General features: G+C 68.0%; 56 protein-coding genes, 4 tRNA genes and 1 pseudogene (1 of these 61 cut by a window edge). 20 read left to right on the plus strand and 41 right to left on the minus strand.

Translation table 11 applies throughout. The annotated features are described in order from the left end of the window. The 14 genes and pseudogenes from NBRGI_RS23325 to rplJ form a co-directional block, all read right to left on the minus strand. Window positions 1–796 (minus strand): annotated as a pseudogene (locus NBRGI_RS23325) (DNA-directed RNA polymerase subunit beta); the annotation flags it as partial. A gap of 358 nt (window positions 797–1,154) precedes the next feature. Further along, on the minus strand, window positions 1,155–1,877 hold the full coding sequence (locus NBRGI_RS23330) for a hypothetical protein (protein WP_029899376.1): 723 nt from the start codon (window positions 1,875–1,877) through the stop codon (window positions 1,155–1,157). Between the two features lie 10 nt (window positions 1,878–1,887). Then, on the minus strand, window positions 1,888–2,598 hold the full coding sequence (locus NBRGI_RS23335; protein WP_081878207.1) for a hypothetical protein: 711 nt from the start codon (window positions 2,596–2,598) through the stop codon (window positions 1,888–1,890). A gap of 62 nt (window positions 2,599–2,660) precedes the next feature. Then, window positions 2,661–3,902, minus strand: coding sequence for an MCE family protein (locus tag NBRGI_RS23340; RefSeq protein WP_029899378.1), 1,242 nt, complete (start codon window positions 3,900–3,902; stop codon window positions 2,661–2,663). Then, window positions 3,899–5,137, minus strand: a complete 1,239-nt coding sequence (locus tag NBRGI_RS23345) for an MCE family protein (protein ID WP_370627820.1) — start codon at window positions 5,135–5,137, stop codon at window positions 3,899–3,901. Before NBRGI_RS23345 ends, NBRGI_RS23340 begins: the two co-directional genes overlap by 4 nt. After that, window positions 5,134–6,387, minus strand: coding sequence for an MCE family protein (locus NBRGI_RS23350; protein WP_029899380.1), 1,254 nt, complete (start codon window positions 6,385–6,387; stop codon window positions 5,134–5,136). The genes NBRGI_RS23345 and NBRGI_RS23350 overlap by 4 nt, the downstream gene beginning before the upstream one ends. A 1-nt stretch (window position 6,388) precedes the next feature. Next, window positions 6,389–7,399 (minus strand): MCE family protein, encoded by a 1,011-nt coding sequence (locus tag NBRGI_RS23355; RefSeq protein WP_029899381.1) that lies wholly within the window; start codon window positions 7,397–7,399, stop codon window positions 6,389–6,391. Next, window positions 7,399–8,463: an MCE family protein gene (locus NBRGI_RS23360; RefSeq protein ID WP_029899382.1), complete on the minus strand. Its 1,065-nt coding sequence runs from the start codon at window positions 8,461–8,463 to the stop codon at window positions 7,399–7,401. Before NBRGI_RS23360 ends, NBRGI_RS23355 begins: the two co-directional genes overlap by 1 nt. A gap of 17 nt (window positions 8,464–8,480) precedes the next feature. Next, window positions 8,481–9,833: an MCE family protein gene (locus tag NBRGI_RS23365; RefSeq protein WP_029899383.1), complete on the minus strand. Its 1,353-nt coding sequence runs from the start codon at window positions 9,831–9,833 to the stop codon at window positions 8,481–8,483. Further along, complete coding sequence (locus NBRGI_RS23370; protein WP_228833091.1) at window positions 9,830–10,594, minus strand: MlaE family ABC transporter permease; 765 nt, start codon at window positions 10,592–10,594, stop codon at window positions 9,830–9,832. The genes NBRGI_RS23365 and NBRGI_RS23370 overlap by 4 nt, the downstream gene beginning before the upstream one ends. Window positions 10,595–10,699: 105 nt before the next feature. Continuing rightward, window positions 10,700–11,494, minus strand: coding sequence for an MlaE family ABC transporter permease (locus NBRGI_RS23375; protein ID WP_014988489.1), 795 nt, complete (start codon window positions 11,492–11,494; stop codon window positions 10,700–10,702). An 11-nt stretch (window positions 11,495–11,505) separates the two neighbouring features. Then, a complete protein-coding gene (locus NBRGI_RS23380; protein WP_014988490.1) occupies window positions 11,506–12,582 on the minus strand; it encodes an ABC transporter ATP-binding protein in 1,077 nt (358 codons plus the stop codon). Between the two features lie 242 nt (window positions 12,583–12,824). Beyond that, window positions 12,825–13,205 (minus strand): 50S ribosomal protein L7/L12, encoded by a 381-nt coding sequence (gene rplL, locus NBRGI_RS23385; RefSeq protein WP_014988491.1) that lies wholly within the window; start codon window positions 13,203–13,205, stop codon window positions 12,825–12,827. A gap of 65 nt (window positions 13,206–13,270) precedes the next feature. Next, complete coding sequence (gene rplJ, locus NBRGI_RS23390) at window positions 13,271–13,816, minus strand: 50S ribosomal protein L10 (protein WP_014988492.1); 546 nt, start codon at window positions 13,814–13,816, stop codon at window positions 13,271–13,273. 466 nt (window positions 13,817–14,282) lie between these two features. Between rplJ and NBRGI_RS23395 the strand changes: the two genes are divergently transcribed. Then, window positions 14,283–15,890, plus strand: coding sequence for an MFS transporter (locus NBRGI_RS23395; protein WP_051727976.1), 1,608 nt, complete (start codon window positions 14,283–14,285; stop codon window positions 15,888–15,890). Between the two features lie 66 nt (window positions 15,891–15,956). Here NBRGI_RS23395 and NBRGI_RS23400 read toward each other — a convergent pair whose 3' ends face one another. The 11 genes from NBRGI_RS23400 to NBRGI_RS23450 form a co-directional block, all read right to left on the minus strand. Next, window positions 15,957–16,178, minus strand: coding sequence for a hypothetical protein (locus NBRGI_RS23400; RefSeq protein WP_200882215.1), 222 nt, complete (start codon window positions 16,176–16,178; stop codon window positions 15,957–15,959). A gap of 87 nt (window positions 16,179–16,265) precedes the next feature. Further along, window positions 16,266–16,979 (minus strand): 50S ribosomal protein L1, encoded by a 714-nt coding sequence (gene rplA, locus NBRGI_RS23405; protein WP_014988495.1) that lies wholly within the window; start codon window positions 16,977–16,979, stop codon window positions 16,266–16,268. A gap of 77 nt (window positions 16,980–17,056) precedes the next feature. Next, complete coding sequence (rplK, locus tag NBRGI_RS23410) at window positions 17,057–17,491, minus strand: 50S ribosomal protein L11 (RefSeq protein WP_014988496.1); 435 nt, start codon at window positions 17,489–17,491, stop codon at window positions 17,057–17,059. Between the two features lie 97 nt (window positions 17,492–17,588). Then, on the minus strand, window positions 17,589–18,368 hold the full coding sequence (gene nusG / locus NBRGI_RS23415) for a transcription termination/antitermination protein NusG (protein WP_029899388.1): 780 nt from the start codon (window positions 18,366–18,368) through the stop codon (window positions 17,589–17,591). A 118-nt stretch (window positions 18,369–18,486) separates the two neighbouring features. Then, window positions 18,487–18,921, minus strand: a complete 435-nt coding sequence (gene secE / locus NBRGI_RS23420) for a preprotein translocase subunit SecE (RefSeq protein WP_228833088.1) — start codon at window positions 18,919–18,921, stop codon at window positions 18,487–18,489. 21 nt (window positions 18,922–18,942) lie between these two features. Next, a tRNA-Trp gene (locus NBRGI_RS23425) sits at window positions 18,943–19,015 on the minus strand. A 271-nt stretch (window positions 19,016–19,286) separates the two neighbouring features. Further along, complete coding sequence (locus NBRGI_RS23430; protein WP_029899390.1) at window positions 19,287–20,351, minus strand: fused (3R)-hydroxyacyl-ACP dehydratase subunits HadA/HadB; 1,065 nt, start codon at window positions 20,349–20,351, stop codon at window positions 19,287–19,289. A gap of 263 nt (window positions 20,352–20,614) precedes the next feature. Continuing rightward, complete coding sequence (gene rpmG, locus NBRGI_RS23435; RefSeq protein ID WP_014988500.1) at window positions 20,615–20,785, minus strand: 50S ribosomal protein L33; 171 nt, start codon at window positions 20,783–20,785, stop codon at window positions 20,615–20,617. Window positions 20,786–20,828: 43 nt separating this feature from the next. Continuing rightward, window positions 20,829–20,904 (minus strand) — tRNA-Met (locus tag NBRGI_RS23440). Window positions 20,905–20,975: 71 nt separating this feature from the next. Continuing rightward, window positions 20,976–21,048, minus strand: a tRNA-Thr gene (locus NBRGI_RS23445). Between the two features lie 141 nt (window positions 21,049–21,189). Beyond that, window positions 21,190–21,681 (minus strand): YajQ family cyclic di-GMP-binding protein, encoded by a 492-nt coding sequence (locus NBRGI_RS23450; RefSeq protein WP_029899391.1) that lies wholly within the window; start codon window positions 21,679–21,681, stop codon window positions 21,190–21,192. 170 nt (window positions 21,682–21,851) lie between these two features. Between NBRGI_RS23450 and NBRGI_RS23455 the strand changes: the two genes are divergently transcribed. Continuing rightward, window positions 21,852–21,934, plus strand: a tRNA-Tyr gene (locus NBRGI_RS23455). An 86-nt stretch (window positions 21,935–22,020) separates the two neighbouring features. On the opposite strand, the gene NBRGI_RS44130 is transcribed toward NBRGI_RS23455, so the two are convergent. Next, window positions 22,021–22,386 (minus strand): hemerythrin domain-containing protein, encoded by a 366-nt coding sequence (locus NBRGI_RS44130; protein ID WP_081878208.1) that lies wholly within the window; start codon window positions 22,384–22,386, stop codon window positions 22,021–22,023. Window positions 22,387–22,608: 222 nt separating this feature from the next. Between NBRGI_RS44130 and NBRGI_RS23465 the strand changes: the two genes are divergently transcribed. Next, the gene (locus NBRGI_RS23465) at window positions 22,609–23,082 is read left to right on the plus strand and encodes a MarR family winged helix-turn-helix transcriptional regulator (protein WP_235211081.1); all 474 of its coding nucleotides are present in this window, start codon (window positions 22,609–22,611) and stop codon (window positions 23,080–23,082) included. A gap of 14 nt (window positions 23,083–23,096) precedes the next feature. Here the strand turns inward: NBRGI_RS23465 and htpX are convergent, their stop codons facing one another. Next, window positions 23,097–23,966 (minus strand): zinc metalloprotease HtpX, encoded by an 870-nt coding sequence (gene htpX, locus NBRGI_RS23470; RefSeq protein WP_029899393.1) that lies wholly within the window; start codon window positions 23,964–23,966, stop codon window positions 23,097–23,099. A gap of 239 nt (window positions 23,967–24,205) precedes the next feature. Further along, the gene (locus tag NBRGI_RS23475; protein ID WP_029899394.1) at window positions 24,206–25,228 is read right to left on the minus strand and encodes a polyprenyl synthetase family protein; all 1,023 of its coding nucleotides are present in this window, start codon (window positions 25,226–25,228) and stop codon (window positions 24,206–24,208) included. Between the two features lie 166 nt (window positions 25,229–25,394). Between NBRGI_RS23475 and NBRGI_RS23480 the strand changes: the two genes are divergently transcribed. Beyond that, window positions 25,395–26,660, plus strand: coding sequence for a geranylgeranyl reductase family protein (locus NBRGI_RS23480; protein WP_029899395.1), 1,266 nt, complete (start codon window positions 25,395–25,397; stop codon window positions 26,658–26,660). 22 nt (window positions 26,661–26,682) lie between these two features. After that, window positions 26,683–27,108, plus strand: coding sequence for a helix-turn-helix transcriptional regulator (locus tag NBRGI_RS23485; RefSeq protein WP_051727979.1), 426 nt, complete (start codon window positions 26,683–26,685; stop codon window positions 27,106–27,108). Here NBRGI_RS23485 and NBRGI_RS23490 read toward each other — a convergent pair. Together NBRGI_RS23490 and NBRGI_RS23495 are read right to left on the minus strand one after the other, a co-directional pair. After that, window positions 27,105–27,554 (minus strand): hypothetical protein, encoded by a 450-nt coding sequence (locus NBRGI_RS23490; RefSeq protein ID WP_029899397.1) that lies wholly within the window; start codon window positions 27,552–27,554, stop codon window positions 27,105–27,107. The genes NBRGI_RS23485 and NBRGI_RS23490 overlap by 4 nt on opposite strands. Before the next feature lie 11 nt (window positions 27,555–27,565). Next, the gene (locus tag NBRGI_RS23495) at window positions 27,566–28,138 is read right to left on the minus strand and encodes a PadR family transcriptional regulator (protein WP_029899398.1); all 573 of its coding nucleotides are present in this window, start codon (window positions 28,136–28,138) and stop codon (window positions 27,566–27,568) included. Between the two features lie 98 nt (window positions 28,139–28,236). Here NBRGI_RS23495 and NBRGI_RS23500 point away from each other — a divergent pair, with 98 nt between their 5' ends. Beyond that, window positions 28,237–28,674: a VOC family protein gene (locus NBRGI_RS23500; RefSeq protein ID WP_029899399.1), complete on the plus strand. Its 438-nt coding sequence runs from the start codon at window positions 28,237–28,239 to the stop codon at window positions 28,672–28,674. 53 nt (window positions 28,675–28,727) lie between these two features. Here the strand turns inward: NBRGI_RS23500 and NBRGI_RS23505 are convergent, their stop codons facing one another. Then, window positions 28,728–29,234, minus strand: coding sequence for a DUF2505 domain-containing protein (locus NBRGI_RS23505; RefSeq protein ID WP_014988511.1), 507 nt, complete (start codon window positions 29,232–29,234; stop codon window positions 28,728–28,730). Between the two features lie 39 nt (window positions 29,235–29,273). On the opposite strand from NBRGI_RS23505, the gene NBRGI_RS23510 reads away from it, so the two are divergent. From NBRGI_RS23510 to NBRGI_RS23525, 4 genes are all read left to right on the plus strand, one after another. Further along, window positions 29,274–29,735 carry a DUF3592 domain-containing protein gene (locus NBRGI_RS23510; RefSeq protein WP_029899400.1) on the plus strand — a complete coding sequence of 154 codons (462 nt, stop codon included), beginning with the start codon at window positions 29,274–29,276 and terminating at the stop codon, window positions 29,733–29,735. A gap of 74 nt (window positions 29,736–29,809) precedes the next feature. After that, the gene (locus NBRGI_RS23515) at window positions 29,810–30,952 is read left to right on the plus strand and encodes a glycosyltransferase family 4 protein (protein ID WP_029899401.1); all 1,143 of its coding nucleotides are present in this window, start codon (window positions 29,810–29,812) and stop codon (window positions 30,950–30,952) included. Between the two features lie 167 nt (window positions 30,953–31,119). After that, complete coding sequence (locus NBRGI_RS23520) at window positions 31,120–31,830, plus strand: demethylmenaquinone methyltransferase (RefSeq protein WP_063726296.1); 711 nt, start codon at window positions 31,120–31,122, stop codon at window positions 31,828–31,830. A 113-nt stretch (window positions 31,831–31,943) separates the two neighbouring features. After that, window positions 31,944–36,113 (plus strand): bifunctional nitrate reductase/sulfite reductase flavoprotein subunit alpha, encoded by a 4,170-nt coding sequence (locus NBRGI_RS23525; RefSeq protein ID WP_036560528.1) that lies wholly within the window; start codon window positions 31,944–31,946, stop codon window positions 36,111–36,113. A 16-nt stretch (window positions 36,114–36,129) separates the two neighbouring features. Here NBRGI_RS23525 and NBRGI_RS23530 read toward each other — a convergent pair whose 3' ends face one another. Then, window positions 36,130–37,164 (minus strand): aldo/keto reductase, encoded by a 1,035-nt coding sequence (locus NBRGI_RS23530; protein WP_029899404.1) that lies wholly within the window; start codon window positions 37,162–37,164, stop codon window positions 36,130–36,132. A 113-nt stretch (window positions 37,165–37,277) separates the two neighbouring features. Between NBRGI_RS23530 and NBRGI_RS23535 the strand changes: the two genes are divergently transcribed. Next, window positions 37,278–37,898, plus strand: a complete 621-nt coding sequence (locus tag NBRGI_RS23535) for a TetR-like C-terminal domain-containing protein (protein ID WP_029899405.1) — start codon at window positions 37,278–37,280, stop codon at window positions 37,896–37,898. 136 nt (window positions 37,899–38,034) lie between these two features. Here the strand turns inward: NBRGI_RS23535 and NBRGI_RS23540 are convergent, their stop codons facing one another. Continuing rightward, window positions 38,035–38,613, minus strand: coding sequence for a TIGR03086 family metal-binding protein (locus NBRGI_RS23540; RefSeq protein ID WP_029899406.1), 579 nt, complete (start codon window positions 38,611–38,613; stop codon window positions 38,035–38,037). 615 nt (window positions 38,614–39,228) lie between these two features. On the opposite strand from NBRGI_RS23540, the gene NBRGI_RS23545 reads away from it, so the two are divergent. After that, complete coding sequence (locus NBRGI_RS23545) at window positions 39,229–39,465, plus strand: hypothetical protein (RefSeq protein WP_014988520.1); 237 nt, start codon at window positions 39,229–39,231, stop codon at window positions 39,463–39,465. 141 nt (window positions 39,466–39,606) lie between these two features. Beyond that, a complete protein-coding gene (locus tag NBRGI_RS23550; RefSeq protein WP_014988521.1) occupies window positions 39,607–39,846 on the plus strand; it encodes a hypothetical protein in 240 nt (79 codons plus the stop codon). Window positions 39,847–39,889: 43 nt separating this feature from the next. Here the strand turns inward: NBRGI_RS23550 and menD are convergent, their stop codons facing one another. The 3 genes from menD to NBRGI_RS23570 all read right to left on the minus strand — a co-directional run bounded on the left by menD (window position 39,890) and on the right by NBRGI_RS23570 (window position 43,098). Continuing rightward, window positions 39,890–41,533, minus strand: a complete 1,644-nt coding sequence (gene menD, locus NBRGI_RS23555) for a 2-succinyl-5-enolpyruvyl-6-hydroxy-3-cyclohexene-1-carboxylic-acid synthase (RefSeq protein WP_029899407.1) — start codon at window positions 41,531–41,533, stop codon at window positions 39,890–39,892. Window positions 41,534–41,850: 317 nt separating this feature from the next. Beyond that, on the minus strand, window positions 41,851–42,297 hold the full coding sequence (locus NBRGI_RS23565) for a DUF6918 family protein (RefSeq protein ID WP_029899409.1): 447 nt from the start codon (window positions 42,295–42,297) through the stop codon (window positions 41,851–41,853). Between the two features lie 144 nt (window positions 42,298–42,441). Beyond that, window positions 42,442–43,098 (minus strand): PaaI family thioesterase, encoded by a 657-nt coding sequence (locus NBRGI_RS23570; RefSeq protein ID WP_051727980.1) that lies wholly within the window; start codon window positions 43,096–43,098, stop codon window positions 42,442–42,444. 84 nt (window positions 43,099–43,182) lie between these two features. On the opposite strand from NBRGI_RS23570, the gene NBRGI_RS23575 reads away from it, so the two are divergent. The 5 genes from NBRGI_RS23575 to NBRGI_RS23595 all read left to right on the plus strand — a co-directional run bounded on the left by NBRGI_RS23575 (window position 43,183) and on the right by NBRGI_RS23595 (window position 47,873). Further along, window positions 43,183–44,076: a 1,4-dihydroxy-2-naphthoyl-CoA synthase gene (locus NBRGI_RS23575; RefSeq protein WP_014988526.1), complete on the plus strand. Its 894-nt coding sequence runs from the start codon at window positions 43,183–43,185 to the stop codon at window positions 44,074–44,076. Window position 44,077: 1 nt separating this feature from the next. Beyond that, on the plus strand, window positions 44,078–44,470 hold the full coding sequence (locus NBRGI_RS23580) for a VOC family protein (RefSeq protein WP_029899411.1): 393 nt from the start codon (window positions 44,078–44,080) through the stop codon (window positions 44,468–44,470). A 385-nt stretch (window positions 44,471–44,855) separates the two neighbouring features. Beyond that, on the plus strand, window positions 44,856–45,989 hold the full coding sequence (gene menE / locus NBRGI_RS23585; protein ID WP_029899412.1) for an o-succinylbenzoate--CoA ligase: 1,134 nt from the start codon (window positions 44,856–44,858) through the stop codon (window positions 45,987–45,989). Window positions 45,990–46,059: 70 nt separating this feature from the next. Then, entirely contained in the window at window positions 46,060–47,040 is a 981-nt protein-coding gene (locus NBRGI_RS23590; protein WP_029899413.1) for a daunorubicin resistance protein DrrA family ABC transporter ATP-binding protein, read from the plus strand. Continuing rightward, window positions 47,037–47,873 carry an ABC transporter permease gene (locus NBRGI_RS23595; RefSeq protein ID WP_029899414.1) on the plus strand — a complete coding sequence of 279 codons (837 nt, stop codon included), beginning with the start codon at window positions 47,037–47,039 and terminating at the stop codon, window positions 47,871–47,873. Before NBRGI_RS23590 ends, NBRGI_RS23595 begins: the two co-directional genes overlap by 4 nt. A gap of 80 nt (window positions 47,874–47,953) precedes the next feature. On the opposite strand, the gene NBRGI_RS23600 is transcribed toward NBRGI_RS23595, so the two are convergent. After that, window positions 47,954–51,232: a BTAD domain-containing putative transcriptional regulator gene (locus NBRGI_RS23600; RefSeq protein WP_235211082.1), complete on the minus strand. Its 3,279-nt coding sequence runs from the start codon at window positions 51,230–51,232 to the stop codon at window positions 47,954–47,956. 155 nt (window positions 51,233–51,387) lie between these two features. Here NBRGI_RS23600 and NBRGI_RS23605 point away from each other — a divergent pair, with 155 nt between their 5' ends. Continuing rightward, window positions 51,388–51,855, plus strand: a complete 468-nt coding sequence (locus NBRGI_RS23605; RefSeq protein WP_029899416.1) for an SRPBCC family protein — start codon at window positions 51,388–51,390, stop codon at window positions 51,853–51,855. 57 nt (window positions 51,856–51,912) lie between these two features. After that, complete coding sequence (locus NBRGI_RS23610) at window positions 51,913–52,782, plus strand: 1,4-dihydroxy-2-naphthoate polyprenyltransferase (protein WP_029899417.1); 870 nt, start codon at window positions 51,913–51,915, stop codon at window positions 52,780–52,782. A gap of 59 nt (window positions 52,783–52,841) precedes the next feature. Here NBRGI_RS23610 and NBRGI_RS23615 read toward each other — a convergent pair whose 3' ends face one another. The 4 genes from NBRGI_RS23615 to NBRGI_RS23630 form a co-directional block, all read right to left on the minus strand. Next, the gene (locus NBRGI_RS23615; RefSeq protein ID WP_014988534.1) at window positions 52,842–53,225 is read right to left on the minus strand and encodes a phage holin family protein; all 384 of its coding nucleotides are present in this window, start codon (window positions 53,223–53,225) and stop codon (window positions 52,842–52,844) included. A 142-nt stretch (window positions 53,226–53,367) separates the two neighbouring features. After that, window positions 53,368–53,943 (minus strand): Clp protease N-terminal domain-containing protein, encoded by a 576-nt coding sequence (locus NBRGI_RS23620; RefSeq protein ID WP_029899418.1) that lies wholly within the window; start codon window positions 53,941–53,943, stop codon window positions 53,368–53,370. Beyond that, window positions 53,943–54,164, minus strand: a complete 222-nt coding sequence (locus NBRGI_RS23625; protein WP_029899419.1) for a hypothetical protein — start codon at window positions 54,162–54,164, stop codon at window positions 53,943–53,945. The genes NBRGI_RS23620 and NBRGI_RS23625 overlap by 1 nt, the downstream gene beginning before the upstream one ends. A 153-nt stretch (window positions 54,165–54,317) precedes the next feature. After that, window positions 54,318–55,171, minus strand: the 3' portion of a protein-coding gene (locus NBRGI_RS23630; RefSeq protein WP_029899420.1) for a PLP-dependent cysteine synthase family protein. It continues 232 nt past the right edge of the window; 854 of the gene's 1,086 nt are visible here — the last part of the coding sequence; its start codon lies beyond the right edge, outside the window — the gene reads right to left on this strand; the stop codon is at window positions 54,318–54,320.

Raw genomic sequence — 55,171 nt, forward strand, 5'->3', positions numbered from 1 at the left:
GGTAGATGTCCAGCAGCGCCTCGTCCTGACCGGCGGTGTTGTCCTTCTCCAGGGTCGACATCATGATCTCGGAGAAACCGAAGCGCTCCACGATCTCTTCGGTCGTCCAGCCGAGCGCCTTCAGCAGCACCGTGACGGGCTGGCGGCGCTTGCGGTCGATGCGGACGCCGACGGTGTCGCGCTTGTCGACGTCGAACTCCAGCCACGCGCCACGCGACGGGATGACGCGCACGCTGTGCAGGTCCTTCTCGGTGGCCTTGTCGACCGAGTGGTCGAAGTAGACGCCCGGCGAGCGGACCAGCTGCGAGACGACGACGCGCTCGGTGCCGTTGATGATGAACGTGCCCTTGTCGGTCATCATCGGGAAATCACCCATGAAGACCGTCTGGCTCTTGATCTCACCGGTGTTGTTGTTGATGAACTCCGCGGTGACGAACAGCGGCGCCGCGTAGGTCATGTCCTTGTCTTTGCACTCGTCGATCGAGGCCTTGACCTCTTCGAACCGAGGATCAGAGAAAGACAGGGACATCGAGCCGGAGAAGTCCTCGATCGGCGAGAGCTCCTCGAGCACCTCCTCGAGTCCCCCGACTAGCCCGACGTCGCCGCGCGCGGCAACTTTTTCACGCCATGACGGCGAACCGATCAACCATGCAAATGAGTCCGTCTGTAGATCGAGAAGTCCGGGCACCTCCAAGGGTTCACGGATCTTCGCGAAAGACACCCGCAACGGGGCTCCGGGGATTCCGGCAACTGCCTTGGTCTGGGTGGAGACTGCCAAGATGCGTCCTTCCAGCACCTCACGCGCGTCGCGTGGTGGTCCGCGACCGTCGCTTGTCTGCTACGAATTCCGCTGGTTACGACCCAAACAAAACCCGAACAGGCAACAACGGAAGTAACACCGGAAGGTGGAACTTACGTGTGCAAATCGAGGTATGGACAGGAGGCAGCCAGCGCAACGTCCAACCGTACACCAATCGTCACGGGGGTGTCAACCTACCACCCGTGCGCACATTCACGTGGCTGGCGCGCCGTGTCCGAATCGCTGGCTGCGTCGAGGACGACGGGGCGCTAGGAACCCACTGTGACAGCTGCCGCTGTTGTGAATAGCGTGACTGGTCGGGCGAAACTCGTCAAGTAGGCGCGAGAGCGACGGATCACTGGTCGACGATGTCGCTGGCCAGCCAGCGATCGCCCACCTTCTGCATGTGCAGCACGATCGGACCTGCGACGCTCTGCTGCGCCACGCCGTTCTTGGTCGCGCTCACGACCAGGTTGACCAGCAGTTCGGCCCGGTCGTCGGCGAGCAAGGTCACGCCGATCGGATCAGCCTTGGCATCCGCGCTCGTCTGCGCCTGCTTCACCGCCGAGATGGTGGTGTCGGCGTACTTGTCGAGATCGGCGAGCATCTTGCCGGTGAGCACCTGCTTCGCCGCGTCCCGGTACCCGTCGATGTTCTTCACGTCGTAGGCGTAGACGGTCTTCAACGCGTGGTCGGCGGCCGCCCGCACCTCTTCGGTGGTCTTGTTGTCGACGAACGCCCGGTTCGAGTCGTCCACGCCCGGACGCAGCGCGGCAACCACCGCGAATCCGCCGAGCAACACCGCGGCGATCAGGCAACCCGCGACCAGGGTCCAGAACGAACGGCTCGATCGCGGTGCCCGCGGCGCGCGAATCCGGGCCGGGCGGGTAAGCGCGGGCTCAGGGCGTTCCGCGCGCGCCTGCCGTTTGCCGACCGGGCGGGCGGTACTCGTCACGCGCGGCTTGCGGATCGGCGTGTTGCGCGGTGTGCCGCTGCGTGACGCACTGGTCCGCGACTGCTGCTCCGCGCCGGGTTGCCGCTTGGGCGTGAGCCGGTTGACCGGTTTACGAGAAGTCATGGTGTCGCTCCTACGATCCCGGTTTCGGCGCGGCGGGTGGCTGCTCGGCCGGCGGTTGATCACCGGCGGGCGGCTGCGGCGACTGGCCCTGTCCACCGCTGAGCAGCACGGGCTGACTCAACGAGGAGATCTGCTCGGCCTTCCACACCTCGCCCGTCTTGGCGACGTCGACATTCCAGGTGTAGCGATATTCGGCCGGCGGCTTGTCCTTGCCGAGCTCGGTCACCTGCAGCACCACCAGCGCGGAGGCCTTGTCCTTTTCGCTGTTCAGCGTGGTCACGGCGGCGCCGAGCACCTTGGAGGTCATGCCGACGTTCGTCTGCTTCGCGAGTTGCTCGGCCTGATCCTTGTTCTTCTCCGCCGACTCGAGCAGCGCACCGGTCATCGAGGAGCGGGCCAGTGCGAGCGAGCCCGGCACGTCGTCGAGGTTCATCGAGGTCATATTGAGCGCGGCTTGACGGGCGGCGTCGAGGGCGTTGTCGCGGGCGTCCGCGCGTGGGGCGTCGCTGACCGCGGCCCGGATCCAGCCCGCGCCGAACCAGACGGCGGCGACCAGGGCGACGATCAGCAGCACGGCGGATCCGGCCAGCACGAGAGTGCGCCAGATCCCGGAGCCGGCCCGCACGCCCGAATCCGCAGCTGTGTCCTTCTTGTCCTTTTTCATGTCCACGGCGGCAGCCCCCTCGGCCTGCGCCGCGTCCGCCGTGTCCACATCACTCACTGCTGCGCCTCGAGTTTTCCTTCGCTTCGCTCACGCGTATTCACCTAACGTCGTCGGTCCGGTCACCGCTTCGGCGTGACGCCCATCAGGGTGGCCATCTGGATGGCGATCGGGCTCAAATCGAGCCGTTCCGGATCGGTCTTGGGGGTGTTGTCCCAGGGCTGCACGATGTTCGGATCGGCGAGCGCGGCTCGCTCACCGCCCCGCACCGCGGTCGGGTTACCCTGCGGTACAAGGCATTTCGCATCCTTGTTGAACGGGAACTCGTCGCGGGTGTCGTCGAAGTCCGGGTTCTGCGCCTTCATCTGCTCGAGGATCCGCTGCGTTCCCTCGTACCCGACAGTACAGGCGGGCGGATTGTTGGTTTCCAGCACGAGCCCGAAGTGGGTGGTGCCGTCGCCGGGCGCGGTGGCCGAGCCGCCGATCGAGAGCTGCGGGATCATCTGCAGCAGCGGGCGGATCGCGAAGAACTTGGGCGAGATCGCCAGCAGCAGCTGACGCAGGTTACCCAGGTCCTGGGTGAGCGCGCCGCCGCTCTCGTGCAGCAGCGCGCCGATCTGCTGGCCCGCGTCGTTGCCGGTACCGATCAACCTGCGGATATCCGGGTCGCTGGAGCGCAGCTGCGCGGTCAGCTTGTCCAGGCCGTCGCTGAACTCACGGATCGCGTCGGACTGCTCGGCCTGTGTGCCGAGCGCGACCTTGCCGTCCCGGATCAGCTGAATGGTCTGCGGCAGCGTCTCGTTGAACGTGGTGGTGAACTTGTTCAGCGAATCGACGAAAACCTGCAGGTCGTCACCCTTGCCGTTGAACGCCTTGCCGAGCTCGCGCACGGTCGTGTTCAGCGCCGCGAGATCGACCGAGCGCGTGAACGTGTCCACGCTGGCGACCAACTGCTGCACCGGCACCGGCGTGGTGGCCGAGGTGATCACCGAACCGTCGCGCAGATAGGGCCCGGAATCACGGTCCGGCTGCAAGTCGACGTATTGCTCACCGATCGCGGACCGGTTGGCCACCACAGCTTTCGCGGACGCCGGGATCTCCGGCGAATCCGAGTCGATGATCAGGTTCATCAGCACGCCGTCGCCGGTGAGTTCCAGGGTGCCGACCCGGCCGACCGGCACGCCGCGATAGGTCACCTCGGCGCCCTTGTAGATGCCGCCGGTCTGGTCTGCCTGCACTTTCACGCCGTACTGGCCGAAACCGAGCATATGGTCGAGCCGGATGTACTTGGCACCGACGAACACCACGCCGACCACCGCGACGACCACGAACGCGAGCAGCTGCCAGCGCACCAACTTCGTCATCGCGGACCACCCACTCCCAGTTGCTCCAGAATCGCCCCGACCGGATTCGGCGGCACGCCCGGCGCGGGCGGCTGGGCCATGTTCGGCGGGAGCGGCAGGATCGAGATCGTCGGCCAGCCCGCACGCGGGCCGTTGCCGTTGTAGTACGGGTTGGTCGGATTCACCGGCACCGGCGGACCGAAGGTGGGCGGAATGTACTCCGGATTCGGTTTGCCCACACCGAGATTGCTCAGCGTGACGCCGATCTGCTGATCCACCGACAGCCAGGTGTTCACCGAACCGCCGAAGGTGGATTCCAGCGTGGAGTCCGGGAACGGGTAGGTCGGGATCAGCGGGAACGCGGTGACCAGGTCCGGCGCGGACTTGCCGAGTTCCTGCAGCGTCGGACGCAGCGACGTGAGATCGCGGATCAGATCGTCTTTCGAGTGGTCGAGCACGTCGAAACCGGCCTGCCCCACCCGGTCCAGCTGGGTCAGCAGACCGACGAGCTGAGGTCGCTGCTGCTCCAGGATTTTCACGCCCTCGGGCAGTTCGTCGAGGATCTTGCCGATCTGCGCGGTCTGCTGACCGACCCGGCTGCTCAGCACATCGAGGCCGTCGAGCGCCCGCGTGATGTCGTCGACCTGATCATCGAGACCTTTGATCAGCGTGTTCGCCTGATCGAGCAGCGAGCGCACCCGCTCCTCGCGCCCGCCGAGGGTCTTGTTCAGTTCCGTGACGATCGGTTGCAGCTGGGCGACGCCACCGCCGTTGAGCAGCAACGACATCGCGCCGAGCACCTGCTCGATCTCGGTGGCGTGCCGGGTGCGGTCGACGGTGATCACCGCGCCGTCGCGCAGCTTCGCGGCAGCCGGATCGGCGGGCTTGGACAGCTCGATGAACTTCTCGCCCAGCAGGTTCGACTGCCGCACTTCGGCGTGCGCGTTGTCGGGCAGGTCCACCGAGGAGTTCACCACGGTGCGTACCGTCGCGGTCCACTGGTCCTTGCCGATCGTGATGTCCTCGACCCGGCCTACCGGTACGCCCTCCACCTTGACCGCGGACTGCGGCACCAGATCGAGCACGTCGTCGAACTGGATGTCGATGTGCATCGGGTGTTCGCCGACGTCCGCGCCGCCGGGCAGCGGAACGCTGTAGATGCCGTCGGACGCGCACGAGGTGACCAGGACGGCGGCCAGGCCGGTCGCCAGCGCGATACCGAAACCCCTTGCGACGGAACGAATTCGGCTACTCACCGCGCACCTCCCTGGGACGGCGGCAGCTGGTCCGACGGCGTGCCCGGCACGGTGCCGGGCACCGGAGCGCGCTGCTGGTTCTCGCCGCTGAGAATGCCGAACGGCAGGATCAGCGTCGGCGTTTTCACGCCCGCGGTGATCTGATCGGAGATCTCCTGGCAGTGGTCCAGGATCGGGCGCATCTGCCGGCCCAGCGCTTCGAATTGCGGGTCGCCCGGCCGCAACTTGGACACGTCGACCAGCTTGCACATCACGCCGAACGGATCCTGCAGGTCGGTGAAGTTGGCCCGCATGTCGAGGGTGCCGGATTCGGCGTTGTGGATGTTGATCAGGTTGCTGAGCGCCACCGGCAGCACCGGCAGGGCCGCCGCCAGATCGTCACGCTGTTTGGCCAGCGTCTCGGTGAGCTGGGTCAGGCCCTCGGCATTGCTGGCGATCAGCGCGCGGTTGTTGTCGATGAACCGGGCGACATCGCCGAGCGCGACGGACAGCAGGTTCAGCGCGGCGCCGAGATCATCGCGCTCGTTCGCGAGGAAGCCGGCCAGATCGGCGAGCTGGACGTTGAACTGGCGCACCTGCGCGTCGTTGCGGGCCAGCATGGTGACGAAGGTCTGCAGATTCTTGACCGTGTCGAAGATGTCACCGCGCGCGTCGGACAGGTACTTGGCCGCCTTGGACAGCTGAGTGAGGCTGTTGGCCAGCGCTTCACCGTTGCCGTCGAGGTTCGCCGCGCCCGTCCGGACCAGGTCGTTGACCGCGCCCTCTTTGTTGGCGCCGTTGGGGCCCAACGCATCCGAGAGTTCGGTGATGCTCTTGTACAGCTGGTCGACCTCGACCGGGGTGACCGTGCGATCGCGCGCGATGGTCGCCGTGCGCGGCATTTTCGGCCCGCCGGTGTACACCGGGGTGAGCTGGATGTAGCGGTCGGACACGATCGAGGGCGTGATCTGCGCGGCCCGCGCGTCGGCGGGCACGTCGAAGCGGCGATCGACGCTCATCACGATCTTGACCTGATCGCCCTGCGGTTCGACCGAATCCACCGAGCCGACCGGGACACCGAGGATCCGCACGTCAGAACCCTCGTAGATGCCCACCGAACGATCGAAGTACGCGGTGATCTTGGTGGTGGTCATCCGGTCGAACAGCCACCACAGCACCCCCACCACGATCAGCACGGCCACCAGGACGAGCGCGATCGCGACCTTGGTCCCCCGGCCCGAATTCCGCAGCGCGGTCAGCCGATCCGCCATGTCAGTTACCTCCCATGGTGCGAATCGGCGGACGGTTGCCGGGGATATCGGGCAGGGCGGGCGGAAGCAGGTTCACGATCACCGCGTCGAACCAGCGACCGGTGCCGAGCACATTGGCGTAGATCCCGTAGAACGGCGCCGCGAGCTCCAAGGTCTTGGAGATGTTCTGCTGGTTGGCATTCAGCAGATCGATCGAGCCGCGCAGGTTCTTCAGCGCCGGGCCGATCTGCTCCTCGTTGTCGTGCACCAGGGCGGTCAGCTCGGCGGACACGGTCTTGGCGCCGTCGAGCAGCTGCGCGATGGACTGCTGCCGAATGTTCAGCTCGGCCAGCAGCTGCCCGCCCGAGCTGAGCAGCCGCTCGAACTCCGCGTTGCGATCGGCGAGCACCTGGGTGGTCTGCCTGGTCGCCGCGAACAGCTTCTTGAGCTGCTCGTCTCGCTTGGCCAGCGTCTCCGAGAGCCGGGCGACGCCGTCGATCGAGCCGCGGATCTCCGGCGGCGTGGTCGCGAACGCGTCGGAGAGCACCCGCATGCTGGTGGCCAGCTGAGCGGTGTCGATCTGGTCGATGTTCTTCGCCGCGTCGGTGAACGCGTCCACCACGTCGTACGGAGCGACGGTGCGCGACAACGGGATTCGCTTGCTCGGGTCGGCGGTGCCGGAACCCTTCGGGTCCAGCGCCAGATACTTCTGCCCGAGCACCGTCTTGATCTGGATCGAGGCGGTGGTCTCGCTACCGATCCAGGCGTTCTGGGTCCGGAAATCGACGAGCACCTTGGCGCCGTCGAGCCGGACGTCATCCACCGCACCGACCTTGACGCCCGCGATCCGGACCTCGTTGCCCTTCTTCAGGCCGGCGGCCTCGGAGAACTCGGCGGTGTATTTGGTGCCGGCGCCGATGATCGGCAGCCGGTCCAAGAAGAAGGCCGACATCGTCACCAGCAGCACCAGCACCAGTCCGAGCACGCCCATGAAGGCGGGGCTGCGGCGTCCGAGCAATACGCGGTCGTCCATCAGCGGGCCTTCCCGGAGCAGCGCGGCGCGGCGTTGGTGTACAGCGGCTGGTTGATCGTCGGCAGCCCAGCGGGCAGGTTGAGCTGCGGCGCGTCCACCGCGCCCGGCCCGACCACGATGTCGATACCGCACAGGTAGAACTGGAACCAGGAGCCGTAACTGCCCACGCGCCCGAGCTTTTCCATTTTCAGCGGCAGGTTCGTCAAAGCGTCGTTGACCTCGTCCTTGCGCTCGTTGAGCGTGCCGGTGAGCTGGCTCAGGCCGGCGATCGAGCCCTGCAGGGTGGGCCGCACCGGAACCAGCAGATCGCCGGTGGCCGAGGCCAGGTTGCCGAGCGAGGTGACCGAGCGGCCGATGGTGTCACGTTCCGCGGACAGCCCGCTGACCAGGGCTTCGGTATTGACGATGAGCTGATCGAACTGGTCGTCGCGCTGGTTCACGGTATCGAGCACCGCGGTCAGGTTGCGCACCAGCTCACCGATCACGGCATCCTTGTCCGCGATCTTGTTGGTCAGGCTCGCGGTGGTGGCCACCAGATCGTGGATGGTGCCCTGCTCCCCCTGGAACACCTGGATGATCTCGAACGAGAGCTTGTTCACGTCGTCGGCGGTCAGCGTCCGGAACAGCGGACGGAAACCGTTGAACAGCGTGGTGAGGTTCAGCGCGGGACGGGTGTTCTCCAGCCCGATGGTGCCGCCCTTGTTCAGCTTGCGACCCTGCTCGCCGGTGCCCTGCTCGAGCGCGATGTAGCGCTGGCCGACCAGGTTCCGGTACCGGATGGTGGCGATGGTCGAGGCGGGCAGCCAATCCCGATCGGTCAGTTCGAATTTCACCTCGGCCAGCCGCTTGTCCACGATCGAGACATCGGTGACCTTGCCGACCCGCACACCCGCGACGCGCACCTCGTCACCCGGGTTCAGCGAGGTGACATCGGTGAACCGGGCCTTGAACGCGGTACCGCCGCCGCTGTAGTTCGCGATGGACAGCGCGAGCACCGTCGTCGCGAACAGCGTCACGATGACGAAGATGATCAACTTGGTGAGCGGCCCACCGAGACCGCGCATTTGCTGCTTGAACGCGTTCATCGCACGCTCACCTCGCTGCCGCGGAACGCGGGCGCACCGGCCCTGGTCACCCAGCTCGGCACCTGATCAGGCGAAACACCTTGGGCCGCACCGTAGATCGCGCCCAGCGACTGCTGCTCCATGGGCGAACCGGCGATGGTCGCGACATTGCCCGCGGGATACACGCCGTACTGCGGCGGCGACATCTGACCCGCGTTGATATCGCCGGGGTTGCGGCTGGGGACGGCATAGGAGCCGTCGTTGCTCGGACCACCGGTGGTGTACTGCCCCGGATCGACGCCGAGCGGCTTCTCCGGAATGCACCACGGCCCACGGGTGTCCAGCCACCGCGGCTCGTCCTGGTTGGGCAGGTATCTGCCGCGGTTGTTGGTGAGCTCGATCGTCACCCGCGAACCGGGCTGGGCCTCGCCCTTGCCGAGGATCCGGTCGATGCGCGGCTTGAGCTGAGCGAAGTTCGCCATCGCGCACGGGAAGGTCGGCGAGTAGGTGGCCAGGTCCTCCAGCAGCGGACGCGAGTCCGCGGCCAGATCGATGATGTTGTCGCGGTTGGCCACCAAGAAGTCGGCGGTGTCCGACGAGGTAGGCGTCAGCACGGCGTACAGCGAGTCGATGTCCCAGCGGCGCTGCACGATGGTCGCGTTCGTGGTGCGCAGGTTGTCCAGCGCCTGCACCAGCTGCGGCGCCGCGTCGGAGTAGGTGGCCGCCACCGTGGCGAAGCTGCGCAGGTCGTCCTGCAGGTCCGGCAGCACGCCGTTGACCTCGCGGAAGATGGTGTCGAGCTTGTCCACGCTCTCGCCGAGCGCGAGGCCCTGACCCGACAGCGCCTGGGAGAGCGCGCCGAGGGTGGCGGCGAGGTCCTGCGGCGGAATCGCCTGCAGCAGCGGCATCAGATCGTCGAGCAGTTTGCTCAGCTCGATCGCGTTGCCGCTCTTGTCCTGCTGCAACGTCACGCCGTTGGTCAGATGCGTCGCGCTGCGCTCGGCCGGGATCATCAGATCCACATAGCGCTCGCCGAACAGGGTCTTGGGCAGCAGGCGCGCGGTCGCGTTGGACGGGATCTGGTCGGCCTTGTCCGGCTGGATGGCCAGGTTCAAGGTCACCTTGCCGTTGTCGGAATGGCTGGAACGCACCTCGCCGACCGTGACCCCGCGGACCTTCACATCCGCGTTCTTGGTCAGCGCGTTGCCCACGCTGTCGGTCACCAGGTCGACGTCGACGGTCTTCACGAACTGCTTGTTGTAGATCGCGATGGTGGTCGCCAGGAACAGCGCGACCACCACGAAGAAGGCTATGCCGAGCAATCGCACCCGGAGCTTCTCGGTCGAACGCCACAGCTGCACGCGATTCATCCCGCCACCCGCACAGTCGTGGTCGTCCCCCAGATCGCCAGGCTCAGGAAGAAGTCGAGCACGTTCACCAGCACGATCGCGGCACGCACCGCGCGACCGACCGCGACGCCGACGCCCGCGGGTCCGCCGGTGGCGTGGAACCCGTAGTAGCAGTGCACCATGATGATCACGAAGGCGAAGACCAGCACCTTCAAGAACGAATAGAGCACGTCTTCCGGTGGTAGGAACAGGCTGAAGTAGTGGTCGTAGGACCCGCTGGACTGCCCGTTGAACCAGATGCTGATCATCCGGGACGCGAGGAAGGTGCCGAGCAGGCCGACGATGTAGAGCGGGATGACCGCGAGGAAGCCGGCGATCACGCGGGTGGTGACCAGGAACGGCACACCGGGCACGGCCATCACCTCGAGCGCGTCGATCTCCTCGGAGATCCGCATGGCGCCGAGCTGCGCGGTGAAACCACAGCCCACCGTCGCCGAGAGCGCCAAAGCCGCGACCAGCGGCGCGATCTCGCGGGTGTTGATGTAGGCGGTGAGGAAGCCGGTGAGCACGGAGCTGCCGAGCGCGTCGAGGGCCTTGAAGCCCTGCAGGCCGACCACGACGCCGACCGAGCCGGACATGAACACGATGACGCCGATGGTGCCGCCGATCACCGCGAGCGCGCCGCTGCCGAAGGTCACCTCGGCGAGCAGCCGCATGACCTCCTTGCGGTAGTGCACGGCGGTGCGCGGAATCCAGGCGATGGCGCGCGAGTAGAACGCCATCTGCTCGCCCGCCCGGTCGATCACCTTCAGCGGTGACCGCGCGATATTTCCCGCCCGGCGAAGCGATTTGGCGAGAGCAGGGTTGCGGTACTGGGTGGCCACCGGTCAGGCGCCCTTGGCGGGGACGACCTGCAGGTACACCAGCGTCAGGATGAGGTTCACGAAGAACAGCACCAAGAACGTGATCACCACGGATTGGTTCACCGCTTCACCTACTCCTTTCGGGCCCCCTTTCGGATGCAAGCCCTTGTACGCGGCGATCACGCCGGCGATCACGCCGAATATCAGCGCCTTGATCTCGCCGATCCACAGGTCGGGCAGCTGGGCCAGCGCGGAGAACGAGGCCAGGTAGGCACCCGGCGTACCGCCCTGCAACAGCACGTTGAAGAAGTAGCCGCCGGCGATACCCACCACCGAGACCAGGCCGTTCAACAGCAGCGCGACCAGGGCCATGCCGAGCACCCGGGGCACCACCAGCTTGCGAATCGGGTCGATGCCGAGGACCTCGAGCGCGTCGATCTCCTCACGGATGGTGCGCGAACCGAGATCGGCGGCCACCGCCGACCCGGCCGCGCCCGCGATGATCAACGACGTGACGACCGGTGCCGCCTGCTGCACGGTGGCGAGCACGCTCGTTGCGCCGGTGAACGATTCGGCACCGAGCTGCTTGATCAACGAACCCGTCTGCAACGCGACGACGGCACCGAACGGGATAGCCACCAGTGCGCTGGGGAGGATCGAGACACTCGCGATGAACCACGACTGCTCGATGAACTCTCGCCACTCGAACGGCCGGCGGAAGGTCTTGCGCAGCACGTCGAGGAACAGCGCAAAAATGTTGCCGGCCTGGCCGAACCCCGACTCCAGTGGAGTCCGCAATCGCGCCAGGGAGGAATTCACGATCGCAGATGTTACCCGTTAGTTGGGTTTGGTCTAGTCGTGGTGTCGTACGCGCCGCTCTGGTAACTGCCGAGGTCGCTGTTGTTATAGGCCATCACCTGCGTGTCGTCGTTCTGCGCAAGTGATTCCCGAATCGCGACCTGAGCCGCGTGCGGCAGGGTGTGCATGATCTCGCGGACGCGCTCCTTACGGCGCAGCACGGCCTGGCGCACCGGCATGCCTGGGGTCGCCTGCATCTGCGGGATGATGCCCTCGACCTCTTCGGCGCCGCCGTGGTGATGGCCGGCGTCGAACATCGCTTGCTCGCGCGCCATCTGGGCCTCGTCCTTCTCCTCGGACATGCCGATCGGACCCTGCATGCGGCCGTTGAGGAACTGCTTGACCACCGGCTCCTCGGAGGTGAGCAGCACCTCGCGCGGGCCGAACATCACCAGCTGGCGCCGGAACAGCATGCCGATGTTGTCCGGCACGGTGCGGGCCAGGTTGATGTTGTGCGTGACGATCAGAATCGTGGCGTCGATCTGTGCGTTGATATCGATCAGCAGCTGGCTCAGGTACGAGGTGCGCACCGGGTCGAGGCCGGAGTCCGGCTCGTCGACGAGGATGATCTGCGGGTCGAGTACCAGGGCGCGGGCGAGGCCGGCCCGCTTGCGCATACCGCCGGAGATCTCGCCGGGCAGCTTGCCTTCGGCGCCGAGCAGACCGGTCAGCTCGAGCTTCTCCATGACGATCTTCTTGATGTCGGATTCGGACTTCTTCGTGTGCTCGCGCAACGGGAAGGCGACATTGTCGAAGAGGTTCATCGAACCGAACAGCGCGCCGTCCTGGAACAGCACGCCGAAAAGTTTGCGGATCTCGTAGAGCTCCTTGTTGGAGCACGTGGTGATGTCCGTATCGCCGATATAAATGGAGCCACGCTCGGGACGCAGTAGTCCGATCAGCGACTTCAGGAACACCGACTTACCGGTACCCGACGGGCCGAGCAGGGCGCTGACCTCACCGGACGGCAGCGTCAGGGAGACGTCCTGCCAAATTCGCTGCGAACCGAAGGACTTCGTAACACCCTCGGTCCTGACCTCGACGCCCACGCCAACCTCCAGAATTATTCAGCGAGCAGCCCACCGGCGAACCGCGTGCTGGGTTCCGCGGTGTGTCACGTCACAGTGGGTTCGGCCACTGTATCTCATGACCGAGACGGGGCACACCCCAACCTGACTGAAGAGTAACCTCGTTTCACTCGCTATTTCCGGATTGTTGGCAAAGGACTTCGTAAATAGCAAACGGGCGGTCCCCCGAGAGGGGGACCGCCCGTCGGCGATTTCGGTCGGAATTACTTGACCGAGACCTTGGCGCCGGCTTCTTCCAGCTTCGCCTTGGCAGCCTCGGCGGCCTCCTTGGCGACCTTCTCCAGGATCGGCTTCGGGGCGCCCTCGACCAGGTCCTTGGCTTCCTTCAGGCCCAGGCCGGAGACGATCTCGCGGACCACCTTGATGACCTGGATCTTCTTGTCGCCCGCACCCTCGAGGATGACGTCGAACTCGTCCTGCTCTTCGGCGGCGTCGGCCGGAGCGGCAGCGCCACCCACAGCGGCGACGGCGACCGGAGCAGCCGCGGTGACCTCGAACTTCTCCTCGAACTTCTTGACGAAGTCCGACAGCTCGAGCAGGGTCATGTTGCCGAAGGTCTCGAGCAGTTCGTCAACGTTGGCCATGATGTTGTTCCTTTCGGTAGTTGTTGTCTTCGAGGGCGAATCGCGCGCGAATCACCCCGCAGGGGTTATTCAGCGGCAGCGGTTTCGCCACCGGATTCGGCCTGCTTCTTCTCCACGAGCGCGGCGGCCAGACGGGCCACCTGCGAGGCGGGAGCGTTGAACAGACCGGCGGCCTTGGCCATGTTGCCCTTCATCGCACCGGCCAGCTTGGCCAGCAGGACCTCGCGGGACTCCAGGTCGGCGATCTTCTCGACCTCGGCCACGGACAGCGCGGCGCCGTCCATGTAGCCGCCCTTGATGATGAGCGCCTTGTTGTCCTTCGCGAAGGTCTTGAGGGCCTTCGCGGCGTCGACGGGCTCACCGCTGATGAACGTGATCGCGGTCGGGCCGACGAACAGCTCGTCGAGACCTTCCACGCCCGCCTCGGCGGCGGCACGCTTGACCAGGGTGTTCTTGGCGACGGAGTACGTGGCTCCGGCGCCGAGCGCGCGCCGCAGCTCGGTGAGCTTGCCGACCGACAGGCCACGGTATTCCGTGACAACGGTGGCCGTCGAGCTCTTGAACTGCTCCGCGATCTCCTCGACCGCAGTGACCTTCTCGGGTTTCGCCATACTTCGCCTCCTCTCTGATGGTCGGTTCGTTTCGAACTACCGATCAGGGACGGCGACAAAACAAACGCCCCGGACGCAAGGCGTTCCGGGGCGCAACAGGAATCATCGATCCCGGCGCGATGGCCCGGATCGGGTTCCCCAGCCTCGGTTCTCCCTGCGTGGGCCGCCGGCAATGTCGCCGGACCTTCGATCGAACCCATGTGGGCTCGACGACCAACGGTCTTCGGTAGAACGGATTGGGTAGTGATCGAACTCGTCGATGACTGTCGTCCAATGTACCCGGACCACCCACCATCTGCCAAAACGGGGTGGGCACAGGTGCCAGAACAGAACGGGCACAGCGAAATAACGCCCATCCGGCCGCTCAGGGAGTGTGCGCTGCCTCACAGCCGGGCGGTGAATGTGGTCGAGATCGCCATGCGCAAGTGTTACGCACAGTGACAGTAACCTGTTTGACTGCTGAACTATGGCAACCTCCATAGTCGATCCACCGGTGCTGCTGGAACGACGTTCCCAGCGGTATCTCGCCCTCGCCGTGATCTGCATGGCCGAACTGTTGGTCATGCTCGACAACACCCTGGTCAACGTGGCTCTACCGTCCATCGGGGTGCAGCTCTCGGCCGGTGTCAGCAGCCTGCAATGGGTTGTCGACGCGTTCACTCTGACCTTCGCCGGCCTGCTGCTGGCCTTCGGCAATCTCGGCGATCGCTACGGTCGCCGCCGCGTGATGATGATCGGCCTGGTCGGCGTGGCCGTCATGTCGGTCGCGGGCGCGCTGTCGGAGTCCATGACCCAGGTCATCGCCGCGCGCGCTGCCATGGGCATCTTCGCCGCTGCGGTCTTCCCCGCCACCCTCGCGCTGATCATCAACATCTTCACCGAGAAGCGCGAGCGCGCGCTCGCCATCGCGGCCTGGACCGCGGTCGCCGGATTCGCCATCGCCATCGGGCCGATCTCCGGCGGCTGGCTGCTCGCCCAGTTCTCCTGGCATTCGGTCTTCTGGATCAATGTCCCGGTGGCCGCGATCGCGCTGGCCGCGACGCTCAAATGGGTGCCGGAATCGCGTGCGGCCCAGGTCGGCAAGCTCGACCTGCTCGGCATCGTCTTGTCCATCACCGGCATCACGCTGGTCGTGTGGGCGATCATCGAGGGACCGCGCAACGGCTGGCTCTCGACGATCACCCTCGGGACGGCCGCCTTGGGCGTCGTCCTGCTCGCCGGCTTCATCGCGTGGGAATTGCGCACCCGCGCACCGATTCTCGATATGCGGCTGTTCCGCAATCGCCGCTTCTCGATGCCCGCCCTGGCCATTGCCATCGGCTACTTTTCGATGTTCGGCTTCCTGTTCCTGATCACGCAGTATTTCCAGGGCGTCCGCGAATACACGCCGCTCGAATTCGGAATCGCCTCATTGCCTTTCGCTTTCTCGGTCGCCCTCGGCGCGCCCATTGCCACGATGCTCGCGCAGAAGGTCGGCACCACGCCGGTCATCGTGACCGGTCTGCTGATCACCGGACTCGGGCTGTACCTGGGCGGGCAGGTGGACGTCGACAGCAGTTATGTCACCGACGTGCTGCCCTCGATGGTCTTCATGGCGCTCGGCCTGGCCATCACCCAGGGGCCCGCCACCGAATCCATCATGGGCGCTTTGCCTTTGGACGAGGCGGGCGCGGGCTCGGCGGTCAACGACACCACCCGCGAGATCGGCGGCACCCTCGGTGTCGCGGTGCTCGGCTCGATCGTGGCCTCGTACTACACGACCCGGATCAGCGCCCGGCTCGAGGCGATACCGAACACCCTGATGAACGCGAAGGAGAAGGGCCTGGTCGAGGCCAGCCCGTTGAGCGTGCTGGAACTCCGCAAACGCCCGCTCGCGCCGTTCTTCGAGAGCCAACGCGAAAACCTCATCGTCGCAATGAAATCCGCGGCACTCGAGGGTTCGCACACCGCCTCGCTGGTGGCGGCGGGTGCGGTGGTGGTCGCCGCCGTCATCGTGGCGATCTTCCTGCCCTGGGGTGTGCAGGACGGCGAATCCGTGCTGCTGGGCTGGCGCAAGTCGGCCGACGACGAGTAGCAGCCGCTGTTCTCACCCAACGCCTGACCGGCCTGCCGATTCCCGTCCCCGAACCGGGGGCGGGAATCACTGTGTCCGTGCCACCAGTCGCCGGAGCAAATCCCCTGCGCCGGTGCGGAATTCGGCGGCCGCGACCAGACCGTCCGCGCCGAGGTCTTCGCGCAGCACCGGCAGCCGGGCCGGGACACCGGGATCCACCGCGGCACCCACATAACCGAGCACGCTCGCCGAGGTCGCCGTCGCGCCTTCCCCGCGGCCGGGAACCGCGACGGTCAGCCAGTGGACCAACGACCACCGCCCGGGAATTGGTCCGGAAAAGCAAACGGCGGGAACGCGATTCGCGTTCCCGCCGTTGCGGTCTGACTCGGGTGCTACTTACGCGTCCTCGTCGAGGAGGTTGCGGGTGCGGTTCGGGTCCACCGGGATGCCCGGTCCGGTGTTCGTCGAAACCGTAACCTTCTTCAGGTAGCGGCCCTTGGCGGTCGACGGCTTGACACGCAGGATCTCGTCCAGCGCGGCGCCGTAGTTCTCCACCAGCTTGGCGTCGTCGAAGGACGCCTTGCCGATCACGAAGTGCAGGTTGGCCTGCTTGTCGACGCGGAAGTTGATCTTGCCGCCCTTGATGTCGTTGACGGCCTTGGTCACATCGGTGGTGACCGTGCCCGTCTTCGGGTTCGGCATCAGGCCGCGCGGGCCCAGGACGCGCGCGATCCGGCCGACCTTGGCCATCTGGTCCGGGGTGGCGATCGCGGCGTCGAAGTCCAGCCAGCCGCCCTGGATCCGCTCGATCAGGTCCTCGGCGCCCACGGCGTCGGCACCGGCGGCCTCGGCCTCGGCGGCCTTCTCACCGGCGGCGAACACGATGACGCGGGCAGTCTTACCGGTGCCGTGCGGCAGGTTGACCGTGCCGCGAACCATCTGGTCGGCCTTGCGGGGATCCACACCGAGACGCACGGCGACCTCGACGGTCGCGTCGGTCTTGGTGGTGGCGGTCTCCTTGGCCAGCCGCGCGGCGGCCAGCGGGGAGTACAGCTTGTCGCGATCGACCTTCTCGGCCGCGGCGAGATACGCCTTGCTTCGTTTTGCCATGATTCTCTGTCCTTAATTGTCTGGTTCAGCCGTGGTTATCGGGCCTGGCCGGCCCTCCCACCGTGAGCGGTGTCAGCTCAGCCTTCGACGGTGATACCCATCGAGCGAGCGGTGCCCGCGATGATCTTCGCCGCCTGATCGATGTCGTTGGCGTTCAGATCTTCCTGCTTGGTCTTGGCGATCTCCCGGACCTGGTCCATGGTGACCTTCGCGACCTTGTTGCGGTGCGGCTCAGCCGAGCCCTTCTGCACACCGGCGGCCTTGAGCAGCAGCTTGGCGGCGGGCGGGGTCTTCAGCTTGAAGTCGAACGACCGGTCCTCGTACACCGAGATCTCGACCGGAATGACGTTGCCACGCTGCGACTCGGTCGCGGCGTTGTACGCCTTGCAGAACTCCATGATGTTGACGCCGTGCTGACCGAGCGCCGGACCCACCGGAGGGGCGGGGTTCGCCTGGCCGGCCTGGATCTGAAGCTTGATGATCCCGGCGAGCTTCTTCTTCTTGGGGGGCATCTTTCTTTCCTAGGTGTCTGTTTTCCTTGCTCTTTGCAAGTGCTGGCGTTGCGATCCGCGGCCGGGCAGGGTCTATCCGGCCATGGACGTAACAGGTCTAAATCTTCGCAACCTGGGTGAAGCCGAGCTCGACCGGGGTCTCGCGACCGAAGATCGAGACGAGCACCTTGAGCTTCTGCTGCTCGGCGTTGACCTCGGAGATGCTGGCGGGCAGCGTCGCGAACGGGCCGTCCATCACGGTCACCGACTCGCCGACCTCGAAATCGACCTCGATGGCGGGCTTGGCCACCGACTCCGCGGCGGACTCGGCGGTGCTCGCGGCCGCGGCGGCCGGCGCCTTCTTCTGCTGCGCGGCCGGGACCAGGAACTTCACCACGTCGTCGAGAGTCAGCGGGGACGGCCGCGAGGTGGCGCCGACGAATCCGGTGACACCGGGGGTGTTGCGCACCGCGCCCCACGACTCGTCGTTGAGTTCCATCCGGACCAGGATGTAGCCGGGCAGCACCTTGCGGTTGACGTTCTTGCGCTGGCCGTTCTTGATCTCGGTGACCTCTTCGGTCGGCACCTCGACCTGGAAGATGTAGTCCTCGAGGTCGAGGTTCTGCACGCGGGTCTCGAGGTTGGCCTTCACCTTGTTCTCGTAGCCGGCGTAGGAGTGGATGACGTACCAGTCACCGGGGGCGCGGCGCAGCGCGGCCTTCATCTCGGCGACCGGGTCGGCCGGCTCGGCGTCGACAGGAGCTTCGGGTGCGGCCGGCTCGGCGACCTCGGAGTCCACGTCCTCGGAGTCTTCGACGGTCGCGTCGGCCTCGGTGGACTCCGCCACCGCGTCGTCGACCGGGAACTCGTCGTGTGTGTCGTTCTCCGGGGTGCTCACTGGGGCACTCGCTTCCTGTGTCGTCACGTACATCCTCTGCGTGCCGGGCCGGGCGCGCGGCGGAACTACTCCGCCCGTCTCCGCCCCGGGATCGGCTGGCGGCGTCGGCGTCGAGCTACTAGCCGAACAGCCAGTTGACACCCTTGATGAACGCCAGATCCAACCCACTGATGAACGCGACCATGAAAATCACGAACACCAGAACAACGCTCGTATAGGTGACCATCTGTTTCCGGTTGGGCCAGATCACCTTGCGCAGTTCCGCGATGACCTCGCGCAGGAACTTGATCAAACGCTTGAACGGGTTACCCGTCTTGCCGCGTTCGGCCCGATCGGTCTTGGCTGCCTTACGCGACGAAGGACGATCGAGCGTGGCGATCGAGCCCGTGTCCGACGAGGTACCGCGGGTCCGCCGGGCGGATCGCTTGCCGCTGGGCCGAGCCACCGCGGCGGTGTCATCGCCATCGTCGGCATGCGAGCCGTGGCGAGTATCCCGCTCGTCGACCACGTCGATCCTTTCGTCGCTGGCATGCTGGTTCTTTCGAGCGACCATGCAAGCTGTCGCTACGGAAGGCAGGGGCGACAGGACTTGAACCTGCAACCTGCGGTTTTGGAGACCGCTGCTCTGCCAGTTGAGCTACGCCCCTTCGGTTGGACCGTGTTGGCTGTCCAACCACTGTTCGATATTCAGTTGTACTCCGTTGTCACCACATGACACGCGCGCTGCCTTGGCAGTTGCCGGCCCCGTCGGCGAATCCTCGCGGACTCACCTGGAACCAGCCCTACAGAGCAGCGCGCAGCGGCTGGTGACCCCAGAAACCTCAGTGTACGTTACCGGCTGCGTCGTTAGCTAATCAGGGTCAGTCGACCAGGTCAGAACGGGTTCCCCAGTTCACTGTTCGGACCGACCCCGCCGGCTCACGACAGCTGCACGGTGGCCGTTGCGCGCCCGAAGATCTTGCGCCCCGCCGACTTCGCCACGATGGCGACGACCGCGGTCCGCGTCTCCGGATCCACGGACTTCACCTTACCGGTGAATTCGATCTCGGCGGCCTCATCGGTCCCCACATACACCGGACTGGTGAAGCGGACGTTGTACTCCTTGACCGCGCCGGGATCGCCGAGCCACGAGGTGACGAAGCCGCCGCCCAGGCCCATGGTGAGCATGCCGTGCGCGACCACGTTGTCCAGGCCGACCAGCTTGACGACGTCGTCGCTCCAGTGGATCGGGTTGGCGTCGCCGGAAACGCCGGCGTAGTTCACCAGATCGCCACGCGTGAGCCGGACGGTGCGGGCGGGCAGCTCGTCGCCGACCGCGACGCTGTCGAAGCTCAACGCGCGCTTGCTCGGGGTGATCTCGGGCACCGAGGCGATCGGCGTCGGCGTCGCGGCGGACTGGATCGCGCGCGGCCGATGTTGCGGCGCGTCCTCGCCGATGCCGTGCATCAGCACGTTGCGCACCGCGTCGTTGAGATTGGGGTCGATATCGCCGCCGCTGCGCCCGATCAGCGTGGTGTAGGTGGTGAGCACCAGCTCGTCGTTCTGCGCGGTGACGATGTTCTTGGTGACGATGATGTCGCCGCCGAAGGCCTGCCGGAACGAATGCAGGTGCACGTCGCAGACCAGCTGATCGCCGACCCGGATCGGGCGGTGGAACTCCAGGATCTGGTCGGTCTGCATGATCTGGCTCAGGTCGTAGCCCGTGACGATCTGCTCGAACAGCTTGCGCTGGGCCAGAATGCCGACCAGGGAGATGAAGGTGAGCGGCGCGAGCAGGCCGTCGTAGCCGTACTCCTGCGCGAGGTCCTCGTCCCAGTGCACCGGGTGGTAGTCCTGCACGGCGCGCGCGTATTCGCGCACCTTCTCGCGGCCGACCTCGTAGTAGTCGTCGACGCGATAGTGGTGACCGACCATGGCCGCGGCGTGCGCGGCGGGGTCCGATGTCTCGTCCGCCTGAACCGCTTCGTCTGTACCGGTGTTGATTGTCACGGGTGGACTGTACCTATCTGACCCCGTCGCCCGGAGTCGGCGGAGCGGGAACGACTACGCCGTAGAAGCGCTCGGCTCCGTCGTTACCGCGTTGGCGGCTGTAACTCTGGTCGCGCTCACTGACTTACCGCTCCGGACCGTGAAATGCGTCAGGGCCGGACATATCGTCCGGCCCTCGCATTGGCACGTTCCGAGATTACCGAGAGCGACTCACGCTCCCGGCGCCGATCCCACGCGGCAGCTTCACGCGTGGCGGACTAGCGGGATTCTTTGTGTCCCCGGTGCGTGCCGCAGTTCGGGCAGAACTTCTTCAGCTCCAGCCGATCCGGGTCGTTGCGCCGGTTCTTCTTGGTGATGTAGTTGCGGTGCTTGCACTGCTCGCAGGCCAAGGTGATCTTTGGCCGGACATCGGTGGACTTCGCGGCCACGATATTCCTTCTTTCGGGTCAACCAGATGGTCTGATCGGTCTTTGGTAGCGATGGCCGGACTTGAACCGGCGACACAACGATTATGAGTCGTTTGCTCTACCGACTGAGCTACACCGCCACGGGGTCGCATTGCCTGGTGCCGCGCCCAACCTTGGAGATGCCGAGTCGGTCACCACCGGCAATCCGGCGAGCCCCCTAACGGAATCGAACCGTTGACCTTTTCCTTACCATGGAAACGCTCTGCCGACTGAGCTAAGGGGGCATGACTACTTTCGCACCGAGCTCCGAACACTCGACCCCGGCGCGGCGAAGTCTTGAACGAGATTACACACCTTCGGGTCCGGACTCCAAACCGTGTGGTCAGAGCCGGTTTGCGGCCGCCCGGCGAGCGGCCGCGGGCGACCTACCGGTAGTTGACGAACTGCAGGGCGATGCCGAAATCCTCGCCCTTGAGCAGAGCGATCACGGCCTGCAGATCATCGCGCTTCTTGCTCGACACCCGCAGTTCCTCGCCCTGGATCTGCGCCTTGACCCCCTTGGGCCCCTCGTCGCGGATCTTTTTGGTGATCTTCTTCGCATGCTCGGTGTCGATGCCCTGCACCAGCGAGCCGGTGATCTTGTACGTCTTGCCCGAGGCGACGGGCTCGCCCGCGTCGAAGGCCTTGAGCGAGATATCGCGGCGGATCAGCTTCTCCTTGAACACGTCCAACGCCGCCTTGACCCGCTCCTCGGCCTCGGCGGTCAGCACGATCTTGTCCTCACCGGACCACTCGATGCCGGCGCCGGTGCCACGGAAGTCGTAGCGGGTGGTCAGCTCCTTCTCCGCTTGATGCAGAGCATTGTCGACCTCCTGACGGTCGACCTTGCTGACAACATCGAAAGACGAATCGGCCACACTTCGCTCCTGTCCTGACGGTTCCCATGGAGGCACGTTCACCGGGTGAACCGGTCACGTCAGTTCTACCCGACGACGCGACGCCACCCGTCCCGCATGGCCGATAGCCAGGCGGTTTGCATTAGGGGTGGAGGTTCGATGTATTCTGCTCAGCGCGCCGAAAGCGCGACGGCAGATTGCCCGAGCGGCCAATGGGAGCGGACTGTAAATCCGTCGGCGAAAGCCTACGTAGGTTCGAATCCTACATCTGCCACCGAATGCCCCCGTCGATCCTGGATCGGCGGGGGTATTTCGTTTCCGCGACCCCGACACGAGGATTCCCAGCGACCGCGGACGCGGTCAGCCCCGCAGCGTGGCCGGATCGGTCGCGTTCGACGTCGCCACGAGCGTCTCCTCCTCGTAGCGCAGATGGGATTCCAAATCCATTGCGATACGGTCGAATTCGATCACGAGCCGGTCACGGTCCGGGGCCGCGAGCAATCGGCGCGAAGCGGCGAGCGCGGCGGCGACCACCGCGTGCTCGCGCTGCAATCGCTCGACCACCGGGGCCAGTTCCGGATGCCGGCGGGCCAGCGCCGGAAACACCCGATCCTCGTTGCCGTGATGCTCCCGCAGCGCGCCACAGAACGCGACGCAGTGGCTCAGCAAATCGTTTGGCAGACTTGATATCTCAGCCGCCTCCGGGTCGGTGAGCCGGTCTCGGATCGCGGCGAGATCGCGGCGCTACCCCGCGTGCACGGCCCGCAGATGATCACCGAGGGCCACGGCCCGCTGCGGGCTCACGGCGGGCATCGGATCGGTCATGGTCAGGTCCTCCCGAATCGCTATCCGGCACAGCGCGCGCGGGCGCTAGCCTGGTCGGAGAGTGTAATTTTGCTTTGGTAGCAAAGTAGCTTTATAAACAAAGGCTATTGAGAGGCGGCGGAGATGTCAACGGGTCGGCGGGCCGGCGCGGGCATGGCGGTGGAAGAGAGCGTCCGGAGCCTGCTGCTGCTCATGCCACGGGTGGTCGGACGGGCGAAGAAGATGCGCGTTCCCGAAGAGCTGCAATCGTTTTCGCTGGCGCCCCGGCATCTGTCGCTACTGGCGAACCTGGTTTTCGAGGGCCCGATGCCGGTCAACGATCTGGCCGCGCGGCTCGAGGTCGCGCCCACCACGGTGAGCCTCATGGTGAGCGATCTGTGCAAACAGGGTGTGCTGGAACGGCGCTCGGACGAGGCCGATCGCCGGCGCACGATCGTCGCGATCGCCGCGGCGCACCAGAAGTCGGTCAACGACTGGCTCGGCGGCAGCGCGCGGGCGTGGCGGAAGGTGCTGGCGCCGTTGGACGCCGAACAGCGCAGGCTCTTCGTGGACACGCTGCGCGCCTACGAGGACGAGCTGGCGGCCGAACACGAGTGAGCGGCGTGGCGCGCTCAGTAGTCGCGCCTGCCCCCGGCCATGTCCTCCAGCCGAGCGATCCGGTCGGCCATCGGCGGATGGGTGGAGAACCACCGGGCGGCCCGCTCACCGGCCCGGAAGGGGTTGGCGATCATCAGGTGCGACTGGGCGGTCAATTGCGGCTCCGGCGGCAAAGGGGCGGCCTGCACGCCGCGCTCCAGCTTGCGCAGCGCCGACGCGAGCGCCAGCGGGTCACCGGTGAGCTCGGCGCCGGACTGGTCCGCCTGGTACTCCCGGGAGCGGGAAACGGCCAGTTTGATCAGGCTCGCCGCGATCGGCCCGAGCAGCGAGACGAGCAGCACCCCGAGCATATTCGGGCCCTCGCCGTTGCGGTTGCCACCGAACGCCGAGGCGAAGAAGGCCAGGTTGGCCAGGCCGGAGATGACCGCGGCGAGCGCACCCGCGACCGACGAGATGAGGATGTCGCGGTTGTAGACGTGCGAGAGTTCGTGACCGAGCACGGCCCGCAGCTCGCGTTCGTCGAGGATCTGCAGGATGCCGCTGGTACAGCAGACCGCCGCGTGCCGCGGGTTGCGGCCGGTGGCGAAGGCGTTGGGCGCGTTGGTGGGGCTGATGTAGAGCCGCGGCATCGGCTGCCGGGCGGTGGTCGCCAGCTCGCGCACGATGCGATAGATCACCGGCGCCTCCAGCTCGCTCACCGGCTGCGCGTGCATGGCCTTCAACGCGAGCTTGTCGCTGTTGAAGTACGCGTACGCGTTCATGCCGACGGCCAGCAGGATGGCGATGATCAGGATCGTCGGACTGCGGAACATCGCACCGGCGAACACGATCAGCGCCGAAAGGCCGATCATCAATCCGAACGTCTTCAACCCGTTCGCATACACTGTCCCGCCTCTCCGCGTATTCAGGCCAGACTCGCCTGCCGCAAGACTTACGTTGGCGCCCACCGGGAGGGGTGCGACGTCGAGTTCGCCCGTACCCGGCGAGTTACCCGTGTACTGACGAAATCAGTTGCCGAGTGGCATTCGCTTCCGCGAATCCCCACTAACCGGCCGATTGCATCACACGAGGTCAACGACGACGACTCGGCAAAGGTTCCTCGGCGACTCGCACAACGAGTACTTCAGCCGACGCGTTCGATGGTGTAGCGGACCAGGCGCTCGAGGGCGTCGTTGGCCGGGCCCTGCGGCAGCGCGGAGAGCTCGGCGTGCGCGAGGTCGGCGTAGCCGTGCAGCTTCTCCTTGGCCAGCACCATGCCGTGCGAGCGGCCGAGCAGTTCGAGCGCCTCTTCGACCTCGGCGTCGGTGCCGAGCGGCTGGGCGAGCAGCTTGCGCAGCCGGTCGCCGTCGGCGCCCTCGTCGCGCAGCGCGTACAGCACGGGCAGGGTGTGCACGCCCTCGCGCAGGTCGGTGCCCGGGGTCTTGCCGGACTGCTCGGTGGCCGAGGAGATGTCGATGATGTCGTCGGAGATCTGGAAGGCGGTGCCGACCGCGTCGCCGAGCCGGGCGAGCCGCTCGACATGATCCAGCGAAGCCCCCGAGAAGGTGCCGCCGAAGCGCCCCGCGGCCGCGATGAGCGAACCGGTCTTCTCCCACACCACGCGCAGGTAGTGCTCGACCGGATCCTGGGTCTCGCGGGCCCCCATGGTCTCGCGCATCTGGCCGGTGACCAGCTCGGCGAAGGTTTCGGCGATGATCCGCACGGCGTCGGGACCCAGGGTGGAGGTCAGTCGCGAGGCGTGTGCGAACAGGTAGTCGCCGGCCAGGATGGCGATGTTGTTGCCCCAGCGCGAGTTCACGCTCGGGGCGCCGCGGCGCATGGTGGCCTCGTCCATCACGTCGTCGTGGTACAGCGTGGCCAGGTGCACCAGTTCCACAACGGTGCCCGCGGTGACGAGCGCGGGGTCGCTCGCACGCGGGCCCAGCTGACCGGTCAGCAGGGTGAACAGCGGACGGAAGCGCTTGCCGCCGGCCTTGGCCAGGTGCAGGGCCGCCTCTTGCAGGAACTCCTCGCCGTCGGACAGCTCGGCGACCAAGAGTTTCTCGACCTCTTCCAGGCCGGCGCGCACGGTCGCGGCGAGTTCGGTGTCACCGAGATCGACCCCGGCGACCACCGTGCTCTCGTCCGTAACAGCCGATGTGCTCATTTCTTCTCCCGCCGATGCGTCCGACCCCACGGTAGAGAACCTAGCGTGTCCTCAGCCGATGGCCCATGAACACCGTCACTATGCGGTGTATCAGACACTTTGGCACACCATTTTCGGTGCGCCGCGCGCGCCCGCGCCCCCGGGGACCCGTGCAAGTATTGAAGTCATGGGTTCACCGGAAGTCACCCCCGCGAGCGGGGACGCGCTGCCCGCACAGGCCGAGGTGCTGGTCGTGGGCGCGGGCCCGGCCGGTTCGGCATCGGCGGCCTGGGCCGCGCGCGCCGGGCGCGAGGTGGTGCTGCTCGATTCCGCCGTCTTTCCCAGGGACAAGACCTGCGGCGATGGGCTGACGCCGCGCGCCACGGCCGAACTGGAGCATCTCGGGCTGGGCGAATGGGTGCGCGCGCACACCGTCAATCACGGCCTGCGGATGACCGGTTTCGGCCGCGAAGCGCTGCTGAGCTGGCCTGCCGGTTCGTTCCCCACCTACGGAAGTGCGGTTCCCCGAACCGAACTCGACGACAAGCTGCGCGAGACCGCGATGAAGTCCGGCGCGCGGATGATCGACGGCACGAAGGTAATCGATGTCACGCGGGACGGGGATCGGGTCACCGGCGTGACGGTGCGCACTGCCGCCGGCACCCACACCATCGGGTGCAGGCTGCTGATCGTCGCCGACGGCGTGCGTTCGCCGGTCGGCCGGCTGCTCGGCCGCACCTGGCATCGGCAGTACGCCTACGGCACCGCGGCCCGCGCCTACATCAAGTCCGGCCGCAGCGACGATCAGTGGATCACCTCGCATCTGGAGCTGCGCGACGCCGCGGGCGCGCTGGTGCCCGGCTACGGCTGGGTGTTCCCGCTCGGCAACGGCGAGGTGAACATCGGTGTCGGTTCGCTGGCCACCGAACAGCGGCCCTCGCACATCGCGTTGAAGCCGCTGCTGGAGCACTACACCAAGCAGCGCTTCGAGGAATGGCAGTTCGAGGGTTCGCTGCGCGCGGTGGCCTCCGCGCTGCTGCCGATGGGCGGCGCGGTCTCCCATGTCGCCGGACGCAACTGGGTGCTGGTCGGTGACGCCGCGGGCTGCGTGAACCCGCTGAACGGCGAGGGCATCGACTACGGCCTGGAGGGCGGGCACATGCTGGCCGGGCTGCTGGACGAGCCGGACCTCACCACCATCTGGCCCGAGTTGCTGCGGGCCCGCTACGGCCGCACCTTCTCGGTGGCGCGCCGGATCGCCGGGCTGGCCACCCATCCGAAGATGGTGCCGATCGGCGGCCCCCCGGTGATGCGCTCGAAGTACCTGCAGCGCACCGCCGTCCGGGTGATGGGCAACCTGGTGACCGACGAGGACGTCGACCTCACCGCGCGGGCGTGGCGGGCGGCAGGCCGGATGTCGATGCGCGTCGACGACCTCCCTCCGTTCGCCTAGGGGCCTGGCAGGCGGTGGCGTGATGAGTGGACGACCGCACAGCGCGCCGCCGCTGGCACTGCTGCCGCATCTGCGGCGGGCCCGCGATCTCGCGGATCGACGGTATGCCGATCCGCTCGATCTCGACGAGTTGGCCGCCGCCGCAGGGGTTTCCAAGTATCACTTCCTGCGGGCGTTCGCTGCGGTCTACCGACTGACCCCCGCCGCGTACCTGACCGAGCGGCGGATCGAGCGCGCGCAGGATCTGCTGCGCGCGACCAACCTGACGGTCACCGAGGTCTGCATGCTGGTCGGCTACAGCAGCCTCGGCTCGTTCAGCAGCAAGTTCCGCAAGCTCGTCGGGGTGACGCCCTCGGAGTACCAGGCGAAGTTCGCCGATGGCGCGCCCCGTATTCCGGGTTGTTTCGTGTTCATGCACGGCCTCAGCGACCGCACCCGCGAAACCTAGACCGCCGTAGGGTTTTCGATCCGGAACACCGCGCTGCGCGGTGCGGCGGCGGCGAATTCGTCCGGATCGGCCGAGGTCACCAAACCGAGTTTGACGAAGAACGGCACACCGTGCGGCACCTCGCGCGGGAATTCGCGCAGCACGGCGGGGCGCTCGTCGGCCGGGAGTTCGACGAGGTCCACCCGGTTGCGCCGGCGCCCCTCGGCCAGAATGCCCCAGCTGCTCTTGCGAGCGTTGCGCACCCACTCGGCCTTGCCGTGTCCGACGATGTAACGCGCGCCGCGCACGGTCAGTGGCGAGACGGGCGTGGTGCGCAACTCGCCGGAGGCGCGGCCGGGCACCGACAGCACCCGCATCGTGCCGAGCGGAATACCCAGGCGGTTGAGCGTGATCACCACGCGGTTCATCGGTTTGAGCCAGCCGGGCAGGCCCAGTTTCGTCACCATGGCAACTCCTTTCAGGTCGCCCACGGCAATTCGCCGTCGGCGATGCGTTTCGCGGTGCGCTCCACCCAGCGCAATTCGGTGGCGCGCAGTTCGCGGTCGAGTTCGGTCTCCACCAGCACGATCGGTGGAATCTCCGTCGAATGTGCCGCGGCCAGCGCGGCATCCAGCTCGGCGAGGTCGGTGCGCAGGACCTGCGCACGGCGCGTGAGCAATTCGGCCGCGCGGTCGGGGGTCAGATTGAGGATGTGCGCCAAACCCGCTGCGAACCGCGGGTATTCGTTGACCGGTTCGGCGAGGTACTCGTCGAGCAGCGAGTCGAGTTCGGCGCGGCCGGCGGCGGTGATGGTGAAGATGGTGCGTTCCGGGCGCGCACCCGCTCGGCTACTGCCCGCCGACTCGATCAGACCGTGCGCGGCCAGCCGGGCGACGGCGTCGTAGACCGACCCGCCGCGCATCCGCACCACTCGGCCGACGTGTCGTTCCCGGATCAAAGCCTGCATCTCGTACGGGTGCATGGGCCGCTCGTTGAGCAGGCTCAGCAACGCCAGCGCCAGCGGGGTTCTGCGGGCTCTCGACGCCGCCATCGGACTCCTTAGTCGAACTCGAATAACCGAACTCGACTATACGCGACACAGCAATTTCGGAGAAGCCCCCTGCGGGGTCGCGGCCATAGCCTCGACGCATGACGACGATTACGAATGTCTCGCTGGTCACGGTGTACGTCACCGATCAGACCGAATCGAAGCAGTGGTACATCGACAAGCTGGGCTTCGTCGAGGTAGCGGATATCACCATGGGCGACAACGGGTTCCGCTGGGTGACCATCGCGCATCCGGCGCACCCGGAACTCGAGATCGGCTTGATGATCCCCGGTCCCCCGCTGGACGAGGGCCTGGCCGAGGCCATCCGGCGCGCGCTCGGCAGCGGCACCCACGGGGCGCTCGGCCTGCGCACCGAGAACTGTCAGAAGACCTTCGAGGAACTCACCGCCAAAGGCGTGGAGTTCATTCAGCCGCCCGCCGAGCGGCCCTACGGCACCGAGGCCATCATCCGGGACAACTCCGGGAACTGGCTGGTGCTGGTGGAGCAGAAGGAATACTCGCCCGCGGACTTCGCTTAGCGGACGGTACTCGTCGCCCCGGGGCGTACCGGGACGACGAGGCCGTGCGGGGGTCAGGCAGTCGCCTGCGCGGCGACCCACTCCTCGATGAACTTGCGCTCGCTGTTCAGCACGCGGTGGTGCAGCTGCTCGGCCAGCGGCTCGATGGCGCCGCCGACCAGCGGCACGTGCACCTGCACGGTGCCGACCACCTCGATCTCGGAACCCTCTGCGGTCGAACGCATTTCGTAGGTGCCCGACATCTCGGTGCTGATGCCGCCGGTCGAGCCCTCGAAGGTGCCCTTGGCGACATCGCCGTCGAGCGCCTGCCAGTGGTCGGTGCGCGAGAGCATGAGCTCGCTCTTGAGCACCTTGCTGACCACGCTGGGAACCTTGTCCTGCGCGGCTTTTTCGGTCATATGGATGCGGATGGAGTCCGCCCCCTCGGGATGGGAGAGGTCGAGCGTGGCGGTCTCGGCGTCGGCGAAACGCGCCTGCCAGACCTTGTCGTCGGTGAGTGCCCGGTGAAGATCTTCGACCGGGACGGTGTAAGGCACGGTGAAGCTGAATTTTCGGGACATGCGCGACACGGTAGCCGAGTCGATCGGTAGCCTGTTGCGGTGTTGGAAACCACCCAGTCTGATCGGCGGTCTGTCCGCCTGCGGCGGGCCAGGATCGGTGTCATCACGGCCGCGACGGTGATCAGCGTGCTGATCGTGCTGCTGGTGCTGGCCGCCTGGCGCAACGACTTCCTGATCAACTCGGACAAGGGTGTCACCAGCGCCGAGGTGCTCTCCGCGGGCAGGCTGCGCTCGGCGGTCATGTACGTGACACCGGACGGGGAAACACACAATCCGAAGGTCGGCGTGCTCTACCCGACCAATCTCACGGCGGGTGAACGCATCCGGGTCGAGTACTACCGCGCCGATCCCGATCTGGTCCGGGTGGAGGGCCGCGACGTGCGCGTCGCCATTCCGCCCGCGCTGTCGGTGATCGTGGTGGTGTGGCTGGTCGCGCTGCCCGCGCTGTGGCTGCTGCACCGGGCCGGGCGACGGCGATCGCAGACCACGGCGACCACCTAGGAGTTCGCCGGATCTTTCCGTTTCCTTCACGCCGGCGTGAGGCCGTGGCGCGTTGCGCGGGTCAACCTGGGATGGTGCGTGTAGCGATCGTCGCGGAGTCGTTTCTGCCGAACATGAACGGCGTCGTGAACTCCGTGCTGCGGGTGCTCGATCACCTCGACAGCCACGGCCATGACGCCCTGATCATCGCGCCGGACACGGTGCGCGGCCTGCCGCCGGCGGCCCGCTGGCACGACCGCTTCCGGGTCCATCGGGTGCCCGCGGTGATGGTGCCCAAGATCAGTTCGCTGCCGGTGGGCCTGCCGCAGCCGGGAATCGTCTCGGCCATCGCCGATTTCGACGCCGACGTGGTGCACCTGGCCTCGCCGTTCCTGCTCGGCGCCGGTGGACTCGGCGCGGCCACCCGACTGGATCTGCCGACCGTGGCGGTCTATCAGACCGACGTCGCCGGTTTCGCCAAGAGCTACGGTCTGTCGCTGGCCAGCCGCGCGGCCTGGGCCTGGACCCGGCGCATCCACGAGGGCGCGACCCGCACCCTGGCCCCGTCCAGCGCGGCCGCGCAAGACCTTGCGAGCCATGGCATCCCGCGGGTGCACCGGTGGGGTCGTGGCGTAGACATCGCCCGATTCACCCCGTCTGCGCGGCGCACCGCGCTGCGCGCCTCGTGGCTCAACGGCGCCGACAAGCTGGTGGTCGGCTTCGTCGGCAGACTCGCGCCGGAAAAGCACGTCGAGCGGCTCGCGGTGCTGGCACACGATCCGGACATCCAGCTGGTCATCGTCGGCGACGGGCCCGAACGCGACCGGCTCACCCGCCTGCTGCCGAACGCGGTGTTCACCGGCGAGCTGGGCGGCGACACCCTGGCCCAGGCGTACGCGAGCCTGGACGTGATGGTGCACGCGGGCGAACACGAGACCTTCTGCCAGGGCGTGCAGGAGGCCCTCGCGTGCGGGGTGCCGGTGATCGGCCCGGACGCGGGCGGCCCGCGCGACCTGATCGCGCACTGTCGCAACGGATATCTGCTCCCGGTCGACCGGTTCACCGAACTGCTGCCGAGTGCCGTTGCGGCACTGCATGATCCGGCGCTGCGCGCCCGATTCGCCGGGGCCGCGCGCAAATCGGTGCTGCACCGCACCTGGCCCGCGATCTGCACCGAGCTGATGGGCCACTACGCGGACGTCACCGGCATGCGGATGCGGTTGCCGCATAGCGCTTGACCGCCGGGTGGCCGCAGCGCCGGTGGCCGACCGGAACGGGCCCACCGGCCTCATGAGACCATGGGTAACCCGCCGGGCCCGCCCGGACCCGCGACGTTTCCGGCGCAGGCCCTGGACACGGTTCGGCGGATATCCGACTGGTACGGCCTGAAGACGCGGAGAGGCGCATGAGCGTGGCGAAAACAGAATCGGTTCGGGCCTCACTGGACAAGCAGCCGCACGAGATCGCGTCGATGTTCGACGGCGTCGCCCGCCGCTACGACCTGACCAACACGGTGATCTCGGGCGGCCAGGATCGCTACTGGCGCTGGGCGGTCCGCAAGGCGCTGGCCCCGCGTCCCGGTGAGCGGGTGCTCGACCTCGCGGCTGGCACCGGCGTGTCCACCCTCGATCTCGCGAAGTCCGGCGCCTGGTGCCTCGCCGCCGATTTCTCCCAGGGCATGCTCGCCGCGGGCAAGTTCCGCAAGGTGCCGATGGTGGCGGCCGACGCGACGGCGCTGCCCTTCGCCGACAACTCCTTCGACGCGGTGACCATCTCTTACGGCCTGCGCAACATCTCCGACACCGATGCGGCGCTGCGCGAGATGCTGCGCGTCACCAAGCCGGGCGGACGGATGGTCATCGCCGAGTTCTCCACCCCGGTCATCCCCGGTTTCCGCACGGTGTACATGGAGTACCTGATGAAGGCGCTGCCGAAGGTGGCCCGCGCGGTCAGCAGCAACCCGGACGCCTACGTGTACCTCGCCGAGTCGATCCGGGCCTGGCCGAACCAGCGGCAGCTGGCGATGCGGATCGCGGGCAACGGCTGGGCGTCGGTGAAATGGCGCAACCTGACCGGCGGGATCGTGGCGCTGCACCGGGCCTACAAACTCGGCTGACCCGCGATCTTCGTCACACCTCACCGGCGCGGACGCGGCATGTGAGGTGGATTGTGACCTCCCGATAACGCGCGGTAAACCCCGTGCAATCGGCGATGGCCATGATCGGAGGCATGTTGGACGCAGGCGGCACCACCAGGACGGCATGTTCGTACTGCGGCGTCGGGTGCGGAATCACGGTGCGGACGAAGGCGGACGCCGCCGGTAAGCCGGTGCTCGCCAAGGTCAGCGGCGACAAACTGCATCCGGCGAACGCGGGCAGGCTGTGCACCAAGGGCGCCACCCATCTGGAGCTGATGCGCACGCCCGGGCGGATGGAGACGGCGTTCCGGCGCCCCGAGCGGGGGCAGGAACCGGTACCGGTCGCGGTGGACGAGGCGGTGCGCGAAGCGGCCGCCCGGCTGCGGTCGATCCTGGACGAGCACGGACCGGACGCGATCGCGCTGTACGTGTCCGGGCAGATGTCGCTGGAGGCGCAGTACCTGGCGACCAAGCTGGCCAAGGGGTATCTGCGGACCTTGCACATCGAAGCCAATTCACGGCTGTGCATGGCGAGCGCGGGCACCGGATACAAGCAGTCGCTCGGCGCGGACGGACCGCCCGGCTCCTACGACGATATCGACCACGCCGATCTGTTCTTCGTGATCGGCGCGAACATGGCCGACTGCCACCCGATCCTGCACCTGCGCATGGTGGATCGGCTGAAGGCGGGCGCGAAGCTGATCGTGGTCGATCCGCGGCGCACCGAAACCGCTGCGCGGGCCGACCTTTTCCTGCAGATCGCACCGGGCACCGACCTCGCGTTGCTCAATGGCCTGCTGCACCTGCTCGTCGAAAACGGGGATATCGACGAGGATTTCATCGCCGAGCACACCGAGGGCTGGACGGCGATGCCGGAGTTCCTCGCCGACTATCCGCCCGCGCAGGTGGCCGAGCTCACCGGGCTCGCCGAGGCCGACATCCGTACTGCCGCAACCTGGATCGGCACGGCGGGCGAATGGACGACGCTGTGGACGATGGGGCTCAACCAGTCCACCCACGGCACCTGGAACACCAACGCGATCTGCAACCTGCATCTGGCCACCGGCGCGATCAGCCGCCGGGGCAGCGGTCCGTTCTCGCTGACCGGGCAGCCGAATGCCATGGGCGGGCGCGAAATGGGCTACATGGGCCCCGGCCTGCCCGGGCAGCGCAGCGTGCTCGCCCCGGCCGATCGCGCCTTCGTCGAGGCGGCCTGGGGCGTCGAACCCGGCACCATCCGGGACGAGGTGGGGCCGGGCACCATCGAGATGTTCCGCGAGCTGGCCGCCGGGCAGATCAAGGCGGCCTGGATCATCTGCACGAATCCCGTTGCCACCGTGGCCAATCGCAAGACGGTGCTGGACGGCCTGGAGGCCGCCGAGCTGGTGATCGCCCAGGACGCCTACGCCGAGACCGCCACCAACGCCTACGCCGACCTGCTGCTGCCCGCCACTCTCTGGGCCGAAGCCGATGCGCTGATGGTGAATTCGGAACGCAACGTCACGCTGCTGCAGCGCTCGGTCGAACCGGTCGGCGAAGCCAGGCCGGACTGGTTGCTGATCGCCCAGGTCGCCACCGCGATGGGCTTTCCGGGCTTCGACTTCGAGTCCAGCGCGGCGGTTTTCGACGAGATCAAACAGTTCGCGAATCCGGCCACCGGATACGACCTGCGCGGCATGGATTTCGAACGGCTACGGCAGGGTCCGATGCAGTGGCCGTGCCCCGATGGGACCCGTCCACGCAACCCGATCCGCTATGTCAACGACGGTGTGAGCCAGCATCCGCATGTCGACGAGCACGGCCATCGGCCGCGGCTGGCCTTCGCGACGCCGAGCCGCCGGGCGGTGTTCTGGCCGCGCCCGCATCTGCCCGCCGCGGAACTGCCCGACGACGACTACCCGTTCCTGCTCAATACCGGTCGGCTGCAACACCAGTGGCACACCATGACCAAGACCGGCAAGATCGACAAGCTGACCAAGCTGAACGGGCGGCCGTTCGTCGAGGTGCATCCGGACGACGCGGAACGACTCGGGGTGCGGGCGGGCGATCAGCTCGAAATCGCGTCCCGCCGTGGGCGGGCCGTGCTTGCGGTGCAGATCGGCGACCGGGTGCGGCCGGGTGACTGCTTCGCGCCGTTCCACTGGAACGACGAGCACGGCGAGTATCTGACGATCAACGCGGTCACCAACGATGCCGTCGACCCCGCGTCGCTACAGCCGGAGTACAAGGCGTGCGCGGTCTCGCTGCGCCGGGTGGCGGTGCCGGAACAGCCCGAATCGCCTGCCGCCCCGATCCCCGCGGCGCAGGGCGTGCATCCGCTCGCGACGGTGCTCGGACTGGACGCGGCGGCCACGCCGACCCTCACCGAGGTCGAACGGATCTATCTGAGCGGGTATCTGGCTGCGTTGCAAGCCGTTCCGGTGACCGGCCAGCCGGTGCTGCCCGCGTCCGCGCCGATCGCCGCGCAGAGCCGCACCTGGATCGATGGCCTGCTGGCGGGAATGTATTCGCGCGCCACAGATGTCGCGGCGGCGCCGACCCGTCCGGTGACCGTGCTGTGGGCCTCGCAGACCGGCAATGCCGAGGAACTCGCCGCCACCGTTGCCGCCCGGCTGTCCGAATGTGGTTTCCTGCCACAGCTGCTCGATATGGACTCGTGCACCGTTGCGGCTCTGACGGGTGACGTGCTGGTGGTCACGAGCACCTTCGGCGACGGCGGGCCGCCGGACAACGGGACGGACTTCTGGCGGCAGCTCGACGACAAGGCGATTCGGCTGGACGACATGCGCTACGCGGTGTTCGCGCTCGGCGACTCTTCCTACGACGACTTCTGCGGGCACGGCCGGAAATTGGACGAGCGCTTCGCCGAATACGGCGCCACCCGGCTGCTGCCGCGGGTCGACAGCGAACCGGATTTCCAGGAGCCCGCCGAACGCTGGCTGGACGCGGTGCTCGCCGTGCTCGGTGATCAGCTGAACGGCGAAGTGTTACAGGACGATTCGAGCCCGCCCGGCGGCGATCCGGGAATCGCGGTCGAGCCGGTGCGCCGGCGCGTCCGGACGATGACCTCGGTGCTGACCAGGGCCGCCGCGCCCGCACCGGGCCGAACCAGGCGAGAGGTCCCCCAATTCACCCGGAACTCACCGGTGCCCGCGCCCCTGGTCCGCAACGAGGCCCTCACCGTCGCCGGATCGGCGAAAGAGGTGCGCCAGTTCGGTTTCGACCTGCGCGGGCTGGAAGCCGGCTACGAGGTCGGCGATTCGCTCGGCGTCTGGCCGGCCAACGACGCCGCGCTGGTCGGCGAATGGCTGGCCACCACCGAATTGGACGGCCGCCGGGTGATCGAGGTCGACGACCGGGAACTGACCCTGGCCGAGGCGCTGCGCACGCACTACGACATCAGCAAGGTGAGCAACGACCTGCTGACCTTCGTCGCCGAACGCAACCCGAACATCCGGCTGGCCAAGCTGCTGCGCCGGGACAACCACAACGAGCTCGACAACTACCTCTGGGACCGCCAGGCGGTGGACGTGCTGCGCGATTTTCCCGTACGGGCCGACCTGGTCGACTGGCTCGGCACGTTGAAAAAGCTGCAGCCGCGCCAGTATTCGATCTCGTCGAGCCCGCTGGTCAGCCCCGACGAGGTGCAGCTGACGGTGGGCGTCGTCCGCTACGGTGACCCCGCCGCCACCGGGTCGGCGGTCCGGCGCGGCGGCGTGTGCTCGACCTTCCTCGCCGACCGCGCGGGCGGCGAGGCGGGCACGGTGCCGATCTTCCTGCAGCGGGCGCCGCACTTCCGCCCGCCCGCCGACCCGGCGGCGCCGATGATCATGGTGGGTCCCGGCACCGGCATCGCTCCCTTCCGCGGCTTCCTCCAAGAGCGCCGGGAGCTCGGCTGCCCCGGGCGCAACTGGCTGTTCTTCGGCGAACAGCACGCGGCCACCAACTTCTACTACCGCACCGAACTGGAGGACATGTTCCGCTCGGGTTTTCTCACCCGGCTGGATCTGGCCTTCTCCCGCGACCAGCGCGAGCGGATCTATGTGCAGCACCGGATGATCGAGCACGGCGCCGAACTCTGGTCCTGGCTGCGTGACGGCGCGCATCTGTACGTCTGCGGCGACGCCACCCGGATGGCCAAGGACGTCGACGACGCGCTGCTGCGAATCATCCGGGTGCACGGCAAGGTGGACGAGGCGGGAGCGCTGGCATACCGCAAGCAGCTCGTCACGCAGAAACGCTACGTGCGCGACGTCTACTGACCACGGCCGCCGGCGATCAGACCAGGGGCGGGTTCAGGCGGGTGAAATCGCCGAGCCGGTGGTACGGGTAGTACGGGTACGGCGGCGTCGTGGCGCTGACCTTGTCCAGCCTGGCCACCTGGTCGGCGTCCAGCTCCCAGCCGATGGCGCCCAGGTTCTGCCGCAACTGTTCCTCGTTGCGGGCGCCGACGATGACCGTGGCCACGGTGGGGCGGCGCAGCAGCCAGTTGAGCGCGATCTGCGGGACGGTCTTGCCGGTTTCGGCGGCCAGTTCGTCGAGCACGTCGACGACGTCGTAGAGCTTCTCGTCGTCCACGTGCGGACCCGCGGCGGCGGTCTGGTGCAGGCGGCTGCCGTCCGGCAGCGGTTGGCCGCGCCGGATCTTGCCGGTCAGCCGCCCCCAGCCGAGCGGGCTCCAGACGACCGCGCCGACGCCTTGGTCCTGGCCGAGCGGCATCAGCTCCCACTCGTAATCACGACCGATCAGCGAGTAGTAGACCTGGTGCGCGACATACCGGGTCCGGCCGTGCTCGTCCGCTGCGGCAAGCGATTTCATCAGCTGCCAGCCCGCGAAGTTGGAGGCGCCGACGTAGCGGATCTTGCCTGCGCGCACCAGATCGTCCAGGGTCGCGACGACTTCCTCGACCGGGGTGCCCGCGTCGAAGGCGTGCAGCTGGAACAGGTCGAGGTAGTCGGTGCCGAGCCGGCGCAGCGCCGCCTCCACCGCGCCGATCAGCCGCGCCCGGCCCGAACCGGCCTGCCCGGGGCCCGGACCGGTCGGCAGTGACGCCTTGGTGGAGATGAGCACCTGATCGCGCCTGCCCTTGATGGCCGCGCCGAGCACCTCTTCCGACGCGCCGTCGGAGTAGACGTCGGCCGTGTCGAACATGGTGAGGCCCGCCTCCAGGCTGATGTCCACCATCCGCCGCGCCGACGCGGCGTCGGTGTCGCCCCAGGCGCCGAACAGCTCGCCCCGGCCGCCGAAGGTGCCCGCACCGAAACTCAACGCCGGAACGTGCAGACCCGATGCGCCCAGCCGCCGGTACTCCATCTCCGCGCCTACTGTCCGATCGTTCATCGGTCCACCCTCCTAAAGGGTCTATAGTTTCGTTAACGCGTCGAACAGTACACCCGATCGGCCACAAATGAAACTGGAGTTCCGTTATGACTGACGCCGAGGCCACACCCGGCTCGATTCGCCCAGGTGGACGCACCGCTCGCGTGCGCGAGTCGGTGCTGCAGGTCGCCGGCGACCTGCTCGCCGAACGCGGCTTCGGCCAGTTGGATCTGGCCGAGGTCGCGGCGGCGGCGGCGGTCGGCAAGACCACGGTGTACCGCCGCTGGCGCACCCCCACCGGCCTGGTCACCGACCTGTTGATCGACATGGCCGAGCAGTCTGTCGGCCACACCGACACCGGGTCGCTGCTCGACGATCTCATCGCCAACGCGCGCCTGGTCGCCCGGACCTTGACCGACCCGCGCCAAGGCAAGCTCTTTCAAGCCGTCATCGCGGCGGGCACCTGCGACGAAGCCGCCGCCACCGCACTGCGCCGGTTCTACGATGTGCGGCTCACCGAGTGGTCCCCCTGCGTGGACCGGGCGATCGAACGCGGCGAAGTGCCACCGGGCACCGACGCCCGCGCCGTCCTGTCGGCGGTGTCCGCACCGCTCTACTACCGCCTGCTCGCCAGCGGCGACCCGATCGACGACGATGCCGCACTCGCGGCCGCCCGCGCCGCGGTAACCGCTGCCGCCGCAGGCGTTTTCGTGTCAGCGCCGAACTAGCCGTTCGATCGGCTCCGAGACAGGCTCGAGCGTTGCCGCGGCGCAGTTTTCGACCTGAGCCCGCAAGTCCGGCGTTGCCACGGCGCAGTTTTCGACCAAAGCCCGCGGGCCCGGCGTGGCCGCGGCGCGGTGTTCGCTATGCGGACCAGTCCGCGCTACGGCCGGTGAGCGCGAGGACGCGGTCCAGGGCCGAGGCTTCGGTGGGGACGGGGAGCACCGGGCCGAACAGTCCGGGCGTGCCTTCGGCGGGAGTTTCGCTCAGCAGGTCTAGCAGGGTGGCCAGATCGGTCGCGGTGGCGTCGAAGGGCTGGCCGGTCGCCTTGGCCAGGTCCCAGCCGTGCACCACCAGTTCGTCCAGTGCGATCATCGCCATCACCGGCGCGGCCTCGCTCACCCCGCCCGCCTCGGTGATCCCGTCCCACGCGCCCGGCTCCCGCCACGCGCCGACCAAGGCCTTCAGCTGCGCCGAGATCAACCCCCGCCAATCGGCGGGCAACGCGTTCTCCGGCGCGATGACCGGGGCCACCGAGCCGCCGACCGCCTCCTTGGTCGCCGCCTGCCGGAACGCCTCGGTCAGATCCACCACGTGGGCGAGCAGATCCCGGACGGTGGTGTCGGCGCACGGGGTCGCGGCCGCGAGCTGATCGTCGGTGATCCCGGTGATCACGGTGTCCAGCGCGGTGGCCGCCGGTTCGAAATCGAATTCCTGGTTCATAGGTTCTCCTTGGCGCGCGGTGGGTCTCAGCAATGCAGACGAACCAGCCGCCCAGAACTCATCGCCCGCAGCCACCAGCCCCGACACACACCCCCAGCCACCGCCACCTACGGCCCACATACCGGCCCAGCCCGGGCCATCCCCCACACGCGCCTGCGCCGTACCCCGACCACGCCTGCGCAGCCGCCGACGCGCCCGGCGACACCGGTGCGGTGCCGAGCGCACTCGGCCCGCGCCAATGCGACACCGCCTCGGATTGATCTCGCCGGCGCTCCGCACACCTGCCCGGCCCGCGCCCACCGCACACACCTGCCAGCCACCGGCCGCCCACGGCACACCTGCCTGCGCAGCCGCCCGAGCGCATCAGGTCCGCGCCATTGCGACACCGCCTCGGATTGATCTCGCCGGTGCTGCGCGCACCTGCCCAGCTCGCGCCCACCGCACACACCTGCCAGCCACCGCCGCCCACGGCACACACGCCTGCGCAGCCGCCCGAGCGCATCAGGTCCGCGCCATTGCGGCACTGTCTCGGATTGATCTCGCCGGTGCGCCGCGCACCTGCCCCGCGACCAACTCGTGACCGCGAAAACCCCTGGAAAAGCGGACAATTGGGAGATGAAGGGTGATCGGGTGGAGATTGTCGTCGATTTCGGGGACGGGTCTCGCAGTTATGAAGTGGCCGCGACCCGGGCGGGGCGGCGGGTCGAGGTACGGATCGCACGCGGGGTCGTCGAAGTGAGCGAGGTGACGCGGACCGGCAATCCGGTGCGCACCGCCCGGTTCATGGCGGGCCGCACGCTGGCACTGGTCGAATACCCCGCCGACGGGAACGGAGCGCGCGCCGACGAGTGATCCCGCGACACAGTGCGCACGGGTTGCCCGGACGCCGGACGAAGCGCATCCTCGACAGTGCTGGGACTGACGCCCGTCTCGATTGCGGCGTGCCCGCACGGGTATGCCGACACGCGAGGCCTACGCCGAGAGGAGCGCACGATGACCGATCGCAGCACTATCCGCGACATCGATCCGGTGCCGGAAGCCGACCTCGCCGAGCAGTCCATGCCCGCCTACCCGGACGAGCTCGGCTACCCCGACGACGGACCGGACCAGGACGGCCGCCTGGCACCCGACCTGGCCGAGAAGGCCGCCCCGGACCGGTGGAACGCCGATCCGGCGGACGTGGTCGAGCAGTCGATCGAGGTGCCGTTCGACGACGAACCCGATATCGCCTGACCGATCGGCGCGCCCGAATGCCGGTGCGGCCCATGGGCTCTGCTCAGGGGCAGATCTTGGCGCGCACGGTGGCGTGCAGTTCGCGCAGGCTGGACCGCTCGGTGGCTACCTCGAGCACGCGGGTGCCGTGCGCGTGCCCGGTGAGTTCGACGGCCAGCTGCTCCGGGTCGACCTGCCGGTGCGGAATGCGGTAGGCGGCGCAGAGCGCGGCGAGATCCATCCCGTGCGGGGTGCCGAACACCCGCTCGAACACGCCCGCGTACTGCGGATCGCCCTGTTCGAGCAGTTCGAAGATGCCGCCGCCGTCGTCGTTGGCGACCACGATGGTCAGGTCGGCGGGGCGCGGTTCGCCCGGACCGATCAGCAGGCCGGAGGCGTCGTGCAGGAAGGTCAGGTCGCCGATCAGCGCGACGGTGCGGCCCTCGTGGTGCAGCGCCGCGCCGACGGCGGTGGACACGGTGCCGTCGATGCCCGCCACGCCGCGGTTGGACAGCACCCGGATGCCCGGGCGCGGATGCGACACCAGCGCGGCGTCGCGCACCGGATTGGATGCGCCGAGCACCAGCTGATCGCCCTCGCGCAGCGCGTTCATCACCACGGCGGCCACGTGCAGGCCGGTCGGCTTCGGATGGCTGCCGAGTTCGGCGCGCACCACCTGATTCGCCTTCTCGTCGAGTTCGCGGCAGTAGGCCAGCCATTCCGGGCGCGGCGCTCCGCTCGTCACGGCGCGCGTCCCGGTGCCGAGCACGTTGCCGGAGACATCGGGCCAGCGCGGCCCGGTGGTGAGCGCGTAGACCCGAACCGCCGGATCGGCAAGGACTTTGGACACCTGACGGTGCAGGGTCGGTCGTCCGGTGATGATCGCCTGGCGCGGACGCAACAGCGGCAGCGCGAGCGGATGCAGCGCGGGCCCGTGCATCGGCGCGGTGGGTTCGGCGACCGTGGGCAGCTGGGCCAGCTCCGGCCGCAGCCCCGCGCCGTGCCCGGAGATGACCACGGTGTCCGGGGTCAGGTCGAGGTCGAGGGGCACGTCCAGGGTGGCGTACTGGGTCTTGGTCCACGCTTCGTCGGCGTCGCGCCCGGGCGGGGCGGTCTCGCCGGGAGCGAGGTCGGGGACCAGCGGCTCGCGCAGCGGGATGTCGAAGTGCACCGGCCCCGCGTTGCCGGAGCGGGTGCCGCGGGCCGCGGCGAGCACCCGGCACACGGCCGAGCGCCACTGGCTGTTCTGGTGTCCGTACTCCGCGCAGTCCTCGGTCGCGTGCTCCTCCTCGGCGAGGCCGAGGCTGATCGCGGCCCGCACCTGGCTGCCGAACAGGCCGAACTGCTCAACGGTCTGGTTCGCACCGGAGCCGAGCATTTCGTAGGGCCGGTTCGCACTGAGCACGACCAGCGGGATGCGCGCGTAGTTGGCTTCGAGCACGGCCGGACCGAGGTTCGCGACGGCGGTCCCCGAGGTCATCACGACGGGCACCGGCAGCCGGCTCGCGATCGAGAGGCCGATGGCGAGGAAGCCCGCGGTCCGCTCGTCGATGCGCATGTGCAACCGCAGTCGACCGGCGGCGTCCGCGGCCTGCAATGCGAAGGCCAGCGGCGCGTTCCGCGATCCGGGGCACAGGACGACATCCCGTACACCCCCGCGCGCGAGTTCGTCCACGACGACCTGCGCTTGTGCTGTAGACGGGTTCACGCCTCCAGCCTCTCAGACAGTGCACCTGCCGTCTGCGTCGCCCTGGTCACACCGCGCTCCTTTGCCCGGATGGCGCCGTGCGGTGTCGCCGAGATCGCACGGCGTGCCGCGCCGGAGCGGTCCGGCGCAGTTGCGCCAGCTGTCCATCCGCGCACTCGCACCGGCGCGCGCGGCCGATCGGCCCCGGCATTGCGATCAGTCCGCACAGCAGAACGCGCCGCACATCGAAAAGCGCGGCCGCGGACGGCCGTTCGATGTGCGACGCGTCCGACGTGCACGGCGGGGTGAATTCAGCAGGCTGATTCAGCGCGCCTGATTCAGTTGGCGTGCTTCTGCACCAGGTCGCCGACCCGGGGCAGCGCCTCGATGACGTTCTTCTTGGCCGAGGAACGCATCGACGAGTAGACCTTCTTCAGCGCGGGCCGGGTGGACGCGTCGGCACGCGCGTCGGTGACGGCCAGCAGGGCCTCGGCGACCTCGTCCGACTTGGCGACGAGCAGATCACCGAACTTGCCCGAGCCGGACGCGGTGTACTCCTGCCAGAACGGCTCGAGCTGCGCAAGAAGTTTGGGCGCCAACGACTCCAGCGCATCAGGCACGATCGACGGGCTGATCTTCTTGACCGCCGCGTAGCCACCCTTCACAGCCAGGCCGGACGCACCACCCTTGTCCGAGACCTCGGCATCAAGAACCTCGACGGCATCGGCAAGGAAAGCCGGGCGCTTGGCGTCGTCGAGCAGGGATTCAGACAGTGCTGCAACCACTTTCAGGTTCCTCCGGAATAGGTTTCGATGAACGAGCGACCGCAACTATACGCACCGTCGCGCGGCTGGTCGCGGCACTCACCCGCTAACGAGTCGCGTCCCAAACGTGGTCTGCGCCACGGAAAATACAGACCGGGCGGTCGCTCATGGCTGCCACGGCAGCAATTGCACCATCAAACCTTCACAGTCGGCGAGCACATTGCCCTGCTCATCGAGTAATTCGGCGGTGATGAACGTCTTGCGCCCCTCGGTCCGGTCGACCCGGCCGCGCACCGTCAGCGGCGTCTCCAACGGAGTGATCTTGCGGTAATTCACATGGAGATACGCGGTGCGACTGATCGGGCGACCGGCGTAGTGCACGATCATGCCGAGCAGATCGTCGAACAGCAGCGGCAGCACGCCGCCGTGCGCCGCACCGTTGCCGCCGAGATGAAAACGACGGAACTCGCCCGCCATCCGGATACCGTCCGGTCCCGCCTCGAGCACCCGCCACGGCAGCAGCAAAAGGCTGCCGCGCCCGGGCAATTCGACGGCCCGGCCGGCGGGGCCTTGCAATTCCGGGGCACGGTAGGGCTCGAGCAGCGCGACGAGCTCTTCGGCCTGGGCGAGCGCGGCCCCGAACACCTCGTCCGGCGCATCCACGGAAACGGCGAGGTCCTGCAGCGTCCGCATCGCCTCGACGAACGGGCCGAAATTGCGCCCGATCTTCGCGCGGGAGACCTTGGGAAATCCCCCGTGCTTCTCGTACCGGGACTCGTCCACCGCGCTGCGGTCGATAACCGGTTTCACTCCCTCAGTCATATACGCACCATAACCATCTTTTTTACACCGTCAAGTCGAAGCTGGAGCGCGGGCCGGTCCGGCCCGAGGGCAATAATCACTGGCGTGACGTTCAATCCGAAGTTGTGGCGGCCCGTCCCCGGGTTCGAGAATCTGACCGACATCACCTATCACCGGCACGTCGAGCAGGGCACCGTCCGGGTCGCCTTCGATCGGCCGGAGGTGCGCAACGCGTTTCGCCCGCACACGGTCGACGAACTCTATCGGGCGCTCGATCACGCGCGGATGACCCCGGATGTCGGCGCCGTGCTGCTCACCGGCAACGGACCGAGCCCCAAGGACGGCGGCTGGGCGTTCTGCTCCGGCGGCGATCAGCGCATCCGTGGCCGCAACGGCTACCAGTACGCCAGCGGCGACACCGCGGACACCGTCGACCAGGCGCGGGCGGGCCGGTTGCACATCCTCGAGGTGCAGCGGCTGATCCGGTTCATGCCGAAAGTGGTGATCGCCCTGGTGAACGGCTGGGCCGCGGGCGGCGGGCACAGCCTGCACGTGGTCTGCGATCTCACCCTGGCCAGCCGCGAGCACGCCCGGTTCAAGCAGACCGACGCCGATGTCGGCAGCTTCGACGGCGGCTACGGCAGCGCCTACCTCGCGAAGATGGTCGGCCAGAAGTTCGCCAGGGAGATCTTCTTCCTCGGCCGCCCGTACACCGCCGAGGAGATGCACCAGATGGGCGCGGTGAACAAGGTGGTCGACCACGCCGAACTCGAAGACGTCGCCCTGGAGTGGACCGCCGACATCAACGGCAAATCCCCACAGGCGCAACGCATGCTGAAGTACGCGTTCAACCTGCTCGACGACGGGCTGGTGGGCCAGCAGCTGTTCGCGGGCGAGGCGACCCGGATGGCGTATATGACCGACGAGGCCGTCGAGGGCCGCGACTCGTTCCTGGAGAAGCGCAAGCCCGACTGGACCCCCTACCCCTGGTACTTCTGACATGGAGATCCTGAACAGCAGAATCCTGCTGCGCCCCGCCGATTACGACACCACGCTCGCGTTCTACCGCGACGGACTCGGTCTCGCGATCTCACGGGAGTATCCGGGCGGCACGGTCTTCTTCGCGGGCCAGTCGCTGGTCGAGGTGGCCGCGCACGGCGGCTCGGGCAATGCTTCCCGGTTCGAAGGCGCGCTCTGGTTGCAGGTGCGCGACGTGTCGGATGCCGCGGCCGAACTCGCGCTCAAAGGCATCCCGATCGACAAGGCCCCCGCCGAACAGCCCTGGGGGTTGATCGAAATGTGGCTACGCGACCCGGACGGGGTGCCGATCGTGCTCGTCGAGGTGCCGGCCGAACATCCGATACGCAAAGACAACCGCTGGTCAGACGACTGAATAACCGTCCGCTTTGTTCCAAATGGGCACATCGAGTTGCCAAGGAGTGTCTCGGCGAGGACGATAGCGCTCGGATGGCCCCCGACCGCCGTTGTTTGGCCCGGCCGCCGTGTGAACCCGTCCGACGAGTGAATCGCAGTCCGCATGCCTGGCGAACCTGAGCCCCATTTCTTGGGGGCGGCCGAACACGTCTCGCGCCGCCCCGGCAAACCGACCACCCGTTCCGCGTTCGGCGACGCGGTCATGACACGATCCCTACCGTGAGCGAGCGCAGTGAGCGGGCCGAGGGCACAGCGCCTCTGGGCACGAGGGGGTCGAGCATCGAGGTGCCCGGGGCCGTCGAGGCAGGTGAGGTGGGGTCGTGAGGACTCTCCGGACTTTGCCGATGCCTACCGGCTCCGGTGCGGGCGATGTCCTGCCGCACCTGCGAGAAGCGTTGGAGGGCAACGGGCCCGCGTGGCTGCCGATTCCGACCAGCGACCGCAGAGAAGCCCGGCGGCTGAGCGACGCGCTCTCGCCCGGCGAGACGATCGATGACGAAGTCGCCCTGGTGGTGACCACCTCCGGCACCACCGGCGTGCCGAAGGGCGCGATGCTCAGCGCCGCCGCGCTGCGGGCCAGCGGCACCGCCACCCACGACCGGCTCGGTGGACCGGGCAGCTGGCTGCTGGCGCTGCCGACCCATCACATCGCGGGCATCCAGGTGCTGTTGCGCAGCATCCTGGCGGGCACCCAGCCGACCATCCTGGACGTGTCCGGCGGTTTCCTGCCGGAGGCGCTGGCCGGCGCGGTGTCGAGCATGCGGGGCGAGCGCCGCTACACCGCGCTGGTGCCGACCCAGCTGATCAAGGCCCTGGACGCGCCCGGCGCCGCGGCGGCGCTGGCCGAACTCGACGGCGTCCTGGTCGGCGGCGCGGCCACCCCGCTGCCCGTCTACGAGCGCGCGAAAGCGGCGGGCATCAACGTCGTTCGCACCTACGGCATGAGCGAGACGTGCGGCGGCTGCGTGTACGACGGCGTGCCGCTGGACGGCACCGAGGTGCGCATCGAGGACGGCCGGGTCGTGCTCGGCGGCACGATGATCGCGTCGGGCTACCGCGGCCAGCCCGATCATCCCGCGTTCGACGAACCGGGCTGGTTCCGCACCGAGGACGCGGGTGTCTTCGAGGACGGCAGGCTGCGGATCACCGGCCGGCTCGACGAGGCGATCATGACCGGCGGTCTGCTGGTGATCCCACAGGTGGTCGAGGCCGTGCTGATAACCCATCCCGCGGTCCGCGAATGCGTCGTGCTCGGGCTCCCGGACGAGCGGCTCGGCCAGCGGGTGGCCGTGGTCGTGGTGCCCGCGGCCGGCGCGGCGCCCACGCTCGACGAGCTGCGCGAGCACGTGGTGGCCGAACTGGACGCCATCGCCGCCCCGCGCGAACTCGGCATCATCGATGAGATCCCGTTGCGCGGGCCCGGCAAGCCGGACCGCAACACGCTGCGCAAACAGTTGCTCGCCGACTCCACGCACTAGGCGGGCCCGGCAAGGGCCGCGCCATCGCGACGCAAGGGCGGTGCAAGAGGCGGGCCGCAGAGTCATACCCATGACTTCTTTCACACCCACTTCAGCACTCGCCGTGGAGGCGGACGGGCTGGTCAAGGTGTTCGGGGAACAGCGGGCCGTCGACGGCGTGAGCCTGGCGGTGCCGCAGGGCTCGGTGTACGGCGTGCTCGGACCGAACGGCGCGGGCAAGACCACGACCATCAAGATGCTGGCCACCCTGCTGCGCCTGGACGGCGGCAGCGCCCGCATCTTCGGCCACGACGTGGTCGCCGAACCGACGGCCGTCCGGTCGCTGGTCGGCGTCACCGGGCAGTACGCCTCGGTCGACGAGGACCTGTCCGCCACCGAGAACCTGATCCTGTTCTCCCGCCTGCTCGGCCTCAGCCGCGCCGAGGCCCGGCGCAAGTCGGCCGAGCTGCTCGAGGAGTTCGATCTCGTGGCAGCGGCGACCAAACCGCTCAAGAACTTCTCCGGCGGCATGCGCCGGCGCCTGGATCTGGCGGCCAGCCTGATCGCGACCCCGCCGCTGTTGTTCCTCGACGAGCCGACCACCGGCCTGGACCCGCGCACCCGCGCTCAGATGTGGGACACCATCCGCAGGCTGGTCCGCGAAGGCGCCACGGTGCTGCTCACCACGCAGTACCTGGACGAGGCCGACCAGTTGGCCGACCGGATCGCGGTGATCGATCACGGCAGGGTGATCGCCGACGGCACCGCCGACGAACTGAAGGCCTCGGTCGGTGGTTCCTCGCTGCACCTGACGCTGGCCGATCGAACCCAGCTCGACGAGGCCCGCCGGGTGGTCGGCGATTTCCTCGGCGCCGAGGCCACGATCACGCCCGAGGCCGGCCGGCTCACCGCCCCGCTGCGCGACGCCGGCGTGACCGCCGATCTGCTGATCCGCCTGCGCGAGTGGCAGATCGGGATCGACGAGATCACGGTCAGCAAGCCGAGCCTCGACGAGGTCTTCCTCACCATCACCGGCCGTCCGGCCGACGACGACGAAAGGAGCGCGGCATGACGACGCTCACCGCCCCCTCCCCTGCGCGCCATGCGGCGCCGCTGCGCATCCCCGAGGTCAGCAACCACATCGGGCTGCGCCAAGCGGTTTCGACCTCGCTGACCATGGCCTACCGCGGCCTGCTGAAGATCAAGCACAACCCGGAACAACTCTTCGACGTGACGGTGCAGCCGATTCTGTTCACCGCGCTGTTCGCCTTCATCTTCGGCGGGGCGATCGGCGGGAACGTGCACGACTACCTGCCCGTCCTGATCCCCGGCATCCTGGTCCAGACGGTGATCCTGACCTCGGTCGTCACCGGCACCCAGCTGCGCGAGGACATGGACAAGGGCGTCTTCGACCGGTTCAAATCCCTGCCGATCGCACGTATTTCGGCGCTGGCCGGCGCACTGATCGCCGACATGGTGCGCTACACCATCGCTACAGTGCTCACCGTGATCGTCGGACTCTGCCTCGGTTACCGTCCCGGCGGCGGCTTCGTCGGCGTCCTGGTCGCCGCGCTGGTGATCATCGTCTGCTCGTTCGCGGTCAGCTGGATCTGGGCGCTGGTCGGCGTCACCGGTAAGAGTGCCGCAGGCGTGCAAGGCATCTCGATGATGGTGATGTTCCCGCTGACCTTCATGTCCGGCGCGTTCGCGGTGGTGAGCACCATGCCGGGCTGGTTGCAGGGACTCAACCACGCCAACCCGGTCTACTACATGGTGAACACCTGCCGGGAGCTGATGAACGGCAACCAGTACACCGGCAACCTGGCCTGGTCGCTGATCGGCTCTGCGCTCGTGATCGCCATCTTCGCGCCGCTCGCGGTCAAGGCGTACATGCGCCGGGCGTGAGACGGAACCCGATGCGGGACAACGCAACGCCGGACGGCCGCAGGCCGCCCGGCGTTGCGTCGTCGGGTCCGGTATTCAGATCAGGGAGCTTTGGCCAGCTCACGCAGGATGGCCATGATGCGTTCGGCCGAATCCCGGCGCCGCAGGCGGCTCACCGCGGCCCGGGCCTCGTCGAACGGTTGCGCGCCGAGCCGCTCGCGCGCCAGTTCGACGTGGGTGGCCCAGCGCATCGACGGAAAGTCCTGGCGGCAGAACACCTTGGGCGCCAACGCGAGCAGGTCGGCGCCGCGCGCGGGGTCCTGCTCCGTGGCGATCAGATAGGAGCCGACCGCACAGGCGATGCCGCCGATCTGCGGCAGATCGGCGTACTGGGTCAGCATCGGCAACGTCTGCTCGACCAGCTGATCGACGAACTCGCCCGCGGTGTCGAGCGCGCCGTGCAGTACCCACGCGTCCAGGGCGGCCGCGCCGAGCATCAGCGAACCGGGACCGGGACTGACGTCGGTGGACGGCCAGCCGTACAGTTCGAGCGCCCGGTCATACCGCTGCAGGCCCTCCGCGATATCACCGCGGCTGAGCGATACCTCGGCCGCGCCCTGCATCACCGTGGCGAGCAGCCGGTTCGGACCCGCCAGTCCGCTTTCGACGTCGGCGGCGCGCAGGGCGAGCTCCAACTCCTGTTCGGCGCGGGCCTGCTCGCCCGCGCCGAGCAACGCCGCCACCAGCATGCTGCGGGTTTCGATGGTGTCCTCGTAGGCACCGAGACGCACCAGCATCTCGAGCGATCGCCGGTAGTACGGAACGGCTTTCGCGTACTCGGCGATCTGCCCGTACACCTGGCCGAGGTGCCGGCACACCATGGCGGTGCTCCAGACGTTGTCGTGGCCGAAGATCTCGAGCGCGCGCACTGCGTCCAGCGTCGAGCCGCGCACGTCGCCGAGGTTCTCCCGCATGTTCGCGCGCAGCAGCAGCGCGCTGGCCATGGTCTCGGCATCCGGGGAGCGCACGGCGTGCGCGATCAGGCGGGCCAGGCCACGGCCATCGGCTCTGGTCAGCACGATGCTCGCGACGAAACTGTTGCTCGGGGTGAGTTCGGCTCCGCTGCGCAGCATTCGGCGCACCCGCAAGCGCAGGGCCGCCAGGTCACGCCCGCTGCCGTTGCTGTAGGCGAGGTGCAGGAACATGGTCTGGTAGCTGGTCAGCACCAGATCGGGCGGCGGGGCCTGCGGGCCGCTCTCGTCCGGGTGCAATCGAGCGATCCGCCCGGCCCAGCCGACCACCTCCGTGTGCGATCCGCGCAGCATCCACAGCGCGGAGACGATCGGGAAGACGATGTAGGCGGTGTACGCGTCCTCCCGGTCGAGCGCGGCGCGCAAGGCATCGAGCAGATTGTCCAGCTCCGCCGCCACCGACAACGCCAGCCACACCTGGTCGCCGGTGCGATACCGGTCCGCGACATCGAGGGCATACGTCCTGGCCCACAGCAGCATTCGATCGGTCACCAGTTCGGCCTCGCCGGGCCAGGCGGCCAGCTGTTCCGCGCCGTACTCGCGCACCGTCTCCAGCATGCGGTAGCGGGTGCCGAGCACCTCGTCGTCGAGCACCGTGAGCAGCGACTGGTTCACCAGGCCGTCGACCGCCCCGGCGGCATCGTCGACGTCGGCACCGGAGGCCACCAGTTCGGCCGCCGAGAGCGTGAAACCCGCCGGGAATCGGCACAATCGGCGCAGGGCCGCCTGCTGCGGCGCGTCGAGCAGGTTCCAGCTCCAGTCGATCACCGCGTGCAACGTGCGATGGCGTTCGGGCGAACTCCGATCCCCGTGCCGCAGCAGAGCGAACCGATCGGCCAGCCGCAGCGTGATCTCCTCGACGCTGAGCACCCGCACCCGCGCGGCCGCCAGCTCGATGGCCAGCGGCAGGCCGTCCAGCGTGTGGCACAGCTGTGCGACGACATCGGGATCCAGCCGGACCCCGGGCCGCACCGCCCTCGCCCGCGCCGCGAACAACTCGGTCGCGGGCGACCCGGTGGGGTCGATGGCCAAGGGCGGCAACGGATACACCGTCTCGGCCGTGATCATCAGCGGCGCCCGGCTCGTGGTCAGCACGGTCAGCCGATCGGCCACCCCGATCAGGTCGGCGACAACTACGGCGACGGCCTCGATCAAATGCTCGCAGTTGTCGAGGATCAGCAGCATGGGCCGGGCGGCCACGGCCTCGCGCAGCCGCTGGCGGGCATCGATGCGTGGCCGCAACGTCGTCGTGTTGTAGCCGACATCGCTCAGGCCGAGCGTCGCGCTGATCGCGGCCTCGATCTCGACCCTGGCGTCGGCGCCCTCCGCACGGACCGAGGCCAACTCCACCAGCACCACCCGGTTGGTCGCCGCGGCGCGGGCGCCGACCTCGTTGGCGATGCGGGTCTTGCCCGCGCCACCGGGACCGAGCACCGTGATCACCCGGGACACGGGCAGCAGCGCCGCCAGCGCGCTCAGGTCCTCCGCCCGGCCGAGCAGCGCGTTCGGCGCGGCACGCAGGCCGATCGCCGCGGGTAAGGCGAACTCCGGCACGTCGATATCGCGGGCCGCCGCGTCGACCGGCGGTCCCGGCGGGGCCGCGGCGGTGCCGTTGTGCCCCACCGCTTCCCCGCGCAGGATCGCGGTGTTCAGCTCGACCAAGGCCGGTCCGGGATCCGCGCCGAGTTGTTCGGCGAGCCGGGTCCGGAACACGGCGAACGACTCCAGCGCCTCGTTCTGGTGACCGGCGAACGCGAGCAACCGCATCAGCGTGAGCTGCGCCGACTCATCCAGCGGTGCTGCGCCCGCCCGATACCGCGCGAGGCGCAGCGCGCCCTCGATATCGCCCGCGGATTCGCGCGCCGCGAGTTCCAGCACGGTCAATTCGGTGAGCCGGGTCGCCGCCGCGGCGCACAGCGCGTCGGCGACCGCGCCCGGCGGCAGATCACCGCCTGGTTCGCCCCGCCACAGCGCGCGGGCCTCGGCGATCGACGCCAAGCAGGCCGCGTGATCGCCGGCGGTGCGGTATTCGCGCGCCCGACGCAGCAGCTCGGCGCTGCGGGTCAGGTCCACCTCGTCGGCGCGCAGCGTGAGCCGGTAACCGGCCGGGCCGATCTCCAGCGCGCCGTCCGGCAGCGCGGCGCGCAGCCGCGACACCTGGGTGTGCAGCGCGTTCATCGGGGCGCGCGGCGGTTGCTCCCCCCACACGTCATCGATGAGGGCTTGCGCGCTGCGACTACGGCCCGGCCGCAACGCCAGGGCCGCGAGCAGCAAGCGCGATCGGGCGCCGGGCAGCGCGGTCAGCGCGCCGTCACGACGCAGCGCGATCTCGCCCAGCAGGGCCACCACGACCGGTTCTCCTGCGGGCGCCCGCAACACTTGACCGCGACCACCCGGGCCGCTTTGATCCGACAACATCCCGCGGTCATCGTATGCGAGCAGGACTGACCGAGCCGACATGGTTTTTCCCTCGTTCCCCGTGGTCGGTCCCCTACGCTGTGCGCATGGCTGAGTTCGAAGTGGTCCGGCAGGCCGTCATCTCGGCCGAGCCGTCGCGTATCCACGGGCTGATCGACGACCTGCGGGAGTGGACCAAATGGTCCCCGTGGGAGGACCTCGATCCGCAGTTGCAGCGCACCTACACGGGCGCGGAATCCGGCGTCGGCGCCAAGTACGCCTGGACCGGCAACCGTAAGGCCGGTGCGGGCCGCATGGAGATCGTCGCGAGCGCCGAACGCGAGATCGCGATCCGGCTGGACTTCGAGAAGCCGTGGCAGGCCACCAACCAGGTCCTGTTCGAGCTGAACCCGACCGAATCGGGCGCCACCGAGGTGGTCTGGCGGATGAGCGGGCAGCAGCAGGGCCTGATGAAGGTGCTCTCGAAGATTCTGCCGACCGACAAGTTCGTCGGCAAGGATTTCGAGAAGGGGCTCGCCCGGTTGAAGGCGGTCGCCGAGGGCAACGGGCAGTAGGCGCCGAGCGCGCGCCTGCGCACGGCCACCGCGCGACCGCGACACTATGCTGCGGGAATGGCTACTGCAGCGCAATGGATCGAGGGCGCGCGTCCACGCACCCTGCCGAACGCAATCGCCCCGGTGCTGGCGGGCACCGGCGCCGCCGCCTCGCTCGACGGCGCGGTGTGGTGGAAAGCCGTTCTCGCGCTGCTGGTCTCGCTGGCCCTGATCGTCGGCGTCAACTTCGCCAACGACTATTCCGACGGTATCCGCGGCACCGACGACGTGCGGGTCGGCCCGGTCCGGCTGGTCGGCCAGAAACTGGCCTCCGCCGCGGCGGTGCGCAATGCCGCGGTGCTGAGCCTGGGCATCGCCGCGGTGCTCGGGCTGATCCTGGCCGCGACCACGGCCTGGTGGTTGCTGCTGATCGGCGCGGCCTGCCTGGCCGGCGCCTGGTTCTACACCGGCGGCAGCAAGCCCTACGGGTACAGCGGATTCGGCGAGATCGCGGTGTTCGTGTTCTTCGGCCTGGTCGGCGTGCTCGGCACCGAATTCGTGCAGGCGGAGCGGATCGATTGGGCGGGTGTGGTGCTCGCGGTCTCGGTCGGCGCGTTCTCCAGCGCGGTGCTCGTCGCGAACAACCTGCGCGATATCCCGACCGACTCGCAGTCCGGGAAGGTCACGCTCGCAGTCAAGCTCGGCGATCCCCGGACCAGGACGTTGCAGCTCGCCCTGCTGGCCGTGCCGTTCGCCGGCACGCTGGCGCTGGTGGCGCGCACGCCGTTCGCACTGGTCGGCCTACTCGCCATCCCGCTCGCGGTACGCGCCAACGCCCCGGTCCGTTCCGGGCGGGGCGGACTGGAACTCATTCCGGCGCTAAGGGATTCCGGCCTGGCGATGCTCGCCTGGTCGATCCTGACGGCGCTGGCGCTCGGTTTCGCCTGATATCGCAGTCCGCCCGCGTACCCGGATCCGGTCCGCGTACGGGGCGGCGCGTGCCGGGCTCAGTCGTTGTCGGGGACCAGGATGCCGAGCACCCAGTTCACCAGCGAGACGATGATGCCGCCGATCACGGCCGCCCAGAACCCGTCGACCCGCAGGCCGTAGTCGGTGGTCTCGGTGATCTTCGCGGTCAGCCACAGCATGAGCGCGTTGATCACCAGCAGGAACAGGCCCAGCGTGACGATCACCAGCGGCAGCGACAGCAACTTCACGATCGGCTTGACCAGCGCGTTCACCACCGTGAAGACCAGGGCGACGGCGATCAGCACGATGATCTTGCCGCCGTTGCCGTTCTCGGCCGGGCTGACGATATCGATTTTGTCGACCCAGGCGGCGGCCAGCCAGATCGCCACCGCGTTGATGATCAACCGAATCAGAAGCTGCATGCGCCCATGCTAAGACCGCAGGGTGGACATGTGTCGACTCGAAACGCGAATTCCGGCCGGGCGGCTGGTCTGCGCGGGCGGGCGGAGCAGCCACGCGGCGATCGGTGACCGCGTCCGCTTTCGGGCTACACATGTCCACTCGCTAGGCGGCGCGGTCGAGCAGCGTGTGCACCTTGGACCGCAGCTCGTCGATCGGGCCGGAGCCGCCCAGCAGCCGCTCGGTGGTCGGGTTGGGGGCGCGCAGGATGCCGAGCAGCACATGTCCCGATTCGATGGACTTGTCCTTGCGGGCCAGCGCTTCCCGTAGCGAGAGTTCGAGCACCTTCTTCGCGTCTTTGGTGAACGGGATGTGCCCGAAGTTCCGGCCGCGGCCGAACAGACCGCGGCGCTCCTCGGGGACCGCGCGCTCGAGCGCGTCGGAGCCGAAATTCGCCTCCAGCGATTCCCGGACGGCGTCGAGGTCGATGCCGATCGAGCGCAGCGCCTCGGCGTCGTCCGCGCCCAGCGGCGCGCTCTTTCCGTTGTCGGCCAGCGCCTGTGTGACCCCGGCATGGGTGAGACCGGACGCGGCCAGTACGCCGCGCAGCTCCGCTTCGCACTGCGACAGCAGCCCGAGCAGCACGTGCTCCACCTCGATGGTGGGCGAACGCAATTCCCGCGCGTCTTCCTGAGCGATCACGATGGCCATCCGTGCCGATCTGCTGAACCGTTCGAACATCAGCGGTTCCCGCCTCTCCGATTGTGTTTCTGATGGACTGCCTGCTTGCTGACCTCGAGCGCCTCCGCGATCGCCTGCCAGGACCAGCCCTGTTCGCGGGCGTTGGTCACCTGGATCGCTTCCAGCCGTTCGAGCAGCCGTCGCAGTGCGAGCACCGCGCGCAACCCGACCTTGGGGTCGGGGCTGCCCGCGGCGGCCGCCAGAGTGGTTGCTTCTGTCATGTCGTCAATTTTGATTGACGACACGGAGCGATGTCAACAAAAATTGACGAAGGTTCGCCGACAGCGGAACCCCGCCTTGCGACCGGAACGACAAAAGGCCACCCGTGCGCGGCCGCGATGTCCGCGCGCAGGTGGCCTCGTCGTGTCGGACGCTCAGCCCGCCCAGGTGCCGGTGGCGGTGAACTTGTCCAGAATCGCGGTCGGCTCGGCCAGGCTCAAGCCCTGCGATTCGACCCACGCGTCATCGAAATACGTTCCGGCATAACGATCTCCGCCGTCACAGAGCAGGGTGACCACGCTGCCGCCGCGGCCCGCGGCGAGCATCTCGGCGATGATCGCGAACACGCCCCACAGATTGGTGCCGGTCGAGCCGCCGACGCGGCGACCGAGTACCCGGCTGGCGTAGCGGGCGGCCGCGATCGAACCCGCGTCGGGCACCTCGATCATCCGGTCCACCACCTCACCGACGAACGACGGCTCCACCCGCGGCCGGCCGATTCCCTCGATGCGCGAAGACATTCCGGTCTCGTAACCCGCGTCACCGGTCTCGTAGCCACCGTAGAACGCGGAGTTCTCCGGGTCGACGACCGCCAATCGCGTTGCGTGCCTGCGGTATCGGATGTAGCGCCCGATGGTCGCGCTGGTGCCGCCGGTGCCCGCGCCGACCACCACCCAGTCCGGCACCGGATGCGACTCCAAAGCCATTTGCTGGAAAATGGATTCGGCGATGTTGTTGTTGCCCCGCCAGTCGGTGGCGCGCTCGGCGTGGGTGAACTGATCCATGTAGTGGCCACCGCATTCGGCCGCCAGCCGGGCCGCCTCGGTGTACATGTCCGGCGGGCGCTGCACGAAATGGCAACGGCCGCCTTGTGCTTCGATCAACGCGATCTTCTGCGGCGAGGTGCTCGCCGGCATCACCGCGACGAAATCGAGGCCGAGCAGTTTCGCGAAATACGCCTCGCTCACCGCGGTCGAACCCGACGACGCCTCCACCACCGTGGTGCCCT

Source organism: Nocardia brasiliensis IFM 10847, assembly GCF_000710915.1.
Classification (GTDB): domain Bacteria; phylum Actinomycetota; class Actinomycetes; order Mycobacteriales; family Mycobacteriaceae; genus Nocardia; species Nocardia brasiliensis_A.

Coding starts and splice junctions, on each gene's coding strand:
- NBRGI_RS23330 (WP_029899376.1), bottom strand. CDS start 1,877: ATGACTTCTCGTAAACCGGTCAACCGGCTCACGCCCAAGCGGCAACCC.
- NBRGI_RS23340 (WP_029899378.1), bottom strand. CDS start 3,902: ATGACGAAGTTGGTGCGCTGGCAGCTGCTCGCGTTCGTGGTCGTCGCG.
- NBRGI_RS23350 (WP_029899380.1), bottom strand. CDS start 6,387: ATGGCGGATCGGCTGACCGCGCTGCGGAATTCGGGCCGGGGGACCAAG.
- NBRGI_RS23355 (WP_029899381.1), bottom strand. CDS start 7,399: ATGGACGACCGCGTATTGCTCGGACGCCGCAGCCCCGCCTTCATGGGC.
- NBRGI_RS23360 (WP_029899382.1), bottom strand. CDS start 8,463: ATGCGCGGTCTCGGTGGGCCGCTCACCAAGTTGATCATCTTCGTCATC.
- NBRGI_RS23365 (WP_029899383.1), bottom strand. CDS start 9,833: ATGAATCGCGTGCAGCTGTGGCGTTCGACCGAGAAGCTCCGGGTGCGA.
- NBRGI_RS23370 (WP_228833091.1), bottom strand. CDS start 10,594: ATGGCGTTCTACTCGCGCGCCATCGCCTGGATTCCGCGCACCGCCGTG.
- rplL (WP_014988491.1), bottom strand. CDS start 13,205: ATGGCCAACGTTGACGAACTGCTCGAGACCTTCGGCAACATGACCCTG.
- rplJ (WP_014988492.1), bottom strand. CDS start 13,816: ATGGCGAAACCCGAGAAGGTCACTGCGGTCGAGGAGATCGCGGAGCAG.
- NBRGI_RS23395 (WP_051727976.1), top strand. CDS start 14,283: ATGGCAACCTCCATAGTCGATCCACCGGTGCTGCTGGAACGACGTTCC.
- rplA (WP_014988495.1), bottom strand. CDS start 16,979: ATGGCAAAACGAAGCAAGGCGTATCTCGCCGCGGCCGAGAAGGTCGAT.
- rplK (WP_014988496.1), bottom strand. CDS start 17,491: ATGCCCCCCAAGAAGAAGAAGCTCGCCGGGATCATCAAGCTTCAGATC.
- secE (WP_228833088.1), bottom strand. CDS start 18,921: ATGGTCGCTCGAAAGAACCAGCATGCCAGCGACGAAAGGATCGACGTG.
- NBRGI_RS23465 (WP_235211081.1), top strand. CDS start 22,609: ATGTCAACGGGTCGGCGGGCCGGCGCGGGCATGGCGGTGGAAGAGAGC.
- NBRGI_RS23475 (WP_029899394.1), bottom strand. CDS start 25,228: ATGAGCACATCGGCTGTTACGGACGAGAGCACGGTGGTCGCCGGGGTC.
- NBRGI_RS23480 (WP_029899395.1), top strand. CDS start 25,395: ATGGGTTCACCGGAAGTCACCCCCGCGAGCGGGGACGCGCTGCCCGCA.
- NBRGI_RS23485 (WP_051727979.1), top strand. CDS start 26,683: ATGAGTGGACGACCGCACAGCGCGCCGCCGCTGGCACTGCTGCCGCAT.
- NBRGI_RS23490 (WP_029899397.1), bottom strand. CDS start 27,554: ATGGTGACGAAACTGGGCCTGCCCGGCTGGCTCAAACCGATGAACCGC.
- NBRGI_RS23495 (WP_029899398.1), bottom strand. CDS start 28,138: ATGGCGGCGTCGAGAGCCCGCAGAACCCCGCTGGCGCTGGCGTTGCTG.
- NBRGI_RS23500 (WP_029899399.1), top strand. CDS start 28,237: ATGACGACGATTACGAATGTCTCGCTGGTCACGGTGTACGTCACCGAT.
- NBRGI_RS23505 (WP_014988511.1), bottom strand. CDS start 29,234: ATGTCCCGAAAATTCAGCTTCACCGTGCCTTACACCGTCCCGGTCGAA.
- NBRGI_RS23520 (WP_063726296.1), top strand. CDS start 31,120: ATGAGCGTGGCGAAAACAGAATCGGTTCGGGCCTCACTGGACAAGCAG.
- NBRGI_RS23525 (WP_036560528.1), top strand. CDS start 31,944: ATGTTGGACGCAGGCGGCACCACCAGGACGGCATGTTCGTACTGCGGC.
- NBRGI_RS23530 (WP_029899404.1), bottom strand. CDS start 37,164: ATGGAGTACCGGCGGCTGGGCGCATCGGGTCTGCACGTTCCGGCGTTG.
- NBRGI_RS23535 (WP_029899405.1), top strand. CDS start 37,278: ATGACTGACGCCGAGGCCACACCCGGCTCGATTCGCCCAGGTGGACGC.
- NBRGI_RS23540 (WP_029899406.1), bottom strand. CDS start 38,613: ATGAACCAGGAATTCGATTTCGAACCGGCGGCCACCGCGCTGGACACC.
- NBRGI_RS23545 (WP_014988520.1), top strand. CDS start 39,229: ATGAAGGGTGATCGGGTGGAGATTGTCGTCGATTTCGGGGACGGGTCT.
- NBRGI_RS23550 (WP_014988521.1), top strand. CDS start 39,607: ATGACCGATCGCAGCACTATCCGCGACATCGATCCGGTGCCGGAAGCC.
- NBRGI_RS23570 (WP_051727980.1), bottom strand. CDS start 43,098: ATGACTGAGGGAGTGAAACCGGTTATCGACCGCAGCGCGGTGGACGAG.
- NBRGI_RS23580 (WP_029899411.1), top strand. CDS start 44,078: ATGGAGATCCTGAACAGCAGAATCCTGCTGCGCCCCGCCGATTACGAC.
- menE (WP_029899412.1), top strand. CDS start 44,856: ATGCCTACCGGCTCCGGTGCGGGCGATGTCCTGCCGCACCTGCGAGAA.
- NBRGI_RS23590 (WP_029899413.1), top strand. CDS start 46,060: ATGACTTCTTTCACACCCACTTCAGCACTCGCCGTGGAGGCGGACGGG.
- NBRGI_RS23595 (WP_029899414.1), top strand. CDS start 47,037: ATGACGACGCTCACCGCCCCCTCCCCTGCGCGCCATGCGGCGCCGCTG.
- NBRGI_RS23605 (WP_029899416.1), top strand. CDS start 51,388: ATGGCTGAGTTCGAAGTGGTCCGGCAGGCCGTCATCTCGGCCGAGCCG.
- NBRGI_RS23610 (WP_029899417.1), top strand. CDS start 51,913: ATGGCTACTGCAGCGCAATGGATCGAGGGCGCGCGTCCACGCACCCTG.
- NBRGI_RS23615 (WP_014988534.1), bottom strand. CDS start 53,225: ATGCAGCTTCTGATTCGGTTGATCATCAACGCGGTGGCGATCTGGCTG.
- NBRGI_RS23620 (WP_029899418.1), bottom strand. CDS start 53,943: ATGTTCGAACGGTTCAGCAGATCGGCACGGATGGCCATCGTGATCGCT.
- NBRGI_RS23625 (WP_029899419.1), bottom strand. CDS start 54,164: ATGACAGAAGCAACCACTCTGGCGGCCGCCGCGGGCAGCCCCGACCCC.